The 57373-nt window shown below is 43.8% G+C and carries 55 protein-coding genes, 1 tRNA gene and 3 pseudogenes (1 of these 59 cut by a window edge); 48 read left to right on the top strand and 11 right to left on the bottom strand.

Annotated features, from left to right (window positions below):
- From hemW to trmD, 12 genes and pseudogenes are all read left to right on the top strand, one after another.
- Nucleotides 1–248: the end of a radical SAM family heme chaperone HemW gene (hemW, locus tag C4K46_RS00290; RefSeq protein WP_209627083.1), read on the top strand. Its footprint begins 886 nt before the window's first position; 248 of the gene's 1134 nt are visible here — the last part of the coding sequence; its start codon lies beyond the left edge, outside the window; it ends in the stop codon at nt 246–248.
- Between the two features lie 3 nt (nt 249–251).
- On the top strand, nt 252–986 hold the full coding sequence (locus tag C4K46_RS00285; RefSeq protein ID WP_209626240.1) for an acyl-ACP thioesterase domain-containing protein: 735 nt from the start codon (nt 252–254) through the stop codon (nt 984–986).
- A gap of 9 nt (nt 987–995) precedes the next feature.
- On the top strand, nt 996–1766 hold the full coding sequence (locus C4K46_RS00280) for a TIGR01457 family HAD-type hydrolase (protein ID WP_209626238.1): 771 nt from the start codon (nt 996–998) through the stop codon (nt 1764–1766).
- Nucleotides 1759–2382, top strand: coding sequence for a TIGR01906 family membrane protein (locus C4K46_RS00275; protein ID WP_209626236.1), 624 nt, complete (start codon nt 1759–1761; stop codon nt 2380–2382). Before C4K46_RS00280 ends, C4K46_RS00275 begins: the two co-directional genes overlap by 8 nt.
- Before the next feature lie 76 nt (nt 2383–2458).
- Nucleotides 2459–3409, top strand: a complete 951-nt coding sequence (locus C4K46_RS00270; protein ID WP_209626234.1) for a CPBP family intramembrane glutamic endopeptidase — start codon at nt 2459–2461, stop codon at nt 3407–3409.
- Nucleotides 3410–3752: 343 nt separating this feature from the next.
- The gene (gene ndk, locus C4K46_RS00265; RefSeq protein ID WP_209627081.1) at nt 3753–4175 is read left to right on the top strand and encodes a nucleoside-diphosphate kinase; all 423 of its coding nucleotides are present in this window, start codon (nt 3753–3755) and stop codon (nt 4173–4175) included.
- Nucleotides 4176–4292: 117 nt separating this feature from the next.
- Entirely contained in the window at nt 4293–4565 is a 273-nt protein-coding gene (rpsP, locus tag C4K46_RS00260) for a 30S ribosomal protein S16 (RefSeq protein WP_209626232.1), read from the top strand.
- Nucleotides 4566–4579: 14 nt separating this feature from the next.
- A complete protein-coding gene (kphA, locus tag C4K46_RS00255; RefSeq protein WP_209626230.1) occupies nt 4580–4819 on the top strand; it encodes an RNA-binding protein KphA in 240 nt (79 codons plus the stop codon).
- 162 nt (nt 4820–4981) lie between these two features.
- The gene (locus C4K46_RS00250) at nt 4982–5530 is read left to right on the top strand and encodes a putative immunity protein (protein ID WP_209626228.1); all 549 of its coding nucleotides are present in this window, start codon (nt 4982–4984) and stop codon (nt 5528–5530) included.
- A 15-nt stretch (nt 5531–5545) separates the two neighbouring features.
- Nucleotides 5546–6345 (top strand): annotated as a pseudogene (locus C4K46_RS00245) (alpha/beta fold hydrolase).
- 193 nt (nt 6346–6538) lie between these two features.
- Nucleotides 6539–7057, top strand: a complete 519-nt coding sequence (gene rimM / locus C4K46_RS00240) for a ribosome maturation factor RimM (RefSeq protein ID WP_209626226.1) — start codon at nt 6539–6541, stop codon at nt 7055–7057.
- Nucleotides 7047–7763: a tRNA (guanosine(37)-N1)-methyltransferase TrmD gene (gene trmD, locus C4K46_RS00235; RefSeq protein WP_209626224.1), complete on the top strand. Its 717-nt coding sequence runs from the start codon at nt 7047–7049 to the stop codon at nt 7761–7763. The genes rimM and trmD overlap by 11 nt, the downstream gene beginning before the upstream one ends.
- A 130-nt stretch (nt 7764–7893) precedes the next feature.
- Here trmD and C4K46_RS00230 read toward each other — a convergent pair whose 3' ends face one another.
- Both C4K46_RS00230 and arcD read right to left on the bottom strand, forming a co-directional pair.
- The gene (locus C4K46_RS00230) at nt 7894–9012 is read right to left on the bottom strand and encodes an aminotransferase (protein ID WP_209626222.1); all 1119 of its coding nucleotides are present in this window, start codon (nt 9010–9012) and stop codon (nt 7894–7896) included.
- 98 nt (nt 9013–9110) lie between these two features.
- A complete protein-coding gene (gene arcD, locus C4K46_RS00225) occupies nt 9111–10520 on the bottom strand; it encodes an arginine-ornithine antiporter (RefSeq protein WP_209626220.1) in 1410 nt (469 codons plus the stop codon).
- Between the two features lie 216 nt (nt 10521–10736).
- Between arcD and C4K46_RS00220 the strand changes: the two genes are divergently transcribed.
- The 4 genes and pseudogenes from C4K46_RS00220 (at nt 10737) to C4K46_RS00210 (ending at nt 16586) form a co-directional block, all read left to right on the top strand.
- Nucleotides 10737–11669, top strand: a complete 933-nt coding sequence (locus C4K46_RS00220; RefSeq protein WP_245335108.1) for a metal ABC transporter solute-binding protein, Zn/Mn family — start codon at nt 10737–10739, stop codon at nt 11667–11669.
- Nucleotides 11670–11676: 7 nt separating this feature from the next.
- A pseudogene (locus C4K46_RS00215) lies at nt 11677–14202 on the top strand (pneumococcal-type histidine triad protein); the annotation flags it as partial.
- Between the two features lie 261 nt (nt 14203–14463).
- Entirely contained in the window at nt 14464–15501 is a 1038-nt protein-coding gene (locus tag C4K46_RS10665; protein ID WP_420853767.1) for a pneumococcal-type histidine triad protein, read from the top strand.
- Nucleotides 15502–15692: 191 nt separating this feature from the next.
- Nucleotides 15693–16586 (top strand): annotated as a pseudogene (locus tag C4K46_RS00210) (glycosyltransferase family 2 protein).
- Nucleotides 16587–16706: 120 nt separating this feature from the next.
- On the opposite strand, the gene pepT reads toward C4K46_RS00210, so the two are convergent.
- The gene (gene pepT / locus C4K46_RS00205; RefSeq protein WP_209626217.1) at nt 16707–17933 is read right to left on the bottom strand and encodes a peptidase T; all 1227 of its coding nucleotides are present in this window, start codon (nt 17931–17933) and stop codon (nt 16707–16709) included.
- Between the two features lie 257 nt (nt 17934–18190).
- On the opposite strand from pepT, the gene hemH reads away from it, so the two are divergent.
- Together hemH and C4K46_RS00195 are read left to right on the top strand one after the other, a co-directional pair.
- The gene (gene hemH, locus C4K46_RS00200; protein ID WP_245335088.1) at nt 18191–19291 is read left to right on the top strand and encodes a ferrochelatase; all 1101 of its coding nucleotides are present in this window, start codon (nt 18191–18193) and stop codon (nt 19289–19291) included.
- On the top strand, nt 19288–19653 hold the full coding sequence (locus C4K46_RS00195) for a TIGR02328 family protein (protein WP_209626215.1): 366 nt from the start codon (nt 19288–19290) through the stop codon (nt 19651–19653). The genes hemH and C4K46_RS00195 overlap by 4 nt, the downstream gene beginning before the upstream one ends.
- 167 nt (nt 19654–19820) lie before the next feature.
- Here C4K46_RS00195 and C4K46_RS00190 read toward each other — a convergent pair whose 3' ends face one another.
- Nucleotides 19821–20642 carry a Cof-type HAD-IIB family hydrolase gene (locus C4K46_RS00190; RefSeq protein ID WP_209626213.1) on the bottom strand — a complete coding sequence of 274 codons (822 nt, stop codon included), beginning with the start codon at nt 20640–20642 and terminating at the stop codon, nt 19821–19823.
- A 183-nt stretch (nt 20643–20825) separates the two neighbouring features.
- Here C4K46_RS00190 and lepA point away from each other — a divergent pair, with 183 nt between their 5' ends.
- The 10 genes from lepA (at nt 20826) to C4K46_RS00140 (ending at nt 31017) form a co-directional block, all read left to right on the top strand.
- Entirely contained in the window at nt 20826–22649 is a 1824-nt protein-coding gene (gene lepA, locus C4K46_RS00185) for a translation elongation factor 4 (RefSeq protein ID WP_209626211.1), read from the top strand.
- Nucleotides 22650–22850: 201 nt separating this feature from the next.
- Nucleotides 22851–23453 carry a hypothetical protein gene (locus C4K46_RS00180; protein WP_209626202.1) on the top strand — a complete coding sequence of 201 codons (603 nt, stop codon included), beginning with the start codon at nt 22851–22853 and terminating at the stop codon, nt 23451–23453.
- 69 nt (nt 23454–23522) lie between these two features.
- Nucleotides 23523–23831 carry a putative quinol monooxygenase gene (locus tag C4K46_RS00175; protein ID WP_209626200.1) on the top strand — a complete coding sequence of 103 codons (309 nt, stop codon included), beginning with the start codon at nt 23523–23525 and terminating at the stop codon, nt 23829–23831.
- 498 nt (nt 23832–24329) lie between these two features.
- Nucleotides 24330–24401, top strand: a tRNA-Arg gene (locus C4K46_RS00170).
- 404 nt (nt 24402–24805) lie between these two features.
- On the top strand, nt 24806–25681 hold the full coding sequence (efeO, locus tag C4K46_RS00165) for an iron uptake system protein EfeO (protein ID WP_209626198.1): 876 nt from the start codon (nt 24806–24808) through the stop codon (nt 25679–25681).
- Nucleotides 25682–26914: an iron uptake transporter deferrochelatase/peroxidase subunit gene (gene efeB, locus C4K46_RS00160; protein ID WP_209626197.1), complete on the top strand. Its 1233-nt coding sequence runs from the start codon at nt 25682–25684 to the stop codon at nt 26912–26914.
- The gene (locus C4K46_RS00155) at nt 26892–28586 is read left to right on the top strand and encodes an FTR1 family iron permease (RefSeq protein WP_209626195.1); all 1695 of its coding nucleotides are present in this window, start codon (nt 26892–26894) and stop codon (nt 28584–28586) included. Before efeB ends, C4K46_RS00155 begins: the two co-directional genes overlap by 23 nt.
- Nucleotides 28579–29301, top strand: a complete 723-nt coding sequence (tatC, locus tag C4K46_RS00150; protein WP_209626193.1) for a twin-arginine translocase subunit TatC — start codon at nt 28579–28581, stop codon at nt 29299–29301. The genes C4K46_RS00155 and tatC overlap by 8 nt, the downstream gene beginning before the upstream one ends.
- Nucleotides 29301–29501 (top strand): Sec-independent protein translocase subunit TatA/TatB, encoded by a 201-nt coding sequence (locus C4K46_RS00145; protein ID WP_209626191.1) that lies wholly within the window; start codon nt 29301–29303, stop codon nt 29499–29501. The genes tatC and C4K46_RS00145 overlap by 1 nt, the downstream gene beginning before the upstream one ends.
- 160 nt (nt 29502–29661) lie before the next feature.
- Nucleotides 29662–31017 carry an MATE family efflux transporter gene (locus C4K46_RS00140; RefSeq protein WP_209626189.1) on the top strand — a complete coding sequence of 452 codons (1356 nt, stop codon included), beginning with the start codon at nt 29662–29664 and terminating at the stop codon, nt 31015–31017.
- A gap of 73 nt (nt 31018–31090) precedes the next feature.
- Here C4K46_RS00140 and C4K46_RS00135 read toward each other — a convergent pair whose 3' ends face one another.
- Entirely contained in the window at nt 31091–31930 is an 840-nt protein-coding gene (locus tag C4K46_RS00135; protein WP_209626187.1) for a DUF6612 family protein, read from the bottom strand.
- 172 nt (nt 31931–32102) lie between these two features.
- Complete coding sequence (locus C4K46_RS00130) at nt 32103–32321, bottom strand: 4-oxalocrotonate tautomerase (protein WP_338059770.1); 219 nt, start codon at nt 32319–32321, stop codon at nt 32103–32105.
- A 93-nt stretch (nt 32322–32414) separates the two neighbouring features.
- Between C4K46_RS00130 and C4K46_RS00125 the strand changes: the two genes are divergently transcribed.
- The 15 genes from C4K46_RS00125 (at nt 32415) to C4K46_RS00055 (ending at nt 44446) form a co-directional block, all read left to right on the top strand.
- Nucleotides 32415–33002: a thymidine kinase gene (locus tag C4K46_RS00125; protein ID WP_209626183.1), complete on the top strand. Its 588-nt coding sequence runs from the start codon at nt 32415–32417 to the stop codon at nt 33000–33002.
- Nucleotides 32999–34078, top strand: a complete 1080-nt coding sequence (gene prfA / locus C4K46_RS00120; RefSeq protein WP_209626181.1) for a peptide chain release factor 1 — start codon at nt 32999–33001, stop codon at nt 34076–34078. Before C4K46_RS00125 ends, prfA begins: the two co-directional genes overlap by 4 nt.
- Nucleotides 34078–34914, top strand: coding sequence for a peptide chain release factor N(5)-glutamine methyltransferase (prmC, locus tag C4K46_RS00115; RefSeq protein ID WP_209626179.1), 837 nt, complete (start codon nt 34078–34080; stop codon nt 34912–34914). Before prfA ends, prmC begins: the two co-directional genes overlap by 1 nt.
- Nucleotides 34904–35503 carry an L-threonylcarbamoyladenylate synthase gene (locus tag C4K46_RS00110; RefSeq protein ID WP_420853766.1) on the top strand — a complete coding sequence of 200 codons (600 nt, stop codon included), beginning with the start codon at nt 34904–34906 and terminating at the stop codon, nt 35501–35503. Before prmC ends, C4K46_RS00110 begins: the two co-directional genes overlap by 11 nt.
- Before the next feature lie 13 nt (nt 35504–35516).
- Nucleotides 35517–36773, top strand: coding sequence for a serine hydroxymethyltransferase (gene glyA, locus C4K46_RS00105; protein ID WP_209626176.1), 1257 nt, complete (start codon nt 35517–35519; stop codon nt 36771–36773).
- Between the two features lies 1 nt (nt 36774).
- The gene (locus C4K46_RS00100) at nt 36775–37749 is read left to right on the top strand and encodes a nucleoid-associated protein (protein ID WP_209626174.1); all 975 of its coding nucleotides are present in this window, start codon (nt 36775–36777) and stop codon (nt 37747–37749) included.
- Entirely contained in the window at nt 37749–38351 is a 603-nt protein-coding gene (locus C4K46_RS00095) for a lysozyme family protein (protein ID WP_209626172.1), read from the top strand. The genes C4K46_RS00100 and C4K46_RS00095 overlap by 1 nt, the downstream gene beginning before the upstream one ends.
- A 171-nt stretch (nt 38352–38522) precedes the next feature.
- Nucleotides 38523–39380 (top strand): alpha/beta hydrolase, encoded by an 858-nt coding sequence (locus C4K46_RS00090; protein WP_420853765.1) that lies wholly within the window; start codon nt 38523–38525, stop codon nt 39378–39380.
- A gap of 160 nt (nt 39381–39540) precedes the next feature.
- Nucleotides 39541–40524, top strand: coding sequence for a DUF1002 domain-containing protein (locus C4K46_RS00085; RefSeq protein ID WP_209626169.1), 984 nt, complete (start codon nt 39541–39543; stop codon nt 40522–40524).
- A 123-nt stretch (nt 40525–40647) separates the two neighbouring features.
- Nucleotides 40648–40950 (top strand): TIGR04197 family type VII secretion effector, encoded by a 303-nt coding sequence (locus C4K46_RS00080; RefSeq protein WP_209626167.1) that lies wholly within the window; start codon nt 40648–40650, stop codon nt 40948–40950.
- Nucleotides 40929–41276: a hypothetical protein gene (locus C4K46_RS00075; RefSeq protein ID WP_209626165.1), complete on the top strand. Its 348-nt coding sequence runs from the start codon at nt 40929–40931 to the stop codon at nt 41274–41276. Before C4K46_RS00080 ends, C4K46_RS00075 begins: the two co-directional genes overlap by 22 nt.
- Before the next feature lie 4 nt (nt 41277–41280).
- Nucleotides 41281–42948: a T7SS effector LXG polymorphic toxin gene (locus C4K46_RS00070; protein WP_209626163.1), complete on the top strand. Its 1668-nt coding sequence runs from the start codon at nt 41281–41283 to the stop codon at nt 42946–42948.
- Nucleotides 42941–43570, top strand: a complete 630-nt coding sequence (locus C4K46_RS00065) for a TipC family immunity protein (protein ID WP_209626161.1) — start codon at nt 42941–42943, stop codon at nt 43568–43570. The genes C4K46_RS00070 and C4K46_RS00065 overlap by 8 nt, the downstream gene beginning before the upstream one ends.
- Nucleotides 43567–43839 carry a hypothetical protein gene (locus C4K46_RS00060; RefSeq protein WP_209626159.1) on the top strand — a complete coding sequence of 91 codons (273 nt, stop codon included), beginning with the start codon at nt 43567–43569 and terminating at the stop codon, nt 43837–43839. The genes C4K46_RS00065 and C4K46_RS00060 overlap by 4 nt, the downstream gene beginning before the upstream one ends.
- Entirely contained in the window at nt 43832–44446 is a 615-nt protein-coding gene (locus tag C4K46_RS00055) for a TipC family immunity protein (RefSeq protein ID WP_209626157.1), read from the top strand. Before C4K46_RS00060 ends, C4K46_RS00055 begins: the two co-directional genes overlap by 8 nt.
- 100 nt (nt 44447–44546) lie before the next feature.
- Here C4K46_RS00055 and guaA read toward each other — a convergent pair whose 3' ends face one another.
- Nucleotides 44547–46109 carry a glutamine-hydrolyzing GMP synthase gene (gene guaA / locus C4K46_RS00050; protein WP_209626155.1) on the bottom strand — a complete coding sequence of 521 codons (1563 nt, stop codon included), beginning with the start codon at nt 46107–46109 and terminating at the stop codon, nt 44547–44549.
- A 142-nt stretch (nt 46110–46251) separates the two neighbouring features.
- On the opposite strand from guaA, the gene C4K46_RS00045 reads away from it, so the two are divergent.
- The 5 genes from C4K46_RS00045 (at nt 46252) to xerS (ending at nt 51333) form a co-directional block, all read left to right on the top strand.
- The gene (locus C4K46_RS00045; protein WP_209626153.1) at nt 46252–46950 is read left to right on the top strand and encodes a GntR family transcriptional regulator; all 699 of its coding nucleotides are present in this window, start codon (nt 46252–46254) and stop codon (nt 46948–46950) included.
- Nucleotides 46951–47092: 142 nt separating this feature from the next.
- Nucleotides 47093–47425 carry a putative DNA-binding protein gene (locus C4K46_RS00040; protein WP_209626151.1) on the top strand — a complete coding sequence of 111 codons (333 nt, stop codon included), beginning with the start codon at nt 47093–47095 and terminating at the stop codon, nt 47423–47425.
- Between the two features lie 27 nt (nt 47426–47452).
- Nucleotides 47453–49006: a signal recognition particle protein gene (ffh, locus tag C4K46_RS00035; protein WP_209626149.1), complete on the top strand. Its 1554-nt coding sequence runs from the start codon at nt 47453–47455 to the stop codon at nt 49004–49006.
- A gap of 80 nt (nt 49007–49086) precedes the next feature.
- Nucleotides 49087–50094, top strand: coding sequence for a hypothetical protein (locus C4K46_RS00030; RefSeq protein ID WP_209626147.1), 1008 nt, complete (start codon nt 49087–49089; stop codon nt 50092–50094).
- A gap of 168 nt (nt 50095–50262) precedes the next feature.
- On the top strand, nt 50263–51333 hold the full coding sequence (gene xerS / locus C4K46_RS00025) for a tyrosine recombinase XerS (RefSeq protein WP_209626145.1): 1071 nt from the start codon (nt 50263–50265) through the stop codon (nt 51331–51333).
- Between the two features lie 116 nt (nt 51334–51449).
- Here the strand turns inward: xerS and C4K46_RS00020 are convergent, their stop codons facing one another.
- The 4 genes from C4K46_RS00020 to C4K46_RS00005 all read right to left on the bottom strand — a co-directional run bounded on the left by C4K46_RS00020 (nt 51450) and on the right by C4K46_RS00005 (nt 57287).
- Nucleotides 51450–52886: a glycosyltransferase family 2 protein gene (locus tag C4K46_RS00020; protein WP_209626143.1), complete on the bottom strand. Its 1437-nt coding sequence runs from the start codon at nt 52884–52886 to the stop codon at nt 51450–51452.
- Nucleotides 52887–52999: 113 nt separating this feature from the next.
- On the bottom strand, nt 53000–55159 hold the full coding sequence (locus tag C4K46_RS00015; protein ID WP_209626141.1) for a hypothetical protein: 2160 nt from the start codon (nt 55157–55159) through the stop codon (nt 53000–53002).
- 8 nt (nt 55160–55167) lie between these two features.
- Nucleotides 55168–56604, bottom strand: coding sequence for a CotH kinase family protein (locus C4K46_RS00010; RefSeq protein WP_209626139.1), 1437 nt, complete (start codon nt 56602–56604; stop codon nt 55168–55170).
- Nucleotides 56605–56609: 5 nt separating this feature from the next.
- Entirely contained in the window at nt 56610–57287 is a 678-nt protein-coding gene (locus C4K46_RS00005) for a DUF4956 domain-containing protein (protein WP_209626137.1), read from the bottom strand.
- Nucleotides 57288–57373 lie beyond the last annotated feature (86 nt).

Below are 57373 nucleotides of genomic sequence, written 5' to 3'. Positions count from 1 at the left end.
AGGAGGTCCTCAGCCAGGCTGAAAAGATGGAGGAGGAGATGTTTTTAGGCCTTAGGAAAAAGACGGGTGTCTCTATCCAGGACTTTGAAGCCAAGTTTGGCCAGTCCTTCCAGGCCCTCTATGGCCAGGTGGTTGCAGACTTGATTGAGCAAGGGCTCTTGGTAGATGATCCAGATTTTATACGAATGACTAAGAGAGGTCTCTTTTTAGGAGATACTGTTGCTGAGAAATTTATCTTAAAGGAGTAGAAGATGGCTTTAACCTATCAGACTAAGATGACCGTTCCTTTTGATATGAGCGATATCAATGGTTTTATTAAAATTCCCCAGTTGCTCTTGCTCTCCCTGCAAGTTTCTGGTCTCCAATCAGCCGAGCTGGGCAATAGCGACAAGAGCATGCTCGAGCAGTATAACCTGGCCTGGATTGTGACCGATTATGACATCAAGATTGAGCGACTCCCTCTTTTTGATGAGGAAATCACGATTGAAACCGAGGCCCTGTCCCATAACCGCCTATTTTGCTATCGGTCCATTCGGATTTTTGATGCTCAGGGGCAGCTTATCGTTGATATGCTGGCAAGTTTTGTCATGTTTGACCGCAAGGAGCGCAAGGTTCATCCCGTCTTAGAGGAGATTGTGGCTGTTTACCAGTCAGAAAAGAGCAAGAAGATTATGCGTGGCCCACGCTATCAGGCCTTGCAAAATCCCCAGATTCAGGACTATCTAGTCCGCTTTTATGATCTGGATATGAATGGCCATGTAAATAATAGCAAGTACCTGGACTGGATTTTGGAGGCCATGGGTTCGGAATTTCTGGAGGACCATATTCCTGAACGTATCCAACTCAAGTATGTCAAGGAAGTGCAAGCCGGGGGCTTGATTGAGTCCAAATTAGAGGTCCAAGGCCTGCAGAGTAGCCATGAGATTAGCTCAAATGGCCAAATCAATGCTCAGGCCCTGGTAAGCTGGAAGCAGATAAAAAGGTAAGGAGAAAAGATGACCTATAAGGGATATTTAATTGATTTAGACGGAACGATTTATAAGGGCAAGGAGCGGATTCCTGCTGGTGAGGCCTTTGTCCATGACCTACAAAAGCGGGGCCTACCCTATCTTTTTGTTACTAATAATACGACCAGGACACCGCAAATGGTCCAGACCATGCTAAGAGAGCAGTTTAATATTGACACGCCAGAGGAGACCATTTATACAGCTAGTCTGGCTACCATTGACTATATGAAGGATATGAATCGAGGCCAGACAGCCTATGTGATTGGTGAGACTGGTCTGAAAACAGCTATTTATGAAGCAGGCTACCAAGAGGATAAGGAAAATCCAGCCTATGTGGTAGTGGGGTTGGATACGGACTTGACCTATGATAAGCTAGCCTTAGCAACCCTGGCTATTCAAAAGGGGGCTCTCTTTATCGGGACCAATCCTGACCTAAATATTCCGACCGAGCGCGGTCTTTTACCGGGAGCAGGCTCCTTGGTTGCCCTTTTAGAAGCAGCCACCCGAGTCAATCCAGTCTATATCGGCAAGCCCAATGCGGTTATTATGAATAAGGCCTTGGAGCGGCTAGGAACCAATCGCCGGGAGACCTTAATGGTCGGAGACAACTATTCTACAGATATTCGGGCAGGGATTGATAATGATTTACCAACTCTCTTAGTAACAACAGGCTTTACCAAGGCAGAAGAAGTAGCTAGCCTGCCAGTTCAGCCCGACCATGTTTTAGCCAGTTTAGCGGAGTGGGACTTTGATGCGTAATCGACTTATTTTTTCAACAAGCATTCTCTGGCTTTTGGCCACAGCAATTCTCTTGACCATTTATCTGGCCTGGTTGCTCTATCCTTGGGAGATTTCCCATTTACAGTTAGCTGATCAACTCCCTCTGGCTCCTGGTCGTATCCAGCATAATTTCAATATTTTGCTGGACTACCTAACCAATCCTTTTAGCCAGCGATTGGCCATGCCAGACTTCCCCTCCTCACCTGCGGGTCTCCACCATTTTGCAGCGGTCAAGGGGCTCTTTCACCTAGCCCAGCTAGTCTTTGTCCTTACCCTGCCTAGTCTTTATTTTAGCTATCGGGAGATTATCAAAAAGGGCTTTTTACCCTTTTACCAAAGATCTATTCTAGCCCTGATGGCCCTGCCTTTTGCCCTGGCCCTAGTAGGCTTTTTCATCGGTTTTAACCAATTTTTTACCCTCTTTCACCAACTGCTCTTTGTTGGTGATTCCACCTGGCTCTTTGACCCTGCACGAGATCCGGTGATTTTGATTTTACCAGAGGAATTTTTCCTCCATGCCTTCTTACTCTTTTTTGCCCTCTATCAAGGTCTCTTGGCCCTGCTTTATTTCAAGAGTCGCAAGAAAGTCAGCTAGTCCCTCTTGGTCTCACTAGTCCCCTTTCCCTAGAAATGAAAAAAGGAACTAGTCTTTTATCGGATAAGGAGTATCTATGAATACTGAATATGCCAAAATGATTAAGAAAGATGTTTCTTGGTTTGCTGGGATGTGTATGATTTACGCAGTAGTAAGCATTGTTATCGTCATTCTTTATGCCCTTTTTGCCATCATGCTTGCTGTCTCTGAAAATATGGATAATGCCAGCAAGATTACTGAAACAGCTATTAGGATTATTGGTCAACGAATGGGCTTGGTCTATCTAATAGCCGCCCCAATCGGAGTCTTGCTTTTTAGTATTTATCGAAAAGGAGCCCTCTTTAAGTCGGACATCCGCCACAAGGGACAGAAGATGACTCTTCCAGCCCTAGGCTTTTTTATTCTCTGTCTCTTTTTGAGCCAACTGGTCTTTTATATCGTCAATAGTTGGTTGGCTGATTACTTGACTCTTTTGGGTATTCCTATCAAGGACTCCATGTCTTCGATATCAGGCCCTACGACATGGGAGCTCTTTATTTATGTGAACCTTGCTGCGCCCATTTCAGAAGAGCTCATCTTTCGAGGGGCTGGTCTGAGAGCCCTTGAGAAATATGGCAAGGTCTTTGCCATTCTGATGTCCTCTCTTTTCTTTGGTTTCTTTCATGGCAATCTCAACCAGATTCCCTTTGCTATTTTTATCGGTCTCTTTTTAGGCTATGTAGCCTTGGAATATTCGATATTTTGGTCCATCTTTCTCCATATCTTTAATAATCTAGTTATCGGAGACGGCCTAACTTATCTCTATTCTCATCTGACTAGCCAGCAGGTGAACTGGATACACCCGATTCTGCTCTTGCTTTTGGCTGGTCCAGCCCTCTTTATCCTCTATAAGAAACGCCAGCAAATCTCTAATTACCTTCAAGCCAATAAAGTCTATCCAGGAACCTTTGGTCAGGCCTTTCGGGCTCCTGTGTTTTGGATTTTTATCATCCTTGAAATTATCAATGCTCTGATTATTTTATCCTGATTTTGGCAGGTAAAAAAGCAAGACAGAAATCAAGCTTAACCATTTTTTAGAAATTCTTATAAATTTATGGGGGATTGGTCTTTTCAGCTTTAGAAATGAGTTCTGTCCCCTTCCCTTTGCTTGCTTTTGTCTCTATTGGGCCTATAAATAGGCTCATTTTTATTTGGGAAAATTTGTTTTTCCTGATTTTCAAAGGGCAACTTTGATTGAATTTTATGCTACAATAGAAGGAGACAAAATCAAAGGGAGTTGGAGTAGCTTTGCTGGTTGAGCCAGTCTGGTTTATTTCGCCTTATTTGAATAAGATTATCAGAGTTTGGAGGTGCTAGAAATGGCAGCTAAAATGGAAAAAACTTTTTTTATAATTAAGCCTGATGGTGTCAAGCGAGGCTTAGTCGGTCAAGTATTGCAGCGTATTGAGCAGCGCGGCTTTCAGTTGGAAAAGCTAGAATTGCGACCGGCTCCTAGCAGCGAATTAGTTGACCAGCATTATGAAGCGCTGGTAGACAAGGCTTTTTATCCCCTTATTCGGGACTTTATGACCAGCGGCCCAATCGTGGTTGGTGTCATTTCTGGTCCTCAAGTGATTAGCTGCTGGCGAAAGATGATGGGAGCAACGCGTCCAGAAGAAGCCCTGCCAGGAACTATCCGTGGTGATTTTGCCCAGGCTCCACAAGGTGATGAGACCATTCAGAATATCGTGCATGGCTCTGATTCGCCTGAGTCCGCAGCGCGCGAAATTGCTCTTTGGTTTGGGGAAAAATAAAAAAGGGATCTGTCAAGTTTTTTTCTTGACAGCTCTTATAGGCTATGGTATGATAGATAGGAAAGTGAGTAGCTAGACTACTTACAAAATAAAAAAGAGAAAAGAGACTATTGAAAAATGGCAGTAAAAATCCGTTTAACTCGTATGGGTTCTAAGAAAAAACCTTTCTACCGTATCAACGTTGCAGACTCACGTTCACCACGTGACGGACGTTTCATCGAAACAGTTGGTACCTACAACCCACTTGTAGCTGAAAACCAAGTAACCTTGAAAGAAGACCGTATCCTTGAATGGTTGGCTAATGGTGCACAACCATCTGACACTGTTCGTAACATTCTTTCAAAAGCTGGAATCATGAAGAAATTCCACGATTCGAAATACTCTAAATAAAGATAGGTTGAAATATGGACACGATTGAAAATCTGATTATTGCAATAGTGAAACCTTTGATTTCACAGCCAGATGCCTTGACTATCAAGATTGAAGATACACCTGAATTTTTGGAATATCATCTAGATCTTGATGCAAATGATGTTGGACGTGTAATTGGTCGTAAAGGTCGCACCATTTCTGCGATAAGAACGATTGTTTACTCGGTCCCAACTGAATACAAAAAAGTTCGCATCGTTATTGATGAGAAATAAGAAGAACGGGACCAGTGTGTCCTGTTTTTTCTATGCCCCTTAACGAAACAAGCCGTTAGGCGCAGTTGAATTTAGGGGAATTGATGCAGTTCGAGTCTATGTGAGAACTATCTACCTTATTTTTTTAATGAAATAAGCGAGAAGCGTGGAAACGGAGGAAATATGAAGTCAGAAGATTATGCTTGGAATTCCCGTGAACGAGAGTGTTATGAGAATGGACAAGTGAGTCTACCTAGTCCTTACAAGCTAAATATTCTTGATGACGGGCAGAAAAGATTGGAACTGGAGCAAATCTTGGTCCAGCTTCCTCAGAAGCAGCTTGCCCAATGGGCAATGGAACATGCCACTCGCTTTATAGCTCTGATAGATATTGGTGGCAATCTTAAAAAACAGCAAATCTTGACTCAAGTTCAGGAAGTGTTTGAGGGACGACTTGCTGAGAAAGTTGCTGCCTATGAGCTGAGGCAGGCTGGTTTCTTAGCTCAGAAGTTATCTCAGCAAGCCAAATCACCAGTCAGTAAGTATGCCGCGCGTGTCTTTGCCCAAGCGGTCGCAACAGCCCACATGCGAGGTCACGCCATTGTTTCGGCGGATTATGCTGTCAAAGTAATAAATCTGCAGAGTCCAGATGATATGCAAGCAGTTATCAGCGAAAGAAAGCAACAGATAGAATTGGCCACAGAATGGCTGAAAAGTATAAATGAAATGTAGTACGGAGGCAATAGGATGGACCATATCGAAAGAACTGATGGTGAGATATTCTATCGGATAGAAGGACGAGGTCACAAAGAAACGCTCGTGCTCCTGCATGGTCTGAGTGCTGACTCGGGCATGTTTCAGCCTCAGATAGATTTTTTTAAGGTGCGCTATCAGGTTATTGCGCCTGATTTACGAGGAAATGGACAATCAAGCTCACTAACTTGTCAGGCGGATCAGGTGCTAGTATACAGGCAGCAGATGTGCTGGCGATTTTGGAAAAAGAAGGCGTCAGCCAAGCCATAATCGGAGGGACTTCCTATGGCGGTATCTTAACCATGAACCTCATGACTCAAAATCCGCAAATCTTTAAGGGAGCTTTCTTGTGTGATACTTTTTGTGCGACGGATTTGTCACCGATGATGAATGCTCTGGCTCAACTTACGGCTCCTTTGGTGAAATACTCATGGTTTATGAAGCTATCAACTTTGCCGATTTATAAACGCTGGCCTTTAGCTCGATCCTATTTTGTTGATTTATTCGATCGGATACGACCTGAGGAGTCTGTTTTGCAGCGCAGGGCAATTGAAGCCATTGATTATCGTGCTGCCTTGGATAAGTGCAAGATTCCTACACTTTTGCTGGCAGGAGATTTTTCAGGGAAATTAGTCCAAATGATGAAAACGACTAAAGAACACCTTAGTCATGCTCAAGATCTTGTCATTTCTGATTCGTTTGATCCATCGAATCTATGCCAACCAGCTAAGTTCAATGCTCTGGTGGAGGAATTTGCTAAACAGGTTTTCGAAGAGGACGCTGAACACCGCTAATCCTCTCGAACGTAAGCAACCTCTACGATGCCATTTTCGTTTTCGTCTTCAAGAATCTCAAGAGTCTGGTCTTGAACCAATTATTTTAGTTGTATTTTTATAAAAATATAAGTGTAATAAAGTTTTATCTCCCTTGTACATTCCCCTATATCATGATAAAATACTAGGCAGAGTATAATATGTTGGAGTTGAGATGAATTATTTAAATGTTGGAAAAATCGTTAATACCCAAGGCCTGCAAGGAGAGATGCGGGTTCTTTCGGTGACGGATTTTGCAGAAGAGCGTTTCAAAAAAGGCAGTCAATTAGCGCTTTTTGACAAAAAAGATCAATTTGTTATGAATGTGGAGATTGCTAGCCACCGCAAGATGAAGAACTTTGACATTATCAAGTTCAAGGACCACTATCATATCAACGATATTGAAAAATATCGTGACCACAGTTTGAAAGTGGCAGTAGAGGACTTGTCTGATTTAGCTGAGGGCGAGTTTTACTACCACGAAATTATCGGACTTGAGGTTTATGAAAATGATGTCCTTTTGGGGACGATTAAGGAAATTCTCCAGCCTGGGGCCAATGATGTCTGGGTGGTCAAGCGTAAGGGCAAGCGCGATTTGCTCCTGCCTTATATCCCGCCTGTTGTCTTGCAGGTTGATGTGGCTAAGAAGCGTGTTGATGTAGAGATTCCCGAGGGGCTTGACGATGAAAATTGATATTTTGACCCTCTTTCCAGAAATGTTTGCTCCCCTAGAGCACTCGATTGTCGGCAAGGCTCGCGACAAGGGCCTTTTAGAAATCAGCTACCACAATTTCCGCGACCATGCTGAAAAAGCTCGGCATGTCGATGATGAGCCCTATGGTGGTGGTCAGGGCATGCTTTTAAGAGCCCAGCCCATCTTTGATTGTATGGAGCAAATTGAGCAGAAAAATCCTCGGGTTATCCTCCTAGATCCTGCTGGTCGAACCTTTAATCAAACCTATGCGGAAGAGCTGGCCCAGGAAGAGCAACTTATCTTTATCTGCGGTCATTATGAGGGCTATGATGAGCGGATAAAGAGCCTGGTTACAGACGAGGTTTCCTTGGGCGATTATGTATTGACCGGAGGCGAGCTAGCGGCTATGACCATGATAGATGCGACAGTGCGTTTGATTCCGGAGGTCATTGGTAAGGAGGCTAGTCATACAGATGATAGTTTCTCTTCTGGACTTTTGGAATATCCCCAGTACACGCGCCCCTATGATTTTCGGGGCATGCAGGTACCAGAGGTTTTAATGAGCGGTCACCATGAAAAAATTCGTCAATGGCGACTCTATCAAAGTTTGAAAAAAACCTACCAGCGTAGGCCAGACCTGCTAGTAGGCTATCCCTTGACAGTAGAAGAAAGTCAGATGTTAGAGCAAATCGAAAAAGAGAGCTAGACCCAGGTCAGCTCTTTTTTCTTTGTAGTTAATATGAAAATCAAAAGGAAGAAGGAAAGGCGTCACAGCCCTTAGTGGAGTGGAGCTAGATGAGATGAGACCATGCCCTTTTGATTTTTGAAGAATAGGATTAGTCAAACTGTCTGAGGAAGTCTGAGAGGGCAGCCAGTCCCTTTTCCAAGGTCTGGGTCGGAGCACAATAGCCTAGGCGGGCATGCTGGGGCAAATCAAAACGATTACCAGGAACCAGCAAAACTCCCTTTTCCTTGAGGAGACGAATGCAGAAAGCCTCTATCTCTTCTGGAATATCTAGGCGGATAAAGGAAGTAGATACATGCCTTGGATAGACTAGGGAAACTCGGGGCTCTTTTTGAACCCAGTCCTTGAGGATAGCTAGATTGCGGTCAACAATCTCTCTGTTTCGTGCTAGGACGGCCTCTCTATTGGCTAGGACATAGCTAGCAACAAAGTCATCAAAGACACCTGCACAAATCATGGTATAGTCACGGTATTTGCGAAAGAGCTGGCTGACTTCTGGATTTGCGACCACCCAGCCAACTCGTACACCTGGTACAGAGTAGGTCTTGGACAAGCTGTTGGTGGAGATGCCCTTTTCATATAAGTCCACAATAGCTGGAATTTCTAGGCCTTCTTCTAGGGGGCAGTAGACCTCATCTGATAGGATATAGGCCCCAACCTCACGCGCAATGGCGACTAATTCTTCCAGAAAGTTCCTGTCCATGACCGCTCCGGTTGGGTTATGGGCATTGTTGATACAAATCATCTTAGTATCGGCTCGAACCAGGCCTCGTAGCTCTTCTAGCGAGGGGAGCCAATTATTTTCTTCTCGAATCTGCCAGAGGGAGACCTGGGCCCCTAGTGAGCGGGGAATATCGTAGAGTTGTTGATAGCTAGGATAGACTGAGATGATGTGGTCTCCTGGCTCTACTAGGGCATAGAGGGCCAAATGGTTGGCTCCAGTCGCCCCATTGGTCTGGAGAATTTGCTCCAAGTTGACATTTTGGTAGAGCTGAGCTACCTCTTGCTTAAAGTCGGGTGAGCCCTCAATCCAGCCATAGTTCATCTTCTTTTGAGCTAGGATTTGAAAAAATTCTGCCTGGGATAGGGGGCCAAGCTCGATAATTTCTTCCAAGGTCAAAGAGGCAATGGTGCTTCCTGCAATATCATAAATCGCATCATTTTCCCAAACGTTTAACCATTCCTCGACACCGAATGCTTGAATATCCATAGTTTCCTCCTTCTGTGCTTCATATACTAAATTAGTAACGTATAGTGTATTTCCTTAATCGGTTTCTTCTTGCTTGAGCCAAATCTCTAGACTTGGGTCTAGACTGAGATTTGTCCGCTAAAGAGGCGATAGAGGGCGACTAGGGCTCCAGCTACTACTAGAATTAAGAGAATGAGTTCTCCACGAGCAAAGATTTTTTGGACCTTTTTGGCTCTGCGAGCTCGAATATAAAGGACAATCCCTAAGAGGTAGACAATCAGACAGAGCAGAAAGTAATCAATTCCTGAAGCCCAGATGGCCCAGAGATAAAAGATAGAGCCCACAAGTCCGATTAGACTTTGTCTGACTTCCTTGGCCTTGAAGGATAGCTTGGTTTGATAAAGGGTGACGTAGAGCCAAGAGACAAAGATAGCGGCTGTACAGAGGGAATAAGCAAATTTATAGGCCTGGTCGGTAAAGAGCAGGGTAAACATAAAGGCATTGGTCAAAATAGTCATAAAGACCAAGGAGAAGGTTGGAGCTCCCTTGGCGTTTAGTTGACCAAATTTTTCGGGTAAGAGCTGCCGTTTGGCCATAACCAGAGTGGTTTCTGCTGGCAACATGGTCCAAGATAGCCAACTACCAAAAATCGAGATAATTAAGGCTAGGTTTACTAAGATTGGGAACCAGTCTCCGACATTTTTAGCTAGAACATAGCCCATGGCAGGACTGTGGAGTTGGGCTACCTGCTCTTGACTCATAATGCCGTAGGGTAGGATAGAGGCCGCAATATAAATAACTAAGAGGCCGATTAGGCCTAGGACGGTAGACTTGCCGACAATGGACTTGCTTTGGGCCCGGTCTGACATCATCGCAGCCCCTTCGATACCGACAAAGACCCACATAATAACCATCATCGAATTTTGAACTTGTGTCATAAGGCTAGTCCACTCGAAACCGCCAGACTGGGTTCCCCAGAAGTTTTGAACAAAGGTTGACCAATCAAAGAAGAGGAGGGCCAAGATGATGTAGAGGGCCAAGGGGAGGAGTTTGCAGAGGGTGATAATAGTATTGAGGACAGCAGCACTTTCTACTCCACGGTTGACCAAGTAAAAGAGAAACCAAAGAACAAAGGAAGCGACTAAGATTGATAAGAGATTATTTCCATCGCCAAAGGCTGGGATAAAGCGTCCCAAGGTTTTCATCATCATGGTAGCAAAGGCTACATTTCCTAGCCAAGCTGACAACCAATAGCCCCAACCACTGATAAAACCACTAAAGGGACCGAAGCCATCTTCGGCATAGTTAACAATTCCACTCAGTTCAGGCTTTTTATTGATAATATTGACAATGGACAAGCAGAGCATTAAAACTCCAATCCCAGCAATCAGCCAGGCTACTAAGGCTGAGCCCGGTGCAGCAGCGGCAGCCATATCGGTGGGAATGGCGAAAATTCCACTACCGATTGATGAGCTAATAATGAGGGCAGTGAGGGCGATGAGCCCTAGTTTTCGATGTTTAGTTGACATATTTTCACCTCCGCCTTCATTGTAACATAAGTCTTTAGGAAAACCAACAGCTTCTTGGTAGCGCTCGCAACAGCTTGTTTTCTAGTCTGAGCTAGGAAAATCTATCTTTCTTCTATTTTTTAGGAAATTGCTGGAAAAGCCTTGACACTGGTTAGAAATAGGAGTATTATGTTAACTAGTTAATAAACTGGTTAATAACCGGTTGAGGAGAAAATGATGAAAATCAAGAAAAATTGTCTTTTTTTATGTCTTTTGACCCTTGTCCTTGCCCTAGCGGCCTGTGGTAAGTCTCAGGCCAAGCAGGAAGAAGAGGGAGAGGGCTTGAAGATTGTGACCAGCTTTTATCCCATCTATGCCATGGTCAAGGAAGTTTCTGGCGACCTCAATGATGTCCGAATGATTCAGTCGGGGGAGGGAATTCACTCCTTTGAACCCTCGGCCAATGATGTGGCTGCCATTCATGATGCAGATGTCTTTGTCTATCATTCTCGGACCTTGGAGTCTTGGGCAGTCAACATTGATTCAAATTTAAAGGACTCTAAGGTCCAAGTGGTTGAAGCCACTGAAGGCATGCAGCTAGAGCGGGTAGAAGGCCTGGAAGATATGGAAGTCGGGGAAGGAGTAGATGAAAAGACCCTCTATGATCCCCATACCTGGCTGGATCCAATCAGGATGGCTGAGGAGGCTAAAATCATTGCCAATAAACTGTCGGAAGTCGATCGGGAGCATCGGGAAATCTATCAGGAAAATGCCAAGAGATTGGCAAAGGAAGCCCAGGACTTGGTTGGTAAATACCAGCCTATTTTTCAAGAAGCTCCGCAAAAGACCTTTGTCACCCAGCATACTGCCTTTTCCTACCTAGCCAAGCGCTTCGGTCTGAAACAGCTAGGAATTGCTGGAATTTCACCGGAGCAAGAGCCCAGTCCAAGGCAGCTGACCGAGATTGAAGACTTTGTCAAGAAGTATCAGATTCAAACCATTTTTGTGGAAAGCAATGCTTCGTCCAAGGTGGCAGATACAGTGGCCCAGGCGACAGGAGTTCGGCTCAAGACCCTCAATCCCTTGGAGGAGGACCCGGAAAACAATCAGACCTATCTAGAAAATTTGACTAAAAACTTAGAAAACTTAGCTAGGGAGCTAAAGAAGTGAGGACGCTATGAAAAAACAATATATTATCGGTTCGGTGGCTATTTTGGCCCTCAGTCTCTGTGCCTATGAGTTGAGTCGGCACCAAGAGAGTTCCAATAAGCGTAATAATCGTGTAGCCTATATTGCAGGAAAGAAGGATAAGAAAGCGACTAAAAAAGAAGAGGAGCTTAGTCCGGATCAAGTCAGTGCCAAGGAAGGAATCAATGCTGAGCAAATCGTTATCAAGATAACAGACCAGGGCTATGTCACCTCGCATGGCGATCACTACCATTACTATAATGGCAAGGTTCCTTATGATGCCATTATCAGCGAGGATCTGGTTATGCGGGATCCCAATTACCAGCTTAAGCAGGAAGATATCATCAATCAAGTCAAGGATGGCTACATCATCAAGGTTGACGGTCGTTATTATCTCTATATCAAGGAAGGACAGAAAACTAGCAATGTCCGGACCAAGGAAGAAATTGCTAGGCAGAGACAGGAAAGTATAGCAGGGAGAGGTGGTCACAAGGCGCCAGTTACAGCTGCGGTCCAAGCAGCCCGAGCCCAAGGTCGCTATACGACTGATGATGGCTATATCTTTAATCCTAGTGATGTTATCGAAGACACGGGAGATGGTTTTGTCGTCCCTCATGGCAACCATACTCACTGGATTCCCAAGTCTGCCCTTTCACCTAGCGAATTAGCTGCGGCCCAAGACTATTGGAATCGCCTCAATCAAGGTCAGCAAAATCCCCAGCCTCATTATCGGCCTAGCCAACCCCAAGCTCATGCAGGATTTATAGGCTCCAACCCGGGAAGCCAAAGTCATCAAGGCAATCAAGGATTTGGTCAGCCGTCCTTGCCAAGTCCCCAACTGCCTCCTCAGCTCGTTCCGGGTTCCCAACCCCAACTACCTAATCAGTCCCCAAATCAGTCCTTGGATGGCCTTTTGCAGAAGCTTTATAGTCTGCCTTTAAGCCAGCGCTATGTGGAAGAGGACGGATTGGTTTTTGACCCACTCCAAATCAAATCCCGCTCTAAAAATGGGGTTGCCGTTCCTCATGGCGACCACTACCACTATATTCCTTTTGCCAAAATGTCGGATTTGGAAAGGGAGATTGCCCAGAAGATTCCAATTGGCTATAAGCCTGGCAATCTTCTTGCCCAACCCAAGCTACCGCCAATCACTCCACCCAAACCAGAAAATCCTAAGGCAGAGGACGATCATGGCTTTAAGGCTGAAAATGTTGTCGGCAAGGACGACCAGGGCTACATGGTCCAGCATGGTGGACATGCCCATTATTTCTTTAAAAAGGACCTGACTGCCGAGCAGATTCGAGCAGCTGAGGAGACACTAGCTAAGGGCAAGAAAGAGGAGTCTGCCAGTCCTTTAACCGGGCTTGATAGCTTCTCTAAGGACGCCAGTGACCAAGAAAAAATCAACTATATCTCTAAGACCTATGGTGTACCCTTGGAGGCGGTTCGGATTTCAGGTGACTATTTTGTCTTTAACAATCCGGATCAGGCCTATGACCCGACCCATGTTCACCCTTATGCAGTCCGCAAGGAGAGGGTCCGCCTGCCTCTAGTGACTGGCAATCCTGAACTGGACTTTTATAATGAGCTTTATACAACCGCCTTGCGTTCGGGTCTGGCCCCTTATGATATTCAGGTTGAAAAGGGGCAGTTTGTCATCCCGCATGGAGACCATAACCATTATATTCGCATTCAGACCAAGGGCTTTGAAGAAGCCTTGAAGCATAAGTTGCCAAGTCTCCAGTCCAGCTATCAGGCTGGCCCTTATCAGGAGGAGCAGGTTCTCTCCAAGGTCGAGCAACTTTTAGCCGCTAGTCGGGCTCTCTATGCTCATGACTTGGTTATGCAGAGACGGATTGAACTTGCTCTGGGGCAATTTGTCCAAGGAATCAAAAATCTAGCTAGCAACTCAACTGCAGGTTACTTGGCTAGCCTAGAGCAATTTGACAAGCAGTATATCCATATTGATAAGCAGGCCAAGCCTTCAGAAATGACCGAGTTGGACAAGAAATATCAAGCCCTGGTTGAACGCCTCAATCGCCTGGCTACGGAAAATTACGGCCTGTCTAAGGCGGACTTTCTCAGTCAACTACAGGCAGCCAAACTGGAGAAAAATCAAGAGAAAATGGAGGAGCTCTCTCAGCTTTTAACGGCCATTCAGGACTTCCATGACCGGCCGGGAATTACAGCGGTAGACTACCTCAAATTCTTCTATCAAGCAGTAGATGATGACCGGCTCCCCAAGGAATTGGCTGATAAGCTGGCTGAGCTAGCTATCAAACTCTATAAATCCCAGGCCAAGATTGAGGCCATCAATCTAGAAGGTCTCTTTTTGGAAATCTATCAGAGCAAGCTAGCAGCTCAAAAACTCTTGGTTGGTCCCAAGTCTCAAAAGACTAAGCAAACCCTGCTAGATAGCCAACAAATCAATGGTCATAGCTATAAGACCAATATTTATCAGTTTCTAGCAGGTATCTATGGAGCAGATTTTGCTCCAAAACCAAAGGAGGAAAGACAAAATAGCGACTTAAGCCAGACCTTTGAGCAGATTGAGAAAATTTTAGACAGTCTAGATGAAAGCCAGCAGAAGCAAGGCTTGGCAAGAACTCTAGCAGACTTGAAGGACAGCTGGAGCAAGGGACTAGCTAGCCAGGAAGAACTCCTAGCTTCCGCCAAGGAATTGCTGGCCAAGGTTAGTCGGGCCAAGGTGGAGGAAGATGAGGGAAAGGCCCAAATCGAGCATTCGGAATTTTATGCCAAACTCTATCCCCTCCTCATGTCTGCCCGCCAAGTTCTGGAAAATCAAGATGCAGATGACAGCTTGTTTGAGGCGCTAGACGCCTTACTGGATCGCCTGGCCGATCCTAAGAGCAAGCGCAGCCAACTTTGGTCAGATGCTCAAAATCTTATCAATCAAATCCAACACCCAGAGCGCAAGGGTCTACCAAATTCTCAAATCGCTTATAGTCCTGAGGAGTTGGCTGCCGCTAAGGCCGCAGGCAAGTACACCACATCTGATGGCTATATCTTTGATGTAAAGGATATTGAAAAAGATGAAGGAGATGCCTATGTGGCTAGCCATTTGGGCCACAGTCATTGGATTCCTAAGGCTGACCTATCCCAAGAGGAGAGGGCAGCAGCCGAGGCTTATTGTAAGGAGCAGGACTTGACAGCTAAGAAGCCAGCCGAGCAAGCAGGAAGAGAAGGAGAACGCTCGGCCCAAACAGGTAAGAGCCAGGCCCTCTATGAAAGCCTACCAGGAGCTAAGCGTATTCCTCTTGAGCAGCTCCCTTATAATTTAGCCTATGTAGTTGACTACCGAGATGGCCAGTTCATTATCCCCCACCAAGATCATTACCATAATCTAGCTTTAGCCTGGTTTGATCAAGGACTCTATCAGGCGCCAGTTGGTTATAGTCTGGAAGACCTATTTGCAACGGTTAAATACTATATTGAGCACCCAGCTGAACGGCCAAGTTCAAATGACGGTTGGGGTAGGGACAGCCAGCATGGTCAAGGAAGGATGGAAGAGCCTAAGGAAGATAGTCAAGCAAATCAAGCCCCAGCAGAGGAAGGAGAAAAGGAGGCTGATAAAGTAGAAGAAGATAATTATGATAAGGAGCAGGAAGCCTTGGCTCAAGCCTATGGTCTGACCCTAAAAGACTTCCAGACCCGCTTAACCACTCTGGCCCTCCGCTATGGCGTCAGTCTAGAGTCTATCAGTTATCAAGCAGAGTCCAAGACGATTAGCTTGCAGAACAGCCAACAAGAGATTAAAACCATCAATCTCCTTAGTATGGAGGAGGTCTCTTAGATGAACAATCAAAAGCCCTATCTAGCTAGTAGATTAGGGCTTTTGGACTTGTTTTTTAGAAAAAATCAGCTATACTAGATATAGTAAAAAGAAAAAGGAGTGTTGGCTAAGAAAGATGAAAGACTTTATTGCTGGAACCTGAAAGCAGGTCTCCCGCTTAAGCTTTTGACTTTCCTCTAGCCTGGCTGAAAATGAGTCAAGAAGAAAAAGTAACGATTATTATCCCGGTCTATAATGTCCAGACCTATCTGGCCGAATGTGTCAATAGTGCCCGTAAGCAGACCTATGAAAATTTAGAAATTATTTTGGTCAATGATGGCTCAACCGACCAGTCGGGCTAAATCTGCCAGCAATTAGCCACCGAAGATTCCAGAATCAAGGTCTACCACCAGGAAAATCAAGGTCTGTCTGCTGCTAGAAATCATGGGATAGAAAAGGCGACCGGGAACTATCTGGTCTTTCTGGACTCGGATGACTGGCTCTATGAGCAGCATGTCGAAAAGCTCTACTCCAAATTACAGGAATATGAGGCAGATGTCGCTGTGGCCCACCATGTCTCTTTTCGGGGTTCGGACGCAACCTTTTTATTCTACACCAAAGAATACTTTGAAAAAGTCTACACCAGGCAGGAAATGCTAGCGGCCTATCCCAAGCAGAGAATGCTGGATGGCTCTTTCTTGACTGCCTGGGGCAAGCTCTATAAGCGCAGTTTATTCGACAAGGTCAGGTATCCAGTTGGTCGCTCTGCCGAAGATAGCTTCACTACCTATAAGCTATATATGCAGGCCCAAAAAATTATCTACCTCAATGAACCCCTTTATTATTACCGCCTCCGCGCAGGTAGCATCTCCCATGTATGGAATGAAAAGTGGTTTTCAGACCTTTTGGCAGGCTATGAGGAACAGCTAGCCCTAACAGCCACGGCTGGTTATGACCTGACTCCCTATATCGAATATTATCCCTTCCTCCTGTCCTATTGCAGGGATAGCGCCGCCTCGCAAGGCCTAGAAAATACCGAAATTTACCGCCAAATCGAAGAAAAATTAGCCCTAGTAAGGCTAAATGAGAAAAACCGAGACCAGTAAGTAGCCAAGCCCCAGCTAGTTTTCCTTGCTAGCTGGGGGAGTGGAACAAAGACTGATCTCGGTTTTTCTTGGATTTTACCCAAGTCTTTTCTCGGGGATTTTAGATTGGTTGGTTCAAGTCTAGGCTTGCTGGTCAGTGACAATAGCGATAAGGGTATCGACCGCTTTTTCCATGGTCTCTAGACTGACGTATTCAAAGCGGCCATGCATGTTTTCCCCGCCTGCAAAGAGATTAGGGGTTGGAAGACCCATAAAGGAAATTTTAGAGCCGTCTGTTCCGCCCCGAATGGGTTCAATAATGGGCTTGATAGCCAGGGCCTCCATAGCTCTTTTAGCTAAGTGTATAGGGGTCATATCCTGCTCGATAACCTGCCGCATATTGTAGTACTGGTCCTTCAAGTCCACAAAGACTCTCTCTTGGTCCAGTTCTGCGTTCATCTTTTGGGCAAGATCCAAGATTAGCTCTTTTCTCTTTTCAAAGTCGCTAGAGTCAAAATCGCGAATAATGTAGCTGGACTTAGCTTCCTCCACGCTTCCCTCTAGTTTTAAAAGATGGTAGAAGCCCTGGTAGCCCTCGGTTAGCTCTGGCCGATCTTCTTGAGGAAGCTCTTGGTGGAAGTCCACAGCTAGTTGCAGGGCATTGACCATTTGGCCCTTGGCTGTTCCGGGGTGGACATTGCGGCCCTGGAAATGAAGTTCAGCGCTAGCAGCACTAAAGGTTTCATATTGGAGCTCGCCCAGCGGCCCCCCATCAACCGTATAGGCGAAGTCTACGTTGAAGTCTTCTACATCAAATTTGTCAGCACCAATCCCGATTTCCTCATCTGGTCCAAAGCCGACCCGAATTTCACAGTGGGGAATTTGGGAATTGCTAGCCAGATATTCTACAGCTGTCATAATCTCAGCAATACCAGACTTATCATCGGCCCCCAAGAGGGTGGTCCCGTCTGTGGTAATCAAGGTCTGGCCTAGGTAGTTGGCTAGATTGGGGAAGTCTTGGCTATTGAGTTCATAGCCAGAGTTTCCCAGCGGAATAGCCTGACCGTCATAGTTTTTAATGACCTGAGGTTGCACGCCCTCTGCATTAAAGTCAGCCGTATCCATGTGGGAGATAAAACCGATTTTATGTTTGAAAACTCCACCTCGGGCTGGCAGGGTTCCCACAATAAAGCCATTATCCAGGCAGTGGACGTCCTTGAGGCCAATTCTTTCCATTTCTGGTTGCAGAACCTTTAGGGCAAAGTCAACCTGGCTTTGGGTGCTGGGGGTCGTTTGAGAAGTTTCATCAGAACGAGTATTAACCTTGACATAGGTCAAAAACCGCTCCAAGAGTTGAGGGTATTTCATGATTTCTCCTTGTCTACTAGTTTATAGTCCCAGTATAGCATATTCAGGGCGGGACAACAATGACCTGCAAATAAGAGAAGCAGAACAGTTCTTGACCTTTAAGATATCTGCCTAGATTTGACGAAAAATCAGAAAATTCTGTCTTTCTAATAAACTTTGGCTTATCAAACTTTTTTGCCCAAATCATAGCTTTTTAGTATCATTTTTTCGGCTAACCTAGTAAAATAAAATTAGTTGAAAATAGATAAGAGGAGTTTATGACTACAAAAGCAGTTTTGATGATGACCTTTGGTTCGCCAGAGGGTTATACATTTGAGGATATAGCGGAGTTCTTTACCAATATTCGTCGCGGTATTCGCCCCAAAGATAGTGAGATTCAACATCTCTACGAGAACTATCGCTTGATTGGCTCCAGCCCCTTGCAGGAGATTAGCCGTCAAGAAGCAGCCCTAGTGCAGGAGCGCCTGGGTCAGGAATACCGAGTTTACTTTGCCAATAAATTTTCTAGACCCTTTATTCCAGATGTGATTAAGCAAATGGAAGCAGACGGAATTGAGGAATGTCTCTGTCTGATTTTGGAGCCTCATTACTCTTTTTACTCGGTCATGGGTTATGAAAAATTTATCGAGTCTGACCAAATTCGCTTTCATATCATTAAGGAGTGGTACAAGGCTCCGTCCTTGCTTTCCTATTGGACAGACCAGTTGCGGGAGATTATTTCTAGTTTAGGTAATGAAAGTTTTCAGGTTCTTTTCTCAGCCCATTCCGTACCCTTGATTGCCTTGGATTTTGAGGACCCTTATATTGATCAGGTTTTTGACAATGCCCACATCATTGCTCAAAGATTGGGTCTTGATGAGGCAAACTATACCTCGACCTGGCAGAGTGAGAGCGATATTGGCCTACCCTGGATTAAGCCAGATGTCTTGGAGTATATCGAGGAACATAAGGACAATCATCCAGACCATTATATTTTTCTACCGATTGCCTTTATTTCAGAGCACATTGAGGTCCTCTTTGATAATGATATTGAATGCAAGGACTTGTGTGATAAATATGGGATTGGCTATCACCGACCAGAAATGCCCAATGCCCAGCCAGCCCTGATTGATGCCCTGATGGAAACCATTAGAGCCCATGAAAACCAACCTTATGAATGGATGCAACCAGAAACCACGACCTTTGATGAATTAAAGCCATCCGAACAGGCCAAGAGGCTCCTGGCAGATTCGGACTTGAAGATGCCCGAATTTGTCCGCAAGTTGATTGAAAAGAAGGGAATTGAAAATGTCAAGATTCCATTCTTTGTTAAACAATTACTCAAGAAGAAGGGCAAGTGGCCCAAGGAGCTAGAATGAGACTTTGGCATCAAGATTTAATTGAAAAATTACCCCGCCAGCAGTTGCTGGGCCAGCACCGGGAATGCGCTGCCTTGCGGGGACGAGGCTGGGGCAAGAAGCATGCGACGGTCAACTATGTCTTTGACCATAGTCCCTATCGCCTTTATGCCTATCACTGCCTAGTTATGGAGGAGATGAAGAAAAGGGGCTACCAGCCAGATAGCAACTGGCTGGACAAAAACTATCGCGGGAAAAGCCAAGATCCCTATCCTGACTTGGCCGAGGAGGACTTACCCAATCCCCTTTATCCTGAGCATGACGAGGTCTACCTAGTAGAATGCCTTGAGAATCTAGCCCAAAAGGGTGTGCTTGACCTTTAAACCTAGAAATATGAAAACTGCCCTCATCAAGACCCGAGTCCTGAATGAGAGGCAGTTTTTGTCTATTTATCAGATAAAAAGAGGTGGATGCGCCTGTCTCTTCAAAGTTAGACTTTTTCTGCTCAACTTTTGAGAGGTAGTCCAGACTTGGGGGGCCTCCTTTGGGCTTAAGCGTCTTGCTTGAGAATATATTTCTCGATAGCTCTAGCCACTCCGGCCTGGTCGTTGCTAGTAGTCACAGCGTCCGCTTGGCTCTTGACATAGTCGCTAGCGTTGCCCATAGCAATCCCTAGCCCGGCAAATTCTAGCATTTCCAAATCATTATTGGCGTCACCGATGGCCATGATTTCCTCAGGCTTAATAGCTAGCTTTTCTGCTAGCCGAGCCAAAGCACTAGCCTTGGTCGTTCCCTTGGGCATGGTCTCATAGATATAGTCTTGAGAACGAACAGCACTGAAACGCTGGCTCAGGTCCTGATGGAAGTCAGCTTCAAATCGATCCAGCTGGTCAGGCTGGGCTAAAAACATGGCCTGAAACATGATTTCACTTCCTTCAATGGCCTCTTCTAGGCTGATTTTGACAGGCTGGGTAAAGACTAGGCCGGCATCATAGCTAACTAGGTCATTAGGGTCTTCTCCTAGGACCAGGTAACGCTCCTCATCAAAAATAGTTAACTGGGCGGGTGTTTTTTGGGCTATCTGATCCAGGTAGACCAAGTCTTCCTTGCTTAGGGCAGTATAGTCCAGTAACTTCCAGCCCTCACTTTGATGAATAGCGCAGCCATTGTCTACAATGACATATTCATTTTGCTTGCTCAGGCCCAATTCCTTATAGTAGGGCTTGACTCCGACCAGAGGTCGACCCGTACAGAGAACTAACTTAACCCCCTGGGCAATCGCCTGATGAATCGCCTCGATATGGGCTTGGGGAATCTTCTTGTGCGAATCAAGCAGGGTTCCGTCCATATCCAAGGCCAGTAATTTAATCATTTCTATCCCTCATTTCCTTCAATAGTCCCTTACATTATAGCATAAAAAGTAGGAAGAGGCAGCTAGGGAAGGAACTGGATATTTTTTGCAGAATTCCTGAAGTTACTAGCAAAATTATGGTATAATAAGGAGAGTGCCCAAGGCGAAAAAGTTAGAAAGTATGAAGAAACAAGGAAGAGCAGAATGAATTTAGACCAACTAAGGAAAAGGCAGGAAAAGATCCGGAACTTTTCGATTATCGCCCACATTGACCATGGGAAGTCGACCCTGGCCGACCGGATTTTAGAGGCGACCGAAACAGTTTCTAGCCGCGAAATGCAGGCCCAGCTTCTGGACAGCATGGATCTGGAGCGGGAGCGTGGAATTACCATCAAGCTCAATGCTATTGAGTTAAATTACCAGGCCAAGGATGGCGAGACCTATATTTTTCACTTGATTGATACACCAGGCCATGTCGATTTTACCTATGAGGTGTCGCGTTCCCTAGCGGCCTGTGAGGGGGCGATTTTGGTAGTTGATGCAGCCCAAGGGATTGAGGCTCAAACCCTGGCCAATGTTTACCTGGCTCTGGATAATGATCTAGAAATCCTACCGGTTATCAATAAGATTGACCTGCCGGCAGCTGATCCTGAGCGAGTGCGGACCGAGATTGAAGATGTCATTGGACTAGATGCGAGCGAAGCGGTACTTGCTTCGGCCAAGTCTGGAATCGGAATTGAGGAAATTTTAGAGCAGATTGTGGCCCAGGTCCCAGCTCCGACTGGTGATGTGGCAGCCCCTCTCAAGGCCCTGATTTTCGACTCGGTCTACGACAGCTATCGGGGAGTTATCCTGCAAGTGCGGGTCATGGACGGTCTGGTCAAACCGGGCGACACCATCCAGCTTATGAGTAATGGCAAGACCTTTGATGTGACCGAAGTAGGAATTTTCACACCCAAGGCAGTTGGCCGCGATTATCTAGCTACCGGTGATGTCGGCTATATCGCAGCCTCTATCAAGACTGTTGCCGACACCCGTGTCGGGGATACTGTAACTCTTGCTAACAACCCAGCAGACGAGCCTCTCCATGGTTATAAGCAGATGAATCCCATGGTCTTTGCGGGACTCTATCCGATTGAGTCCAATAAGTATAACGATTTGCGGGAAGCCCTAGAAAAATTGCAGCTCAATGATGCCAGTCTTCAATTTGAGCCAGAAACCTCCCAGGCTTTGGGCTTTGGTTTCCGTTGTGGCTTTTTGGGTCTGCTCCACATGGACGTTATTCAAGAGCGCCTAGAGCGGGAGTTTAATATTGATTTGATTATGACTGCTCCTAGTGTTATCTATCAGGTCAATATGACAGATGGAGAAGTGATTGAGGTTTCCAATCCTAGTGAGTTTCCAGATCCGACCAAGATTGACTCTATCGAGGAACCTTATGTCAAGGCTCAAATCATGGTGCCCCAGGAATTTGTCGGTGCAGTTATGGAGCTGGCCCAGCGTAAGCGGGGAGACTTTGTGACCATGGACTATATCGATGAAAATCGGGTCAATGTCATCTATCAGATCCCTCTGGCTGAAATTGTTTTTGACTTTTTTGACAAGCTCAAGTCATCCACTCGTGGCTACGCTAGCTTTGATTATGAAATTTCTGACTACCGCAAGTCCAGCTTGGTTAAAATGGATATCTTACTCAATGGCGACAAGGTTGATGCTCTCAGTTTTATCGTCCACAAGGAATTTGCCTATGAAAGAGGGAAGTTGATTGTCGATAAGCTAAAGAAAATTATTCCTCGTCAGCAGTTTGAGGTTCCTATCCAGGCCGCTATCGGTCAGAAGATTGTGGCTCGGACTGATATCAAGGCCCTCCGTAAAAATGTCCTGGCTAAATGTTATGGAGGAGATGTTTCTTGGAAACGCAAGCTCCTTGAAAAGCAAAAGGCCGGTAAAAAACGGATGAAGGCCATCGGTAGTGTCGAAGTGCCCCAGGAAGCCTTCCTCAGCGTTCTATCCATGGATGAGGAATAAGCGATTAGTCCAGACCTCTGTCGTCTAATAGAGCTTGCTCCTTCGATGGGCAAATCAGCTTTTTCAACAGTCTTTTTGTCAATGAACAGGAAAGTCATTTAGCTATTAAAATTAGTTGTTCTAGAGCGATTGAAGCCCGCTAAAAGGCTTTATAGGGTTAGTTTTACAAAGGGGAAAAAGTTTAAAGGAAGTAGGAGCACTATGAAAAAGAAATGGTTTTTAGGGCTGGCCTTTTTAGCTAGTTTGATAATGGTCAGTGCCTGCAATCATCAGTCCCCAAGCAAGGAAACTAGTCAAACTAGCAGTTCTTCATCGAGTTCAGTTAACGACTCCAGCAGTGATTTGAGCCAATTAACCAAGGATACTCAAAGAATCGGCTCTGATGACTATGGTTATGTCAATATTCCCAAAGACTGGGTTACCTTTCATGATGTCAATGGTGGGGATGATATCCAATATTCTGACGGAACAGACATCAACATCATCAGTCTAAATACCATTACAGCTGAAAAGGCAGGAGTGAAGGATCTTTCAGAGATTTCTGCTGAAGAAATGGCCAACCGCTTTTATGTCGGCTGGGAGAGCAAAAAGGAAGTCACCAAACAAATAGCAGGCTCTCGCACGACCATTGCTGGTAATGTCGCTTATAAGATTACCATTTTAACCCAGCAGGGAAAGATTATGCTTATTTGGGTCTTGGGGACACCGGATAAGAAGATTTACTACATCTCCCTAGAAGGGACCAAGGCCGCCTTGGTTCATGTCCTGCCCTTGATTGAGCAAACTTGGTCTACCAGTAAGTAATGATTGCAAAAAGAGAATAGCTGTATTATAATAAGGGAAAATTTTTTAATTTCTAGAAAGAAGGAAAATATGGAAGCTTATTCAGTTTATGGAAACATTATCGCCCAAGAAGGAAAGGTGGAGGAGCTACAAGGCTATCTGCTAGAAGCTGCTGAAAGCATGAAGGATGTAGCGGGCTGTTATACTTATCTGGTCGGTCGCAATCCAGAAGAAGCTAATGCGGTCTATGTTTTGGAAGTCTGGGAAAATAAGGAAGCCCATCAAGCTTCCCTGCAGTTGGACCATGTTCGCCAACTGATTGAAAAGGCCAAACCGATTATTGCTGGTATGAACTCCCAGCCTGATTTAAACATTATCGGCGGTCACCTTAAGTTTTAAACAGTGCTCCAGAGCCTTTGGGCTTTGGAGTTTTGTTTTTTTCTACCATACCAAGTAAATTGGGCTCAGCTTCAGGACGAGAACAAGTGCCGACATTCCGTTCGTAAAAATAGATGTCTTGGGGATGTAGAAATGGGGATGGTTATTCAAATTCAAACCAAGAATGAGTATCTTTTGCCTCTTACAGATAGACCAAGTCGCTATTGTTCTCGCCCATATTTTTGGGGGAGAACGGGGGCAACGAGAATCATACTTGATTGACTCGCAGGTCTCTCTAAAGGAAGTCAAAATGCGACCCACCAGCTGGCCGCATTCATTGAAAGCTGGCTTAGGAATTTCCCTAAAAAATACTTGCTTATTCATCTCCTAGAAAGTTTCTTTTATAATGACTGATTTAGACTTGAAATTTAACTTTGTAGGAAAAATCAACCTTAATTTAGGAAATAATCCCTTTTCCTCTTGTTTTTTTTCTGAAAATTAGTTATAATAAATGAGTTGCCACCCTTAGTGTAATGGATATCACGTAAGATTCCGGTTCTTGAGATGGGAGTTCGATTCTCTCAGGGTGGAGATGAAAAAGAAAGTACGGTTTGAGGACTGTACTTTTCTTTTTTAGAAAAATTTGGAGTGGACTTATGCCTGGTCGGTTGATTACGCATGCCTTGATATGGAAGAATGGATAAGACAAGGCAAACTAAGACTACCATTTTTATATAAAAATTCCCATATAAAGAATGAGCAAGCCTCAAAAGTTCGATTTTTAGGGTCCAACTTTTAGGGCTTCATTTTTTGAGGATTTCTATTAAATTTTCTGACAATTCCTTGAAAAAGCTGGATTTTTTTGATATAATTTTTCTGAAAACGTTCTTAAATATCTAAGAGTTAGGTGTTGAGTCAAAGGGGAGGGCTTAAACAGTGACTTTTGCTGTTAAATAGCGTTTTTGAAAACTTTCACTTTATGCAAGGAGCACATCATGAAAAAACTAGGTATCATCCTATTCTCAGCTACCCTTTTACTAACGGCTTGTGCGAGTAACAACAAGTCTAATCAGACAGGCTCAAGTAGTGAAGCTAAGGTTTCCCTAACTGCTGCAGAAAAAAAGGAACTACAAAAGGCAACTGCTGATTACAAGGCCTTTGTCCAAGAGCAAATTGATAAACTTCTGGTGGACACAGAAAGCTTTGTCAAACTCTTAAAAGAAGGAAAATTAGAAGAAGCCAAGGCTGCCTACCCACTTGCTCGGATGACTTATGAGCGTTCAGAGCCGATTGCAGAAAGTTTCAAAGAAGAAGACGAAAAGATTGATAGCCGCTTGGTTGACTATAAGGCTGAGCATAAGACTGAAGATGGTTGGTCTGGTTTCCACCGCCTAGAAAAGATTATGTGGGAGGAAAACACAACCGAAGGTACAGAAGTCTATGCGGATCAATTGGTTAATGATGTCAAGGCCCTGAAGGCCAAAGTGGCAACAGTCAAGGTTACTCCTGAGTTGATGTTGACTGGGGCGGTTGACCTTTTGAATGAAGTAGCAGATACCAAGATTACTGGTGAAGAAGAATTTTACTCTCATACTGACCTTTATGACTTCCGGGCCAATATCGAGGGAGCAGAGAAGATTTATCAACTCTTCAAGCCTTTGATTGAAAAGAAAAATGCTCAACTGGCCAAGGATTTAACCAAGGACTTCAAGGAAGTTAATGACCAGTTAGACAAGTACATGACTGATAAAGAGAACTATAAGTTCTATACAGAGTTGACTGAGAAGGACACTAAGTCACTCGCAACCTCTGTCCACAATCTGGGTGAATCTCTCGGTAAAATGGGTGTGATTCTAGACGGAGAAAAATAGATGGAAAAAGACGAAAAATGGTTTGAGAAAAAAATGGATCGTCGCGAATTTCTTAAAAAAGCAGGGATTGGAGGTGCCGGGCTAGCGCTCGGTGTCTCCGGTGCATCTGCTTTTTTCGCTAATAAGGTCCAGAAAGAAAAGAACTTAGTTGTCGGAGATGAAAAAATTAGTTTCTATGGCAAGCATCAGGCAGGAATTACAACTCCTATGCAGAGAAACATCTACTTTGTGGTCTTAGATTTGATTTCGACTGACCGTTCTCAGGTGATTGAGATGTTCAAGTCTTGGACGGATTATAGTCAAAAATTAGTAGATGGCCAGGTCATCGAAAAGGACTCTAGCAATGTCTACCTTCCTCCAAATGATACAGGGGAGGCTGTCGGTCTCAACCCCTATCGCTTGACCTTGACTTTTGGGGTTTCGCATTCTTTTTTAAAGAAGATGAAGTTGGAAAAGAAGAAACCCAAGGCCTTTCGGGAGCTTCCGCCCTTTCCCAGAGAAATTTTGCGGGAGAAATATACAGGTGGAGATATTGTCATCCAGGCCTGTGCCGATGATGAACAGGTAGCCTTTCACGCTGTCCGCAATCTCATCAAAAATAGTCGGCGAGTAGTAGCTATGCGCTGGAGTCAATCTGGTTTTGCGGCGATTGGAGATCGGATGGAGACTCCACGCAATCTCTTTGGTTTTAAGGATGGGACGGCCAATGATACGACTGAAAAGCGCTTTGACGAGGTAGTCTGGGCAGATGAGGCTGGCTGGATGAAGGGGGGCTCTTATATGGCAGTCCGCCGGATTCAGATGTTTCTAGATACTTGGGACCGGACCAGTCTCAAAGAGCAGGAAAATACCTTTGGGCGCTACAAGGATAGCGGGGCTCCTTTGGGACAGAAAAATGAGTTTGACCCTGTTGATTTGGACCTGAAGGACGAGGAAGGGGAACCAGTCATTCCTCTGGATGCCCATGTGCGCCTAGCCAAGGAGGCTGGAGTTCCTATTTTTCGTAGGTCCTATTCTTATTCTAGTGGAATTGATGATGTGACGGGCCAATTTGATACGGGCTTGCTCTTTATCGCCTTTCAAAAGACGCCGGAGCAGTTTATCAAGATTCAGACCAATCTGGGTAATGATGACAAGATGAATGAATATGTCAGTCATATCGGCAGTGGTCTCTTTGCCTGCTTTGCAGGAGTTCAGAAAGGAGAATATCTTGGTCAAAAATTATTTGAGTAAAATCTTGTGGGTCCTGGGTCTCTTACTGACCTTAGGTTTCACTCCGGTGCTTGCAGAGGAGAGCTACTCCAATCTCTTTATTAAGATTACAGATGCCACTGAGGCTGTTAAGGCCCAAAATCAAGATGAGGCCAAGCGCCTTTTGACAGAGCTTCAAACAGAATTTGCCAATAAGGAAAATCATGATTCTGCAGCTGGTAAAAAGGTGACCCAAGCCCTGAATATCGAGGGGGCAATTACTGAGGAAAAACTAACAGAGATTAGTGCAGCCTTGATTGCCTTTGATCAGGAGCAGCATCCGGTTGACCTCAAGGCAGAAAAGGAGAAGTTGGTCAATCGGATGACTCCTGCCTTTGATAAGTTGGAGGCGGCTATCAAGTCCAAGGATTTGGAAGCTAGTAAGACCGCTTATAAGGAGATGAATCGGACTTGGACCAGCAATGAGTCGATTGTTAGAAGTAGTAGTACTGCCCATTATGGGAAAATTGAAACAGCCCTGTCTCTCTTGCGTTCTAGCATGGAAACAGAGCCTACTGACTTTACGACTATTGAGGCTTCTTTTGCAGATCTAAAAACAGCCCTGGACCAGTTTGTTACTGGGGAAAAGGTGGCTGCTGTTTCTGAAAATTTGACCTTAAATGATGGTATAAAAATGCTAGAAGAAGCTCTTTCGCTCTTCCAAAAAGGGGAAAAGGAGAAGGCCAGCACCCTGATGAAGAAATTTATCACCATCTGGCCAACTATTGAAGGCGATGTCAGCACGCGCGATTCCTCCCTCTATACTCGGGTCGAGAGTCAAACTCCGGTCATCATGGTTAAGGGTAATGAAAAGAAATACCAGGAAGAGTTAGCCCAGTTGATTACAGATTTATCAAAAATTGATACCAGTGCTAGCTACAATTTCTTTGATGCCATGCTTATCCTCTTAAGAGAAGGAGTAGAATCCCTCCTAATCATCATGGCTCTTGTGGCTACCCTCAAGGCCAGCAAGATGACCAAGGGCTTAGTCTGGGTTTACAGCGGGGCTGCTCTCGGTGTTCTAGCCAGCGTTCTTATCGCTATCTTACTGCAAGTGCTCTTTCCAGCCCTGGCCTCTGGAGCCAATCGTGAAATTATCGAAGGGGCCGTCGGAATCTTTGCTGTCGTCATGATGATTTTGATTGGTATCTGGCTCCATAGTAAGTCCTCTATCGAGAAATGGAATGACTTTATGGACAGGCAGATGAAGACCGTTACCACAAGTGGTAGCTTTATCTCCATGTTTGCCTTAAGTTTCTTGGCTGTCTTTCGTGAGGGAGCAGAAACCATTCTCTTTTATGTCGGAATTGTTCCAAGGATTACCATGTTTCACTTCCTCTTGGGGATTGCTCTAGCTATCTTGGTGCTTGTCATCATCGCTTTAGTCATGACCAAGGCCACTAGCTATTTCAAACCTCATCGTATCTTCTTCTGGTTGACCTGGTTGATTTATGCCCTGGCCTTTAAGATGCTGGGTGTCAGCATTCACGCCCTCCAGTTGACCAATATAGCACCGAACCACTTGCTCAACTCCTGGCCGACTATTGATTTGATTGGATTTTATCCGAGCCCAGAGGGAGTCTTGGCTCAGCTAGTCTTGCTAGTTATCATCGCCTGGTTTGTCTATAAGAATCGCAGGACTAAGCATGACTAAGAGAGAGCAGTTGACGGTTGTTGAGCACTTGAGCGAATTTCGGACCCGCTTTTTGCTGGTCTTGGCCTGGTTTTTGCTGGTTTTTATCCTGGCTTTCTGTTTTTCAGGAAACTTGTACCAATGGCTGACCAGTCATTTTCAGCAGAAGTTGATTGTCCTAGGCCCCAATGATATTTTGTGGATTTATGTTCGCCTGGCTAGCCTAGTCGCCTTTAGCCTGACCCTTCCTTTTCTGGTCTACCAGGTATGGGAATTTGTGCGACCAGCTCTCAAGGATAGCGAGGCCAAGGCTATCTTTGCCTATATCCCGGCCTCCTTTGTCTCCTTTGTTCTGGGTTTGGCCTTTGGTTTTTATCTGGTTAGTCCAGCCATTTTGAATTTACTCTTATCTCTGGGTGACCAGCTCTTTGATGTCCGCTTGACGGCTCAAAGTTATTTAACCTTTATTTTTCACACCAGTCTGCCTATGGCAATCCTATTTGAATTGCCAGTCATTGTCGCTTTTTTGACCTCAATCGGCCTCCTAAAGCCAAAATTTTTGGTACAATATAGACGGTACGCTTATTTTATCTTGCTGGTCATTGCTGTCGTTATTACGCCGGCCGACTTTGTTAGCGATTTGACCATGACAGCCCCTCTGATTTTTATCTTTGAGCTGAGCCTGGTCTTAAGTAAGATGATTTATCGAAAAAAAGAAAGAAGGGAAAGGAACTGATGGGATTTTTACGTGATATTGGTGCACCAGGATTGATTATTCTTATTCTGGGAGCCCTCTTAATCTTTGGCCCCAAGCGCCTGCCAGAACTGGGCCAGGCTATCGGTAAGATGTTCTCCGAATTTAAGGGAGCCATGAACCAGGCCGATAGCTCCAAAGAAGAGTCAGGGTCAGCTGATAAAGATGAAAAGAATGAGTAGTTACACTCATTCTTTTTTTATCCAGCTCGGTCTTTACTTCACCTCAAATATCCCGATAAGACTTTCCAATCTTCTGGGGTGGAAAACTTCCTTTGACTATTTATCCAGCTTGTAGTATAGTAAAGGTAAAGATAAGCTTTATTTAAGGGAGTAAACATTTATGTATCAAACCCATGATATCAGAGGGCGATTCAAGCTCTTTATAACCATCTTTTTTCCGATTTTAATCTACCAGTTGGCGAATTATTCGGCCTCTTTTGTAGATACAACCATGACTGGTCAATTTAATACCCAGCACTTGACCGGTGTTTCCTTGGCTACCAATCTTTGGAGTCCTTTTTTTACCTTTTTGACCGGGGTTGTATCTGCCCTTGTTCCTATTATCGGCCATCATTTGGGGCAGGAGAGAGAAGAAGAGGTAGCAGTAGATTTTTATCAATTTATCTATCTGGCCCTAGGTTTATCGGGGCTCCTTTATCTCCTAGTTTTTCTTGTGGCCCCCTTGGTCTTAAATCATCTGGGCCTGGAAGCGCAAGTGGCCCGAATAGCCATTGACTATCTCTGGTACCTTGCTCTGGGAATTGTCCCCCTCTTACTTTTTAGTGTTATCCGTTCTCTTTTAGATGCCCTGGGAATGACTAGGCTATCCATGTATCTTATGCTCTTGCTTTTGCCCCTGAATGCGACCTTTAACTATGCCTTGATTTATGGGGTTTTTGGTCTGCCTAAGCTAGGAGGGCCGGGAGCGGGACTAGGGACCTCCCTTGCTTACTGGTGCTTGCTTTTGATTTCTATTCTAGTTATCTACAAGCATCCCAAACTTAGTCGCTACCAACTTTGGCGCCGACGTAAGTTGGATTCTTCTCTCTTAAAAGAGGGTTTAAGGCTGGGTATTCCCATTGGGGGAACGGTCTTTGCGGAAGTAGCTATCTTTTCTTTTGTTGGTCTCTTGATGGCCAAATTTTCTACCCTGACAATCGCTAGCCACCAGGCAGCCATTAACTTTTCTACCCTTATGTATGCCTTTCCCATGAGTACTTCTCTAGCCATGTCTATTATCGTTTCCTATGAAATGGGGGCTAATCGCTTGGCTGATGTCAAAAAATACTCTTCCCTGGGAAGGTGGATTGCCTTTTTCTTTGCTCTCTTTACCCTGATTTTTCTCTATCTTTTTCGGGCCCAGGTGGCAGCCCTCTACGGGCGGGATCCAGAGTTTATTCGCCTAACCTCAGTCTTTTTGACCTACAGCCTCTTTTTCCAGCTGGCCGATACCTTTGCGGCTCCTTTGCAGGGGATTCTGAAGGGCTATAAGGACACCAAGGTTCCTTTTTATCTGGGTCTGCTTAGCTATTGGGGAGTAACCCTTCCTGTGGCCTTCTTGCTTGAGCGTTTTAGTCAACTGGGAGCTTATTCTTATTGGATCGGCCTTATCTCCTGTCTTCTTGTCAGTGGGCTCCTTTATCAACTGCGGCTCTTATTTATTGAAAAGAAAAGAGAAAGAGAATTTCTAAACTAGACTTCTTTTAAGGATAAAGCAAAAGCCAGTTCCTCTTGTTTGGAACTGGTTTTTTGTTAATCTGCTAAAAAGATTAGGAATTAAAAGCTTGGAGAATATTTGCTTCCTGGGCATCCTTGGCCTCTTCTGGAAGCTTGATATCTGAAACCTTATTAAAGTTTTTATAGACTGCATCGACTGTCATCACAGCGGTTTGATTTTCGATTTTCATCTTGGCATCCATTTTCATGCTTTGAGGAAGTTTGGTCTTTTTATCAATCTTAAGCTGGAGATTCATCTTACTAAATTCAATATTGATGTTTTTTAAGATGGGGTTGCTAGCTTTCATCTGTTTGATAAAAACGTCTTGGAAATCTTGGCCAGCGTCTTTGATATCGAGAACATAGCCATCCTTTTGCTCATTTAGTTGAAGTTTGTCCTTGTTTTTTACAGCAGCTTCAAAGAATTCAAAGTTGTTGGATTGTTCTTGCTTTTCCTTGATTTTATCAACCAATTCTTGGCTTTCCTGCTTGAGCCAAGTATCGCTTTCTGCTGGCTTGACATAGATGGTTCCATCCTTGATATAAAATACGGATTGACCAGATTTTCCTAATGTATTGGTTTTTAGCTCCAACTTGAGTGCAATAGGCTCTCTGATAATGCTAGCATTCGTATCGACCGTGAACTGGGTACCGTCACCTTCTGCTTGGCCAGTTTTATCAGCTCCTAGCTCTATCTTTGTCTTGACCTGAGTTTCAAAGCTGTCACTATTTTGGATATTATCAAGTAAGTCAGTCAGAACTGGTCCTTGATCTACCTTGCTGCTGGAGTTGTTTGTTCCACTTTTATCTATGGTCTGACTAGAGCAAGCAACCAAAAAGATAGAGAGACCAGCTACAAGGGAGCATAAGAGTTTTTTAGTTCTTGTTTTCATCCTTAGTTTCCTCCTTCTGGACTTAAAATGAACAATAAGAAAGGGGGGAAGTAGCCCAGGCTAAATCCCCCTATTCGACTCTCATTATACTAAAAGACAGGTAGAAAGTACAGCAAAAACTGTAAGCCTTTGCCTGAAAATCAAAGAGAGCCTTTGTTTGGCCCTCTGACTCTTAGTTTTTCTTTTTCATCTCTCCCTGAGGATAATAGCTTCCTTCTGGTAAATCGTTGATGAAAACATGGATAGCTTCCTTGGGTGCCTTGGCTATCCTGGAAACAACCTCAGTTACTTCACGAGCCAGCTGGTCTTTTTGTTCCTGGCTGCGGCCTTCAAATAAATCAATTTTTACAAATGGCATTCTTTTTCCTTCTTTCCTTTTAGTCTCTTTAATTTTATCATAATTTTGGTTTTAATGCTTGCCCAATTATGGTAAAATAAAATGAATTGAATAATAAATGGAGATGAAGAAGAGTAGAAAGAAACAATGGCACAATTATATTATAAGTATGGCACCATGAACTCGGGTAAGACAATTGAGATTTTAAAGGTGGCCCATAACTATGAGGAACAAGGAAAAGGGGTAGTCATCATGACTAGCGCCCTAGATACCCGAGATGGCTTCGGGGTGGTTTCCAGCCGGATTGGCATGAAACGCGAGGCCATAGCTATCGATGAGGAGACTGATATTTTTGGTTACATTGATGGCATGACCGAAAAGCCCTACTGCGTCTTGATTGATGAGGCTCAATTTCTCAGCCGTCATCATGTCTATGACTTGGCTAGGGTGGTCGATGAACTAGGAGTCCCAGTCATGGCTTTTGGCCTTAAAAATGATTTCCGCAATGAGCTCTTTGAAGGCTCTAAATACCTACTCTTGTTAGCAGATAAGATCGATGAGGTCAAGACCATTTGTCAATATTGCTCTAAAAAGGCGATCATGGTTCTAAGGACTAACAATAACCAACCTGTCTATGAGGGGGAGCAGATTCAAATCGGTGGCAACGAGAGTTACATCCCTGTTTGTCGCAAACATTACTTTAATCCAGTATTAGAAAAGAAGGAAAATCAATGAACATCTACGATCAATTACAAGCAGTTGAAGACCGCTATGAAGAGCTAGGGGAGCTTTTGAGCGACCCTGATGTGGTTAGTGACACCAAACGTTTTATGGAATTATCCAAGGAAGAGGCCAGCACACGCGACACGGTGACAGCCTATCGGGACTATAAAAAAGTCCTCCAAAATATCAGTGATGCCGAGGAGATGATTAAGGATGCTGCTGGTGATGCTGAATTGGAAGAAATGGCCAAGCTAGAATTGAAGGAAGCCAAGGCCGAAAAAGAAGACTATGAAGAAAGGCTTAAAATCCTGCTTCTGCCCAAGGATCCTAATGATGATAAGAATATTATCCTAGAAATTCGGGGAGCGGCAGGAGGAGACGAAGCCTCGCTCTTTGCCGGTGACCTTTTAAGCATGTATCAAAAATACGCCGAGGCTCAGGGGTGGAGATTTGAAGTCATGGAAGCCTCGATGAATGGTGTAGGAGGTTTTAAGGAAGTTGTTGCCATGGTCTCGGGTCAATCAGTCTACTCCAAGCTCAAGTATGAAAGTGGAGCCCACCGGGTTCAGAGGGTTCCTGTTACCGAGTCTCAAGGTCGGGTCCATACCTCGACAGCAACTGTTTTAGTCATGCCTGAGGTGGAAGAAGTGGAATACGATATTGACCCTAAGGATTTACGGGTTGATATCTACCACGCTTCTGGAGCTGGTGGACAAAATGTCAACAAGGTGGCGACAGCTGTCCGGATTGTCCATCTGCCGACCAATATCAAGGTCGAAATGCAAGAAGAGCGGACCCAACAGAAAAACCGGGATAAGGCTATGAAGATTATCCGTGCTCGGGTTGCCGACCACTTTGCCCAAATCGCTCAAGATGAGCAGGATGCAGAGCGTAAGTCTACCATTGGAACTGGGGATCGTTCGGAACGGATTCGGACCTATAACTTCCCGCAAAATCGGGTGACCGACCACCGGATTGGTCTGACCCTGCAAAAGCTGGACAGCATTTTGGCTGGCAAGCTAGATGAGGTTGTGGACGCCTTGGTCCTCTATGATCAAACGCAAAAACTAGAAGAGCTTAACAAGTAATGAGACTAGGACAAGTCTTTGCAAGTCTAGAAGCAGAAATTGTGGCAGCGGGAGAAGAAGCTGAGAGCCTAGCTTTTGTTTATCGCTCCTTAAAACAACTCTCCTTAACGGACTTTGTTTTTAAATTACAGACAGAAGCGGTTCAGGAAGATATAGACCTGCTAGAAGGTTTGACTCAGCAGCTTAAGGCCCATCTACCAGCTCAATATATCTTGGGTTGGGCTGACTTTTATGGTCTGCGTCTTTCGGTTGATGAACGAGTCTTGATTCCTCGGCCAGAAACGGAAGAATTGGTAGACTTGATTTTGGCTGAAAATCCAGATTCAGGCCAGCAAGTGCTGGATCTAGCTACCGGCAGTGGGGCTATCGCCTTGGCCTTGGCTAGGCATCGGCCTAGTTGGCAGTTGACAGCCAGTGACATTTCTCAAGAGGCCCTAGATTTAGCTCAAACAAACGCCAGTACCTTAAATCTGCAACAGGCCATTGACTTCGTCCAGTCGGATGTCTTTGAGAATCTGACTGGTAAGTTTGACCTGTTGGTTTCCAACCCGCCCTATATCGCTTTTGAGGACCAAGATGAGGTAGGTAGCAATGTCTTACACGCTGAACCCCACCTAGCCCTCTTTGCTGAAAATCAAGGCCTGGCCCTTTATCAGGCTATTGCTCAAGGAGTTAGTCGTCATCTAAAAAAAGACGGGAAAATTTATCTGGAGATTGGCTATAAACAAGGCCCAGCAGTTCAGGCTCTCTTTCAAGAGGCCTTTCCCCATAAGCGGGTTCGGGTCCTCAAAGACCAATTTAATCAAGATAGAATGGTGGTGGTAGATAATGGCTGATTTTGAGACGATTTTAGAGCGAGGCGGCGCCTTGATTCTTCCAACCGAGACGGTCTACGGCCTCTTTGCTTCTGCCCTAAATGAAGAAGCGGTCAAAGGGGTTTATCAGCTAAAGAGACGCCCGCTTGACAAGGCTCTGAATCTCAATGTAGCTAGCCTCGAGGATATCCTGGCCTTTTCTAAAAATCAGCCTCCCTATCTAGAAAAGCTCTACCAGACCTTTCTGCCTGGTCCCTTGACCTTGATTTTAGAAGCCAATCAAGCCGTCCCTTCCTGGGTCAATTCGGGCATGGCTAGTGTTGGTTTTCGCATTCCTAGCCATCCCCTAACCCTGGATTTAATCCGTAAGTGCGGCCCCCTCATCGGACCTTCGGCCAATCTTTCTGGCCAGGCTAGCGGTTTACATTTTGACCAGATTCAAGCTGATTTTAAGGGGCAGGTAGACGGGTTCAAAGATGATGATTTCTTGACCGGTCAAGACTCAACCATTTTAGACCTATCCACTAGCAAGGCCCGCATTTTGCGCCAAGGCGCTATCAGCAAAGAAGAACTAGTATCAGCCCTTCCCCAATTGATATTCCAAGATTGAAAAGGAGAACTCTATGATTTTTGACCAAGCTAACTATAAAGAATTTGACGAAGAGCTCTGGCAAGCTGTTAAGCAAGAAGAAGAGCGGCAGCAGCATAATATCGAGTTGATTGCTTCAGAAAATGTCGTTTCTAAAGCAGTTATGGCGGCTCAAGGCTCCATTTTAACCAATAAATATGCCGAAGGCTATCCAGGTCGTCGCTACTACGGTGGAACAGAGTTTGTCGATGTAGTTGAAAATCTAGCTATCGAAAGGGCCAAGGCCATCTTTGGAGCTAAATATGCCAATGTTCAGGCTCATTCAGGCAGTCAGGCCAATTGTGCGGCCTATATGGCCTTGATTGAGCCAGGAGATACCGTTATGGGAATGGACTTGGCTGCTGGAGGCCACCTGACCCATGGCGCTGCCGTTAGCTTTTCTGGTCAAACCTATAACTTTGTCTCTTACGGGGTCGATCCCGAGACAGAACTGCTTGATTTTGAGGCTATTTTAGCCCAGGCCAAGGAGGTTCAACCCAAACTAATCGTCGCTGGAGCTTCTGCCTATTCTCAAATTATTGATTTTGCAAAATTCCGCGAGATTGCAGACGCTGTTGGGGCCAAGCTCATGGTCGATATGGCCCATATTGCTGGATTAGTAGCTGCTGGTCTCCATCCAAGTCCAGTCCCTTATGCGGATATTACAACCACAACCACTCATAAAACCTTGCGGGGTCCTCGCGGCGGCTTGATTTTAACCAATGATGAAGCGCTAGCTAAGAAAATTAACTCAGCGATTTTCCCGGGGATTCAAGGAGGACCATTAGAGCATGTGGTTGCAGCAAAGGCAGTAGCCTTTAAAGAGGTCTTGGACCCAGCCTTTAAGGCCTACAGCCAGCAAATCCTTGATAATGCCCAGGCCATGGCTCAAGTCTTTGCAGCAGATTCTGATTTTCGAGTGATTTCGGGTGGTACTCAAAACCATCTCTTCTTGGTAGATGTGACCAGGGTAGTCGAAAATGGAAAAGTGGCCCAAAATCTTTTGGACGAGGTCAATATTACCCTCAATAAAAATTCCATCCCTTATGAGCAGCTCTCCCCTTTTAAGACCAGTGGTATTCGGATTGGGACAGCGGCGATTACGGCACGCGGATTTGGAGTGGACCAAAGCATCAAGGTCGCTCAGCTGATTATCAAGGCCTTAAAACATGCCCAAGAGCCAGAAATTTTGGACCAGGTCAAGGCAGAAGTGCGTAGCTTGACCGATGCCTTCCCCCTTTATGAGGAGTAAAATGGACATCTATATTAAAAAAGCCATTATTCATCAGTTTAGTCCCGCAGATACAGACTTGATTTTGTCTGACAAGTACCTGACTATTAGCCCTAAGATTGAGGAATATCTTCGCAAGAAGATTGAAAGAGTCTACTCCGATGAGGCCAAAACAGGCGTTTTTGAAGCGGACAATCCCTTTTTAGTAGCTATTTCGGCTGACTTACTAGAAACTTCTCTGGTGCTAGTCAAACGCTGGCAGGAGGAATTTTCAGTCAGTGAAAACCAAAAAACCAACGACTTGATTTTTATCCAGTTTGATAAGGGAGGTCTAGAGCATTTTGCCTTCCTGCGCATCAGCCTTAGAGAAACCCTGACCCATTTGGGTCAGGAAATGGATAACCCCATCAAGTTGACCCAGAATAACCTACCTGGCTTTGGAACTGGGGCTGATGAGGCCTTGGTTATCAATCTAAGCAGCCGCAAGTATCATCTAATTGAGAAAAGAATCAAGTACAATGGTGCCTTTTTCAATTATTTTTCAGACAAACTCCTGCAGGTTGCCCCCAAGACCTCTCCCAAAAAGTCCATTAAGGCCTTGGAAAAAACGGCCCAAAAGATTGCTGAAAGCTTTAATCAAGATGATTTCCAATTTCAGTCCAAGCTCAAAACAAGCATTTTCAAAAATTTGGAAGAAAAGGAGGAGCTGTCTCCTGAAAAGTTGGCAGATGATCTCTTTGATAGCAATCTAACTGCCCGACTCAGCTTTATCGACCAGGTCAAGGATGTCATGCCAGAGCCTCTGGTCTTTGATGAAATCGATAGTAGCCGCCAAAAGAAAAAATTTGAAAACCAAAAACTCTCTCTCTCCAACGGGATAGAGCTGATTGTCCCCAATACAATCTACCAGGATGCCGAATCGGTAGAATTTATCCAAAATGACAACGGGACCTACTCTATCCTCATCAAAAATATAGAGGATATCCAAAGTAAATAATGTTTAAACTAATTAGAAGAATCATTGTCCTCCTCATCCTCTTGGCTATTGGCTTTAAGCTTTATCAGGTCCGTCGTGATGTCAAGCAGGTCATGCTTTACCGCGATTTGGTCCAGGAGGTCCTAGATGAGCAGGACACAGCAGCCAATGAAGATTTGGTCTTGGCCATGATTTATACCGAAACCAAGGGCAAGACCTCTGATTTGATGCAGTCTAGCGAAAGCGCCACTGGTCAAAAGAACTCGATTCGCGACAATCGAGAGAGCATTCGCCAAGGTGTTCAAACCCTCTCTGACAATCTTGAAAAGGCCAGTCAAAAAAAGGTTGATGTCTGGACAGCTGTCCAAGCCTATAATTTTGGTTCAGCCTATATCGACTATGTAGCTGAGCATGGTGGGGAAAATACCCTGGAATTAGCTCGCAAGTATTCTAAAGAGGTTGTCGCACCAAGCCTAGGAAATGTAACCGGAGCTACCTATAGCTATGTAAATCCGATTTCTATGACCGGAGGTGCCTATCTCTATGTCAATGGGGGCAATTTCTACTATTCCCGCCAGGTCAGAGCCAATATGCATCTCATGAAACTTATGAACTGGTTTTAAAGACTAGAAAAATCAAGGTCCCAAACGGGACCTTTTAGTTGTAATCAAGATAGTTGCAATCAAGGGGCGACCATGTTATACTTTTAGCAGAAAAGTTTTATAAAGAAAAACTCTGGGAAGTTCAGGGTAAAAGTACAAAATCCCGATTTCCCCGATAGAAGGAGTGATATGATGAAAAATAAAAAATGGATTTTGGCCCTGCTGGCCTTAGTAACACTAGGACTAGCTGGCTTTGCCTACCAGTCTGTCTCTGGCCAAGGCGCTAAAGAACTCAATAAAAAAGATTTCATTCAATCTACCCGACCAACCCTCTTCTTTCATGGTTATGGTAGCAGTGCCAGGGCAGAGGAGCACATGACCAGTGCTGCCAGAGAGGCTGGGGTCACTAAGACCATTATTCGGGCCAATGTTGATAGAAATGGGCAAGTAACCTTGAGCGGAAAAATCCCCAAAGGTGCAATCAATCCCATTGTCCAGGTTAATTACGAAGATAATCGCAACCCTGATTTCCCAAAAGATGCTAGCTATGCCAAGGCTATTGTCAGCAAGCTCCAAGAGCTCTATCATTTCCAGGAAATGAATATGGTTGGTCATTCCATGGGTAATATGTCCATCCTCTATTATCTACTGGAGCATAGCCAGGATGAAGGACTACCCCAGCTACAAAAGCAGGTCAATATTGCTAATCATGTCAATGGTTTGGAAGGAATGGACCTACCTGAGGGCTTGACCTTAGATGCCCAAACGGGGCAACCCAATAAGATGAGCCGCAACTATCAAACCCTGCTAGGACTTAGAGAAATCTATCCCCAAGAGCAGGTGGATGTCCTTAATATCTATGGCGACTATAAAAATGGCTCTGATGGTTCGGTCTTAAATAGTTCCTCCTTGAGTCTCAAGTATTTGCTAGTAGACAATGCCAAAAGCTACCAGGAAAAGAAAATTACTGGTCCTTTAGCCCAACATAGCAAACTCCACGAAAACCCAGAGGTGGATAAAGTTTTGATTGATTTTCTCTGGGGTAAATAACTGAAAACAGGCGTTTTTGAAGACGCTTGTTTTTTCTTTGAACTTCTTTGAGAAATAGTGTAGAATATATCTACTATCTTACAAGTTAACCTATAAAAGTAGGATAGGCCTGATTTGTCTTTCACTCATCAGGAAAAAGATAACAAATGAGGATACAGTTATGAAATTCAAAAAAACACTATTGGCAACGGGCTTAGCCTTAGCCTCTATCTTTACGGTTGCTAGCGCGTCAGCTGCAACCAATGATGTGCAGAAGGTCATTGACGAAACTTATGTCCAGCCCGAGTATGTGCTGGGTTACTCGCTTGACGAGAGCCAAAAAGCGCAGACTTTGGAGCTCCTGGGTTACGATTCTTCTAAGGACAGCAAGCCGCTCAAAACGATGACACCTGATGTTTATTCGTCAATTATGAATGTCGCTAACGACCCTAGCCTCCAGCTTTATTCGTCTGTCAAAATCCAAAAATCAGGCTCTAACAAGCCGCTGGAAGTCAAGATTGTCACTCCGCAAAATATCACCAAGGTGACAGAAGACATGTATCGTAATGCCGCAGTGACACTGGGCGTTGAGCATGCAGAGATTACTGTGGCAGCGCCGATTCCCGTGACGGGAGAAAGCGCCCTTGCAGGAATTTACTACTCGCTAGAAGATAACGGTGCAAAAGTTCCGCAGGAAAACAAGGACCTGGCCCAGGAAGAATTATCTGCCTTGTCCAATATCAATGCTGAAAATTCAGGCAAGGAAGGCTTTGATGCGGATAAGCTCAATGTAGCCCTGACCGATATCAAGGCAGCCGTAGCCGATGCTAAAAAGAAAAACAGTAATTTAAGCAAGGAAGATGTCCAAAAAATTGTTGAAGAAACACTGAAAAACTACGATTTGGCAAAATCAATGACTGCCGATCAGATTACTCTGATTGTGAATTTTGCAGTTAACTTGTCAAATAGCGAAGTTATTACAAATAGCGATTTCACCAAGACTTTGAATGACCTCAAAGACAGCATCGTCTCAAAGGCTGGAGATACTTTTAAAAATATCAACCTCAACTTTGACGCCAACGGCCTCCTGAAAGATGGTGGAAACTTCTTTAGCAATATCTGGAATGCTATTGTTAACTTCTTTAAGGGCTTGTTTGGTAACTAAGCCTTTATCAGATATATAAACCAGCAGAAGGAAAAGTCTGTTGGTTTTTCTTTACTAAAATTGGTCAACAAAAAGCAAAATATGCTATAATTTTTAGTAAGAAAAAGATAGGAGAAAATGATTATGGTTCAGATAAAAAGCAACAGCACCCAAGCCAATTCCCACGCTTCAAGTATTGAGAGTGCTGGTGTCGCTTTAGGAGCTATCGGTCAAGCTAGCCTAGACGGACAGTCTGTCCTTGCTGGCAACAGTCGCTTGGGTCAAGCTTTGAGTGATAACCAAGCCATGATAGGCGAGCTCAATAACTTGATAACAACAGCTACTCAGCAGATTAAGCAGGCTGCTCAGAAGTTCACAGCTGCTGACCGAGCTAGTGCAGAGACTTTCAAGAATGAGGAGTCATCATGGACAAGTGGGAAGAGCTAGCTAAAAAAGAAAAAGCAGTCACCAAGTTGCTGGAAAAGACCGAGGATAGCCATAGGACGCTAGAGTATTTTTATGAAGAGCTAGCAGATTACCAAGCCTTTAGTCAAGGGGCAGATGAGCAAATCTGGCAAGTCGCCTACCAAAGCCGTTACCGCTCTCTCCTAGAAAATCAGCGAGAAGAACGCCAAACCCTACAAAGGCAAGCGATAGAAGAACTAGAAGACTGGTCAGACATGCTAAAAAAAGAAGAACAGTATCTCATAAATCAAAAAGAAGAACTTTACCAAGCCAAACGGCGGGCCTTTTACCAAGAAGAGGAGGACTAAGCAGATGACTAAAATGGATTTAGGAGCTTCACAAGAACAGGCCGCTAGTTTTGAGGCTATGTGTCAAGCCCAAGTAGAAGCACAAGCGCAGTTAAAGACGGCTGTTCAACGATTTCTATCCGATACCGAAAGTCTGAAAGGACAGGCCTTTGACTCTTCTCGAAATTATCACTCCTCTGTTCTCTTGCCCCTAGTGCAAGGGCAGGAAACCGCAACTGATGTCTTGAAAATCGCTGCCAGAAAGTTACCGACAGAATATGTTGAACGAGTGGATAGCAAGAGCTGGAGTGAAGAAGAGCTCAATCAAAAGATAGCAGAAGCCCAAACTGCGATTAGGGCCTTAGAAGCTCTCAGTAAATCCCTGCGCTCTTCCTCCATGCCAGCCCAAGCCAGTAAGAGTCAGCTGGACTATAATGCCAAGTTAATTGGGACTCACCAAGCTGACAAGGCTCTTTATGAAGAAATCCTAGCCAAGCTCAAGGCCTTTGATACCTATTCAGCTAGCATTCTGGATGAATACTTTCAGCTTAAGGCCACCATACAAACCGGGATTAAGGAAAGTCAAGGTGCTTGGGATGAAAAGACCGGTACATTTAAGCTACCTAAGAATATGAGCTGGTCTAAAGAATTAACCGAAAAACACAAGGCCCATCAAGTCGAGTCTGCCTATAAACAAAACCTCCAAGAACAGTATGGCTTTGACCAAGATACGGCGGAGCAGATAGTGCAGGTCAAAAAAGGAATTGATAAGAAGTTTTCGGACAAACTGCAAGAAGAAAAAGACTATATCTTACTGCTAATTATTGGTAGAGCAAATTATAATACTACAATGTGGGATGCGACAGCAGGAGATTTGACAGGTTACTTCTCAAAAAATTCATTTGCTGAGAAAACAATCATTTCTATGACACTAGAGGACATTATGATAGAATTGGGCTTATCAAAGACAGAAGCTAAAAAATTAAATTATAATTTAAGATTGCAACATGAGATGTCGGGAATGAATATTAGTTATTCTCATGCTGACCAATTTCGTGATAATGACAATCAGAAATACATCGCTTTTAAACAAAATGCAGAAAGAGTTTACGGAGCGATGACTGATACAGAATTTGATAATTTCTGGAATACACGACTATCAGTTATAAGCGGTAAGAATGATTTTACCCACCAATCTATTACTATGGCAACTTATTTACGTCCAGGAATCTATATTTCAGATTTATATGGAGGAAAATGGAATGTAGAGCGAGTCGCTGGCTGGAAGGGGGATACAACAACAGCTGCTTTTGCTACACCAAGTATAGGAGCAGATGATTATAAAGCGGATTTAGATGCTGTTAATCTTATCAATCGGATGAGGTCTGATAAAGTAAGTTATCTTCAAGCGACAAACAATTATTATACCGATTTGAGCAAAGACCAGACAAATAGAGCTAGTGAATTTTTAGAGCATGAAAAATTACAAGATGTAAAGAAAACAATTTTTGATTACATGGTTCCAAATAAAACAAAGAGAATTGGACCGAACATTGAAGAACAAATTCCGATGACAGAAGATGAAAGCAAAGATTATTTGAAAAGAAACTACGAGGACTCTTATAATTTTATTAGAAATTTGGAAGAAGAAAATAATGAATTTCATGATTATGTAGGAGGAAACAATGAATAAAAAGTTTCTAATAGCTGCAATTTTATTGTGTATAGGCTTGCTTTGTCTAGTTCCCTTTGTTTTCTCTAATAAAAATAGGAAAATTGACAGAGGAGATATTTTCGGAGAAATTTATGCTTATGAAAAAGCGAATTACCCCAATCCCAATCCTGCTTTTCAACGGATTCAAGGACTTTCCAGTCGTTCTTATAGAGATTCTGGTGAAGAGTTTAGAACAATGGCGGCAGAATCCTATTCGAAGAATGTAATACCCAAGGGCTACGAGCATGTAGGCGTAAGTTTTTCTTTTAGAAGCAAAGGAACAGTTCTAATTGCATATGATAGAAAAGTTGCTCCTAATCTCAGTCTTTATGTTTATCATAAATACTCGGTTGAAGATAAGACTTTAACTCAAGATATATCATTTGTTGATGAACAGAATAATAGAGTTAGAATTAGGAATAAGGGAGAAGTTAAGAAACTACTAACTCAATATAGTATTACTAACGAAGATATAAAAAAATATAACAAAGAAATCCTCAATGACTTTTTCTTGCGTGATTGGTGCAAAGCTTTTGATAGTGCGTTCACCCCTAATGATTGGGGCGATGTCAAGGTCGTTGATAAATGGGATAAGTCATGAAAAAAGCCAATCAAAGTTATTTAGAAGCAACAAATAGCTACTACAAGGGAGTGACAGAATACAAAAACAATCCTCAATCAGCGAACGCTGTCAATCGTGCTAAAGAGTTTACTGGAAATATTTCAACTAAGCAGGTTTACGATGAATTAGTTAAATCAATCCCTATTGAAAAACGTTTTAACTTCTCTGAAGAGGATTTAAAACGCCTTAACCCAGTTGGTTATCAATTTATCAAAGACCTAGAAAACGGGGTGACGGGTGATGAGTAAACGTAAAATAATAGTTGTCGTTACAGGCTTCCTGCTTGTTCTTCTATCAGTTTTTTTCTGGTTTTCAATGACAAGACCCAAGAATATTTTTGAAGAGATTTACTATCAAGAAAAAGAAACTTATTTGTCCCAAAACCCTATTTTAAATAAAATTAAAGGAGTAATTGCAGGAAGTTATAAAGATACTTCTGATTTATATAAAAATAACCCTGTCGTAAGGTATCAAAATGCTTCACTTCCAAAAGGAGTATACGATACTAATTATAATTTTTCGTTAGATAAAAAATTCTATATTATTAACTTTGAAAAAATAATTAGTGACGACATTGGTATTTTATTTTATAATACATACTCTTTGCAAGATAAGGCTTTAACGCGTAAGATACAAATAGTTATTGGTAAAAGAGAAAATACGACACGAAATTACATTGATAGTAATCAAGAAATTCAAAAATATTTATCTGATTATCATATTAGTAAAGACGATTTAGAAAGTTATTACAATGAAATCATGAACAAATTAGTTCTGAAAGATTGGATTTCGGTTTATGATAGTCGTTTTTCTCCAACTAATTATGGCGATGTTAAGGTTGTGACAGAATGGTGACGGGTGATGAGTAAACCTAAAGCAGAAGTTCTTATTAAGGAAATCAACATTTTGCACAAAAATAGAGACTAGGATTGTATCTAGTCTCTATTTTTTATTTTTACTCCCACTCGACTGTTGCGGGTGGTTTGCTGGTGATGTCATAGACGATACGGTTAACGTGGTCGACTTCATTGACAATACGGACAGAAATCTTTTGTAAAACTTCCCAAGGGATTTTAGCAAAGTCGGCTGTCATACCGTCGATAGAAGTGATGGCACGAATGGCGATAGTATAGTCATAAGTACGACCGTCACCCATAACTCCAACCGAACGAACCCCAGTATTGACAGTGAAATATTGCCAGATATCCCGGTCAAGACCTGCCTTAGCGATTTCTTCGCGCAGGATAGCGTCCGACTCACGGACCGTTTCTAGTTTTTCTGCGGTGATTTCACCCATGACCCGAATGGCTAGACCAGGACCTGGGAAGGGTTGGCGCCAGACGATTTCATCAGGCATGCCCAGCTCTGTCCCCAAAGCCCTTACCTCGTCCTTGTAGAGGGTGTTGAGAGGCTCAATCAACTTAAACTGCATATCCTCTGGCAGGCCACCGACATTGTGGTGGGACTTGATAGTTTGGGCTGTATCTGTACCTGACTCGATAACGTCTGTATAGAGGGTTCCTTGGGCCAGGAAGGCTACATCTTTAAGCTTAGCAGCTTCATCATCAAAGACATAGACAAATTCATTTCCGATAATTTTACGCTTTTGCTCAGGATCAGAAATGCCTGCCAACTTATCAAGGAAACGTTTAGCAGCATCGGCCTTGACAATATTTAAGCCAAACTTGCCACCCAACATGTCCATAACCTGGTCGGCTTCACCTTTACGCAGGAGACCATGGTCAACAAAGATACAGATAAGCTGATCGCCGATGGCCTTTTGGAGCAGGACACCAACCACCGAAGAGTCAACCCCACCAGAAAGTCCTAGTAGAACCTTTTTATCACCCACTGTCTGGCGGATTTTTTGGATTTCCATTTCGATAAAGTTATCCATGGTCCAGTCACCCTTGGCACCACAGATAGTAAGGGCAAAGTTGCGCAAAATATCGTAACCATGGACAGAGTGGCGGACCTCAGGGTGGAATTGGATACCGTAGATTTTCTTATCTGGATTTTCAATAGCTGCATAAGGGCAGTCGGCAGAAGTCCCAGTCCGGATAAAGCCGGCTGGAATCTCGGTTACCGCATCACCATGGCTCATCAAAACCAACTGTTGTTCGGGTGTATCAGCAAAGAGTTGAGAAGGGCTATGAGTCAGCTCTGACTGGCCATACTCTCGATTTCCAGCATGGCCGGCTGGAACAACCTTACCACCCAGCTTATGGGTTAGAAGCTGCATACCGTAGCAAATCCCTAAGATAGGAATCCCTAATTCAAAGATTTGGGGATCAATATCAAAGGCTCCGTCTTCATAAACCGAATTTGGGCCACCAGAGAGGACGATTCCGACTGGATTGATGTCTTTAATCTCTTGGGCCGTAATTTTGTGGCTTTTTAGCTCAGAAAAAACACCGATTTCTCGAATCCGTCGGGAAATCAGTTGGTTATACTGGCTCCCATAGTCGAGGACGATGATTTTTTCTAGGTCTTGCATATCAGTTGAAATAGTTGTCATCTTTTCCCTTTCTCAAAAAAGTTATCTTTTCCTCTCATTCTATCATAAAAAAGGGATTTTTCCAATAAAACTTCCCTTGTTTCTTGACAGGCCCGCTTTTTTTCACTACAATTGTCTTAGAAAACCAGAAAGAAGACTTCCTATGTTACCTGCCTATATCAAAATTCATGACCAGATTAAGAAAGAAATTGATGACCAAGTCTGGAAAATCGGACAACGCCTTCCTAGCGAGCGTGATTTGGCCGAACACTTTGAGGTCAGTCGGATGACCCTGCGCCAGGCCATCACCCTCTTGGTAGAAGAAGGGGTCCTGGAGCGCCGAGTTGGTAGCGGGACCTTCGTTGCCAGTACCAGAGTCCAGGAAAAAATGCGGGGAACAACCAGTTTTACCGAAATTATCAAGGCCCAGGGCAAGACCCCGTCTAGCCAACTTATTTCCTATCGTAGGACCCTCCCTAGCAAGCAAGAGGTTGAAAAACTGGGTCTTAAAAAGACGGATAATATCATTCGAATGGAGCGGGTCCGCTATGCAGATCAAGTTCCTGTCGTTTATGAGGTAGCCTCTGTTCCCGAGAAATTTATCAAGAATTTCAAGAAAGAAGAAGTGACCAGTCATTTCTTCCAAACCCTCCAGGCCCATGGTTATAAGATTGGCAAATCCCAGCAGACCATTTATGCCCGACTAGCCAAGGAGCAAATCGCTCAATACTTAGAAATCCCTAAGGGCCAGGCCATCCTGGGTTTGACCCAGATTTCCTATCTGGATGATGGGACAGCCTTTGAATACGTCAAGAGCCAGTATGTGGGCGAACGCTTTGAATTTTATCTAGAAAACAAGTGATGTTACATAAATTAAACTATGTAACATTTTTTGCTTTTTTGACAAAATCTTGCCTGCTCCAGTACCTTAAAGCGTGAATCTTTCGCTTTTCTTTGAGTATAAACTATATAAAAATCCCTCTTTTTTTGATATAATATTTCTTATGGAAATTGAAAAAACCAATCGAATGAATGCTCTCTTTGAGTTTTATGCAGCTCTTTTGACAGACAAGCAGATGAACTATATCGAGCTTTACTATGCCGACGATTATAGCCTGGCAGAGATTGCTGAAGAATTTCAAGTCAGCCGCCAGGCCGTCTATGATAATATCAAAAGAACCGAGAAAATTCTGGAAGATTATGAGAAAAAACTTCACATGTATTCAGACTATATCGTTCGGGGTCAGATTTTTGACCAACTTTTAGAAAGGTATGCTGACGATGAGTATCTACAGGAGCAGATTTCGATTTTAAGCAATATCGATAACCGCGATTAGTTTTATATAAAGGAGATAAGGATAAATATGGCTTTCGAAAGTTTAACTGAACGTTTGCAGAACGTCTTTAAAAATTTACGAAAAAAAGGAAAGATTTCTGAGGCAGATGTCCAGGAAGCGACCAAGGAAATTCGTCTGGCCCTTTTAGAGGCAGACGTTGCCCTTCCGGTGGTTAAGGATTTTATCAAAAAGGTTCGTGAACGGGCTGTCGGCCATCAGGTCATCGACACGCTCAATCCAGCCCAACAAATCATCAAGATTGTTGATGAGGAGTTGACCGCTATCTTGGGCTCTGATACAGCAGAAATCGTCAAGGCACCCAAAGTTCCAACTATCATTATGATGGTCGGTCTCCAAGGGGCTGGTAAAACTACCTTTGCTGGAAAATTGGCCAACAAACTCAAAAAAGAAGAGAATGCAAGACCGATGATGATTGCGGCGGATATCTATCGGCCAGCAGCCATTGATCAGTTAAAAACTCTGGGTCAGCAGATTGATGTTCCGGTATTTGAGCTGGGGACTGATATGGCGGCTACCGAAATTGTCAAGCAAGGTCTTGAGCAGGCTCGTATCAACCACAATGACTATGTGCTGATTGATACGGCAGGTCGTCTGCAAATCGACGAGAAACTGATGACCGAGTTGCGGGATGTCAAAGCCCTGGCCCAACCAAATGAAATCCTTTTGGTTGTGGATGCCATGATTGGTCAGGAAGCAGCCAATGTAGCTCGTGAGTTCAATGAGCAACTAGAGGTGACTGGTGTAATCCTGACCAAGATTGACGGGGACACTCGGGGTGGTGCAGCCCTATCCGTCCGCCAGATTACTGGTAAGCCTATCAAATTCACTGGTACTGGTGAAAAAATCACCGACATTGAAACCTTCCACCCAGACCGTATGTCCAGTCGAATCTTGGGAATGGGGGACATGTTGACCCTGATTGAAAAAGCCTCAGCTGAATACGACGAGAAAAAATCGTTGGAAATGGCTGAGAAGATGAGGGAAAACACCTTTGATTTCAATGACTTTATCGACCAGCTGGACCAGGTTCAAAATATGGGACCTATGGAGGATTTATTAAAAATGCTGCCTGGTATGGCTGGCAATCCTGCCCTGCAAAATATTAAGGTGGATGAAAAGGACATTGCCCGCAAGAGGGCCATTGTTTCGTCCATGACCCCTGCCGAAAGGGAAAATCCTGACCTTCTGAATCCTAGCCGGCGGCGACGGATTGCTGCTGGATCTGGAAATAGCTTTGTCGATGTCAATAAATTCATCAAGGACTTTAATCAAGCCAAGAAAATGATGCAGGGGGTCCTATCTGGTGATATGAGCAAGATGATGAAGCAAATGGGAGTCAATCCCAACCAGCTACCAAAAAATATGGACCTATCTGCTATGGAAGGAATGATGGGTGGCCAAGGCATGCCCGATATGTCAGCCTTAGGAGGAGCTGGCATGCCGGATATGGGCTCTATGTTTGGTGGCGGTATCAAAGGAAAAATCGGCGAATTTGCAACCAAACAAGCCATGAAACGCATGGCCAATAAAATGAAAAAGGCTAAGAAAAAGAGGAAATAGAAAATTAGCTATCTATATAAACAAGTTACATTGATGTGACTTGTTTTTCTCTAACAGTAGAAATAAGATATACGGAAATAATGAAAATACAAACTCGAAAAAAATTAAAAACAGATGGTCGGAAAAAGGCTTCGTTTGAAGATAAAATAGGAAAATTTATCTTTCTAGCATTCCTGCTTACTTTTGCCTATGCCTTGTTATCAGAACCTATTAAAAAATTAGACATACAAACAATTGATAAAAAAGAGGATTCCTTTGTTCAGATTAGTGAAGTCCAAGAACTCCCTAAATCCGAATATCGTTCCATTTATGTTGAAAAGTTGCAATTCTTCAATCTAATAGATACTGACAATCAGAGTTTCTTTGAAAGCATTCATTCCTTCGATGACTACCTTAAGTGGCTAAAGGAAAACAAGAAAGTATACGCTCCCTCCAGAATTTCCTTTAACGATTCACAACTTAGTTTTCCAATTGATTATCAAAATCCTTTTCATCGTGGAAGGAATTTCGATAATCACACTAACGAGGAGCTAGTTTCTCGGATGAGGCTCAGTCCTCAGGATAGGGAAAAATACCAAGACTCCAAATATATCTTTTATTTTTTTAGAACTGGAGATTCCATAACAGTCAGAGATGGGGATTTATGGGATAAATATCCCACAAGACTTATTAAGGCAAAATTAAAGACCGGAAAAAGGGAAATCAATGATTATTTTTGGTTGCTTAAAAATTCTTCAGCACTACAAGAAGTAGCGCTTGCTGACATTAAAGATATAATGATTTCCAACACCGACCTTGAAAGAATGAAGGAAGGGGTTAATACCTTTTCTCCCTATGGCATTGTTCAACATTTATTTGGTCCCTGGTATATCCACCAAAACAATTTTTTGTTTCCTGTCTATCACATAAAAAACAACTATGAATTTCTCTTAAGTAATAAGAGCAAAAAGGGAAAGACAGGTTCCTTAAATACAGAATTAAAAATTAAGCTAAGATATGGAAAAAAGGAAAAAGTTTTTTCTAAAACTTTTAAAGACCAGAATTTTGATGAGTATAAAGAAGTCGTTCTTAACCCTAAAGAGAACTAACTGAAAAGAAAAAAATCGAGAGCTATCAAGAACCAAGGATAGCCCTTACTGGCTTTGGTTCTATTTTCCCTCTATCATCTTTCCGAAAAACTATAATTTTCTTGAAAAATATCCCAGTCTATGCTATACTACTATTAGGAAGAAAAAAGAGTCTGGAGTTGAATCAGCATGAAACGAGATAAATTACTGGAAAGAATCGAGGAGTTAAAGCCGCTCATGCCCTGGTATGTCTTAGAATACTATCAATCAAAGTTGGCTGTCCCTTATAGTTTTACAACCCTCTATGAATATCTGAAAGAATACAAACGCTTTTTTGACTGGATTTTAGATTCGGGTATTTCAACTGAGAATGAGATTGCTGCCATTCCCCTTGATGTGCTAGAAAACTTGACTAAAAAGGACTTGGAAGCCTTTATTCTCTACCTACGCGAACGTCCCTTGCTCAATGCCAATACTAGGCAAAAGGGAGTTTCTCAGACAACCATCAACCGGACCTTGTCGGCTCTATCTAGTCTTTATAAATATTTGACTGAAGAGGTTGAAAATGAGCAAGGAGAGCCCTATTTTTATCGCAATGTGATGAAGAAGGTTGCAACTAAAAAGAAAAAGGAAACCCTGGCTGCTCGGGCCGAGAATATCAAGCAGAAACTCTTTTTGGGTGAGGAGACCGAACAATTTCTTAAGCACATTGAAGAGGTTTATCCTCAAAGTCTATCTACAAGGGCCCTCTCCTCTTTTGAGAAAAACAAGGAGAGAGATTTAGCCATAATTGCCCTACTGCTGGCCTCGGGAGTCCGTCTGTCTGAGGCTGTCAATCTTAATCTCAAGGATTTGAATCTAAAGATGATGGTCATCGAGGTGACCCGTAAGGGGGGCAAAAGGGACTCTGTCAATGTTGCTGCCTTTGCTAGACCCTATCTAGAGGCTTATCTGGCCATTCGCCAAAAACGCTATAAGGCTGAAAAGAATGATTTGGCTTTCTTCTTGACTGAGTATCGGGGCCGACCCAACCGAATCGATGCCTCTAGTGTCGAAAAAATGGTGGCCAAGTATTCGGAAGACTTCAAGGTCCGAGTTACCCCTCACAAACTACGTCACACCCTAGCTACCCGTCTCTATGACGCTACCAAGTCTCAAGTTTTGGTCTCCCATCAGCTGGGACATGCTAGCACCCAGGTAACCGACCTCTATACCCATATCGTTAATGATGAACAAAAGAATGCTCTAGATAAACTTTAATTTACATAAACTTAATTATGTTACATCTTATTCTTGCTCCTTATTTTAACTGGCAAGGATTAAGTTGAATGCGGGACTACTTCTTCATTTTCAGAATTTCAAAGCAAAAAACAGCCTTAGCTGTTTTTTAATATATCTAGATTGTCCAACTGCTTCTCTCTTTTAAGATCTCCCCATACCTTCTTCTTCTTTTGGTAGCCGAAAAAGCTAGTAACTCTGACCCAGTTGAGAATCCAATGGAGAAAGAGATAGCGGAAAATTGCGGCATAGACAACTGTAAAGATATCCGTAGCCTTTAAAAGCAACTGCTGGGAATAGGCCCTTTGAAGAAAGGAAGTCAGGGTCATCATGGTGCAGTAGAGAATATAAAGGGAAAACAAGGAAAAGAAATAGCCTAGATTAAGCTGGTAAAAGACCAGGGAAATTAGAATAGCTAGGGCTCCAAAAAGCTCTACAAAGGGAGAAAGGAGCTCAAAAAGTAGGTAATAGAGATAGGAAAGAAAGCCTACTAGGCCAAAGCGTGGATTGACAAAGATAGTCCGGTATTTTACAAGGCATTGAAAGAGGCCTAAAAACCAACGGCGTCTTTGCTTGCAGAGATCACCTAGGTTCACTGGGGCCTGACTCCAGCAAACGGCATTGCTCTCATAGCGAATCTGATAGGGGATATTATTATTGCGGCAGAAAAAGTGGAGTTTCATGACTAGCTCCATATCTTCTCCCAAAGTTTGCCTATCATAGCCTCCTGCGGCTAGGACCAAATCTCGCTTAAAGAGGCCGAAGGCACCAGAGATAATCAGATTGCTCTTGAGATAATCCAGTAAAATCCGAGAGCCTAAAAAAGAGCAGTCATACTCGATAACCTGAGAGCAGGCTAGGAGTTTCCAAGGGAGCTTATAGGATTGGAACTCCCCATTAACCATGCTAAGACCCTGGGCGACTTGGACCAAACCTCCTACTGCAATCACGTCTTCTTCTTCTAAGACAGGAGTTACAATATGCTTTAGAGAGTCTCTTTGGAGCATAGAGTCTGCGTCCAGGCAGAGAAAATAGTCATAGGAAGCGGCATTGATGCCCATATTAAGAGCATCGCCTTTTCCGCCATTTTCCTTTTGAATCAGGGTTAGGTGGACCTTGCCTAGATTCTTCTCCCAAATCCCTTTATAATTTTGGCAGGGAATTTGAAAGTCAATCCTGCGCTGGCTGGGCTCTAGACCAAAGTGTTCTCTTACAAGCTGGGCGGTCTGATCTTTAGAACCATCATCAATCACGATGATTTCATAGTCATCATAGTCTAGATTTAACAAGGAAGTAAGAGATTCGATAATAGTTACTTCTTCATTATAGGCGGGAACTAGGACAGAGACTGCTAGTTTGGCGGCTAGGCCAAGTGGTTCAGCCTTGGGCTGGCTTTTTCTTTTCTTGCTTTTTTCGTGAAGATGGGTCCCGGCAACGACCAGAGAAATCAAGAGGAAACTAGCATAGGCAATTAGGTAGACTAAAAAAAGGAGCTGAGAAACTTGCAAAAATGTATAAATGATATCCGTCTTCATTTGTTCCTCCTACTTCTTCTTTTTCAAGCGCTTTTTTCGATAGAAAAAATAGGCTAGATTAAAGGCAAAAATGGCCAAGCAAATAATCAGATAAAAGTAAAGCAGGCTATAAATCATTTGTTTTCCTTTCTGGTCCAGGCCTCCTGCAGCAATTTATAGGAAGCCTTGAGGACATCGTCAACCTGAGGCTTCTCCCATTTACTTAGAGGAAAATCGGCCATTTGCACTACTTCCTCCTTGTCTGGCTTACTGATACCTAGAGATAGGGCCTGAATTGTTAAATCTTCTACACCATACTTTTCATAATAATCATCGTGGACCTTGGCATCTGCTGGATTAGAAAAATTCAGTAGATGTAGGGGAATCCGCCCCTCAATCAAGTGGTCGCTGACCGCCAAGTCGCTTCTGGAGTCAAAGTTGCTTGCCCCTCTTTCTCCATTTCCCAGACGGAGCTTACCAGTTTCATACTTGGGCAACCATTTAGACTCCCGGCTGGCTTTTTCAATGTTTTCAAAAATTTGATTGTTCTTGAGGACCATCTCGATTGGATTAAAGACCGGAGAGTCCTTGGCTGGTGGTCTGATAAAGGAGTCTACTCCTCGGGTTTGCATGGAATAATTGGCCTCGGTGGCATTATAGCGTTCTTGAACCAGGATTTGGCTCTGGCCTTTGGTATCAATCTTGAGCACAAAGTCAGCCGCTTTTTCAAACCGAAGCTTGCTGTTTTCCATCTTTTTACTACCTGATTTAGGGGTCACATCAATCGGAATCAGCCACTTGTTATCGGTCTTGGACTTTCTTTCAATGGCAAAATAGAGATAGGTCTCGTCATAGTCGACCATTAGCTGACCTTCCTTCTTAGAAGTCTGGCCCAGCTTATCTTTACTCTCTTCCCATTCCTTCTGGTCCTTTTTGCCGTTGAGGATATGCTTCTTGCTTGTATTCTCAAAAGCCAAGAGACCATAGGCGGAATTGCTGACCTGGAGGTCATGCCAGAGGAAATTCTCATGAGGATTGGTAGCAAAGGAGGTATTCCAGGAGCGACTGTTCCAGTCATCCTGCCAGGAATGAATGGTTGCTCCGACCGTACCTGCGGCCAGAAAAGCTTTGTAGTCCTTGACTAGGTACTTACCTTGGTCTGTCTCGGAAAGAGGGAAATGAAGGTCATTTATCTTGGTCTGTTCAATCCCTCTGGCGGTTGAGTAGCCATAGCCTGTCACCATGACGGGAACCTGATGGTAGCTAGTTAATAACTTGACATAGGCCTGTAAGGTAGGTAGTTTTTTAATAGCAGATAAAAGCTTGCTATTGACACCGGCTTTATTTAAAAGTAGATAGTCCTTGAACTTGGGATGGATATCCAGGAGCTGGTAGGAGGCGAAAAGGCCTGTTTTAAAGGTCTTTTGACTCTTTATTTGCTCTATATCCAGCCGGCTATATTTGGGTGCCTGATCCGCAAAGGGCTTGCGATAGTCAAAGGGATCGTTAAAGGCTGAATTAGCAAAGGATAGCAGGTGCTGCCAACCATACTTGTCTGTCTCATACTGGACTAATTCTTCCATTACCTGAGCTAGCATGACTTCAAAAGAATTAGCTGAGCTTTTGCTGACAAAATACTTGCCCTTGAAGGGTTGGGCCTGCTCTTGATGATTGGTATAAGCTACTGTTCCGCTATTCCAGTCATCACCGACGATAAAGGCCAAGACCCACTTGGAGACATCTTTCCGATAGTGGTTGCTAGCACCTGATTCATGATTCCACATGCGTTTGCGGCCATGAATCACATCAACTACTGTCTTTGCGTCCTGGACTAATTGCCCTTGAAATTTCTTATCTGTTCCGCTTATGGCTGAATTATTTCGGTAGTCATTGATGCGGATTCCCTGGAGCAGATAAAGAGGGCTAGGGGCTTTTTTATTGTGCTCAGCAAGGGCTTCATAGAAGTCGACATCCATAATCGTTTTAACTCGAATGGTATTGGCCCCCATTGCTGCAATCTTTTGCAACCAGTCCAGATATTTCTTTTTACCAATGGCAAATTCATTGTTATGATGACCGGCCAAGGAGCTCTCAATATCGACTCCCTTGACTGTAAAAGGCTCCTTGCCTTGGCTGCTTGCTTGGATTTGTCGACCCTTAATCTGAAAGTTGGTCTGAACGGCTCTCCCCTCTTGGCCCTTGGGCAGGTAAAGACTGCCGTCAAAATAAATCAGATAATAGATTCCTCCAGACAAGAGGGTGAGGGCACAAACTAATAGTAAATATTTCTTCATGGCAGTCCTCACTCCAACAAGGTGTTGGCATTCTTAGAAGTTGAGCTATATTGGTAGAGGGTTTCAATGTGACGGTCTAACCAAGAGCCCCGTCGCTTGATAAAGTCCTTGAGCTGCTTGACCGACTGATTATAGCTGGTCAGATTACGATTATAGGGCTTTAAATAGTTGAAACTATCCGGCTTTTTCATCTCAAAGACATAGCCCCACTTGGCATTGTTTCGCTCAATAGCTGGCCCCAAAAAGTCAACAGTCTGATCGACATACTTGGTCAAATAATCGGTCTTAAGCTTGTTTTTCCTCAATTCATGGTATTTTTTGATAACCAAGTCAACAAAGGCTGGGTCCTTGAGCAGCATGCTAAACCAAGGGACATCAAGCATGGTAAAACCACTTTCGTCATAGGCTGTTTCGATTTGATTGTCAAAGGCATTATTGAAGTCCCAAACAACCAGCTTCATCTTATCTCTTAGGTCCTTATAGAGATAGGTTGAGAACTTACCGGCATCTGCATTGCGGAAAAATTCATTGATGATAAAGTATTCTGCAAAGGATTCCCGGTCGATGTAGCGAGGATATTGCTTAAAATCATAAGAATAGAGGACTTTTTCAATCCGGCTAATATCCTTCTGGATGAATTGAGCCTGGCGATTAGTCAAGCGGTCCAAGCCTGGATAGCGAATATCGAGACCTGAAACCCCAGCCTGGCGAATATAGTAGCTATAATTTTCAACCAAGTTTTTAGCCTTGTGAGACCGATCCCACTCGACGATATAGGGGGTCTGGGTGGCCCGTTTATCGCTCTTGTCAATATTGACTCGGTGTGGTCCTTGCTTGATGTTTTCGACAATCAGATAGAGCCCTTGGTACTGGCCATTGATGACCAACTCGCAGTAGCGCACGTTGGGAGCATAGGTCATAATTTCTCCTGCAATATTATAGCTGAGGTAATTGCGGATAAGGGTCCTATCCAAAAAAGGACCATGCAGGACCCATTCGGCTTCCTTGGGCATTCCAGCCAGGGACAAATCACGCCCCTCTTTTTTCTTGTTGATAAATTTAATCTTCAAAGATTTCTTATCAAAGTGCCGGGATGAATTGCCCCGATAGGCGATGAGGGCATCACTAACCTCTCTTGGTGTTTCGGATAAGGAATGAGAGCGGTCTAGCTCATCAAAAAGTTTGATTTGGCTCTTAATGGTGACCTGGTGTTGGGAGTCGGCCTCGGTCTCCCGCTTGAGTGGAATGGCCTGCTTATGAGTATCGATACTGATAATCGGCAGGTGGCTCTGAAAGCTCTTTGGGTCCTTGGGCTCAACCTTTTTTATGGCCTGGGTGTGATGGTGAAAGCGAAAATGAGGCTTGGCCTTTTCTAAAAAGGTTAGTGAGAGCGCCAAGAGCAAGGTCAAAATAAGAGTGCTAAAGTAGATGACTTTTACTTTCATAGGCTCTAACCATTGATTTCATCGCTTTGGCTGACCATGTTGAAGTAGTCAATCTCTCCTAGCTGATAGATTTTCTCAGTCAGGGGCTGACCTTGTTTGATCTTTTTATCATAGGTCTTGCGGGAGATTTCAAAAATCATCTCCACGCTACCGCTGGTAGTATTTTTAACCCTCTGTACAGCCTGACCCTCGAAATATTGAAAAATCAGACCTTCCAAGGGGATTTCAATCTCCTTGCCTCCCTTGACAATCAAAAGGAGACGGTTTTCATTTTTAACCTGCCCCAAAAATAGCAAAAGCAGGAAAATAACGCTGCTACCGACTGAGGCCACGATATAGTCTCCAACCCCGCAACAAATTCCAACTACAATGGTCCAGAAAATATAGGCAGTGTCTCTGGAATCCTTGATTGCCGTCCGAAAACGAACAACGGACAAGGCACCGACCATACCTAGAGACAGGGCCACATTGTTTCCGATAACTGTCATAACGGTCGCTGTTAGGACAGTCAAGGTCATCAGAGAAACGTTGAATTTCTTACTATAAGCGGTTCCCGTATGGGTATAGGCATAAGAGACATAGATAATCCCGCTAAGTAGGGCCGCAGCCAAGATATGTAAGATGATTTCCTGAACGGTCAAACTACCGTTTTCTTCTAAAATGCTTCGTAAAATGTCCTTCATTTTTTCCCCTTGATAGATTGTAAAATAAAGTGCAACAAAAAATCCCCATAGACTCCTCTAATCGTGTAAACTGTAAGTAACCACAC

This window comes from Streptococcus oricebi (assembly GCF_017883985.1).
Lineage (GTDB): Bacteria > Bacillota > Bacilli > Lactobacillales > Streptococcaceae > Streptococcus > Streptococcus oricebi.
The sequence above is the reverse complement of the archived record's forward strand: the minus strand, read 5'-3'. Positions and strand labels throughout refer to the sequence as shown.

What these genes read in the sequence shown, in the direction of transcription:
- C4K46_RS00285 (WP_209626240.1), top strand. Translation starts at nt 252, where the DNA reads ATGGCTTTAACCTATCAGACTAAGATGACCGTTCCTTTTGATATGAGC.
- C4K46_RS00280 (WP_209626238.1), top strand. Translation starts at nt 996, where the DNA reads ATGACCTATAAGGGATATTTAATTGATTTAGACGGAACGATTTATAAG.
- C4K46_RS00275 (WP_209626236.1), top strand. Translation starts at nt 1,759, where the DNA reads ATGCGTAATCGACTTATTTTTTCAACAAGCATTCTCTGGCTTTTGGCC.
- C4K46_RS00270 (WP_209626234.1), top strand. Translation starts at nt 2,459, where the DNA reads ATGAATACTGAATATGCCAAAATGATTAAGAAAGATGTTTCTTGGTTT.
- ndk (WP_209627081.1), top strand. Translation starts at nt 3,753, where the DNA reads ATGGAAAAAACTTTTTTTATAATTAAGCCTGATGGTGTCAAGCGAGGC.
- rpsP (WP_209626232.1), top strand. Translation starts at nt 4,293, where the DNA reads ATGGCAGTAAAAATCCGTTTAACTCGTATGGGTTCTAAGAAAAAACCT.
- kphA (WP_209626230.1), top strand. Translation starts at nt 4,580, where the DNA reads ATGGACACGATTGAAAATCTGATTATTGCAATAGTGAAACCTTTGATT.
- C4K46_RS00250 (WP_209626228.1), top strand. Translation starts at nt 4,982, where the DNA reads ATGAAGTCAGAAGATTATGCTTGGAATTCCCGTGAACGAGAGTGTTAT.
- rimM (WP_209626226.1), top strand. Translation starts at nt 6,539, where the DNA reads ATGAATTATTTAAATGTTGGAAAAATCGTTAATACCCAAGGCCTGCAA.
- trmD (WP_209626224.1), top strand. Translation starts at nt 7,047, where the DNA reads ATGAAAATTGATATTTTGACCCTCTTTCCAGAAATGTTTGCTCCCCTA.
- C4K46_RS00230 (WP_209626222.1), bottom strand. Translation starts at nt 9,012, where the DNA reads ATGGATATTCAAGCATTCGGTGTCGAGGAATGGTTAAACGTTTGGGAA.
- arcD (WP_209626220.1), bottom strand. Translation starts at nt 10,520, where the DNA reads ATGTCAACTAAACATCGAAAACTAGGGCTCATCGCCCTCACTGCCCTC.
- C4K46_RS00220 (WP_245335108.1), top strand. Translation starts at nt 10,737, where the DNA reads ATGAAAATCAAGAAAAATTGTCTTTTTTTATGTCTTTTGACCCTTGTC.
- C4K46_RS10665 (WP_420853767.1), top strand. Translation starts at nt 14,464, where the DNA reads ATGTCTGCCCGCCAAGTTCTGGAAAATCAAGATGCAGATGACAGCTTG.
- pepT (WP_209626217.1), bottom strand. Translation starts at nt 17,933, where the DNA reads ATGAAATACCCTCAACTCTTGGAGCGGTTTTTGACCTATGTCAAGGTT.
- hemH (WP_245335088.1), top strand. Translation starts at nt 18,191, where the DNA reads ATGACTACAAAAGCAGTTTTGATGATGACCTTTGGTTCGCCAGAGGGT.
- C4K46_RS00195 (WP_209626215.1), top strand. Translation starts at nt 19,288, where the DNA reads ATGAGACTTTGGCATCAAGATTTAATTGAAAAATTACCCCGCCAGCAG.
- C4K46_RS00190 (WP_209626213.1), bottom strand. Translation starts at nt 20,642, where the DNA reads ATGATTAAATTACTGGCCTTGGATATGGACGGAACCCTGCTTGATTCG.
- lepA (WP_209626211.1), top strand. Translation starts at nt 20,826, where the DNA reads ATGAATTTAGACCAACTAAGGAAAAGGCAGGAAAAGATCCGGAACTTT.
- C4K46_RS00180 (WP_209626202.1), top strand. Translation starts at nt 22,851, where the DNA reads ATGAAAAAGAAATGGTTTTTAGGGCTGGCCTTTTTAGCTAGTTTGATA.
- C4K46_RS00175 (WP_209626200.1), top strand. Translation starts at nt 23,523, where the DNA reads ATGGAAGCTTATTCAGTTTATGGAAACATTATCGCCCAAGAAGGAAAG.
- efeO (WP_209626198.1), top strand. Translation starts at nt 24,806, where the DNA reads ATGAAAAAACTAGGTATCATCCTATTCTCAGCTACCCTTTTACTAACG.
- efeB (WP_209626197.1), top strand. Translation starts at nt 25,682, where the DNA reads ATGGAAAAAGACGAAAAATGGTTTGAGAAAAAAATGGATCGTCGCGAA.
- tatC (WP_209626193.1), top strand. Translation starts at nt 28,579, where the DNA reads ATGACTAAGAGAGAGCAGTTGACGGTTGTTGAGCACTTGAGCGAATTT.
- C4K46_RS00145 (WP_209626191.1), top strand. Translation starts at nt 29,301, where the DNA reads ATGGGATTTTTACGTGATATTGGTGCACCAGGATTGATTATTCTTATT.
- C4K46_RS00140 (WP_209626189.1), top strand. Translation starts at nt 29,662, where the DNA reads ATGTATCAAACCCATGATATCAGAGGGCGATTCAAGCTCTTTATAACC.
- C4K46_RS00135 (WP_209626187.1), bottom strand. Translation starts at nt 31,930, where the DNA reads ATGAAAACAAGAACTAAAAAACTCTTATGCTCCCTTGTAGCTGGTCTC.
- C4K46_RS00125 (WP_209626183.1), top strand. Translation starts at nt 32,415, where the DNA reads ATGGCACAATTATATTATAAGTATGGCACCATGAACTCGGGTAAGACA.
- prfA (WP_209626181.1), top strand. Translation starts at nt 32,999, where the DNA reads ATGAACATCTACGATCAATTACAAGCAGTTGAAGACCGCTATGAAGAG.
- prmC (WP_209626179.1), top strand. Translation starts at nt 34,078, where the DNA reads ATGAGACTAGGACAAGTCTTTGCAAGTCTAGAAGCAGAAATTGTGGCA.
- glyA (WP_209626176.1), top strand. Translation starts at nt 35,517, where the DNA reads ATGATTTTTGACCAAGCTAACTATAAAGAATTTGACGAAGAGCTCTGG.
- C4K46_RS00100 (WP_209626174.1), top strand. Translation starts at nt 36,775, where the DNA reads ATGGACATCTATATTAAAAAAGCCATTATTCATCAGTTTAGTCCCGCA.
- C4K46_RS00095 (WP_209626172.1), top strand. Translation starts at nt 37,749, where the DNA reads ATGTTTAAACTAATTAGAAGAATCATTGTCCTCCTCATCCTCTTGGCT.
- C4K46_RS00090 (WP_420853765.1), top strand. Translation starts at nt 38,523, where the DNA reads ATGAAAAATAAAAAATGGATTTTGGCCCTGCTGGCCTTAGTAACACTA.
- C4K46_RS00085 (WP_209626169.1), top strand. Translation starts at nt 39,541, where the DNA reads ATGAAATTCAAAAAAACACTATTGGCAACGGGCTTAGCCTTAGCCTCT.
- C4K46_RS00080 (WP_209626167.1), top strand. Translation starts at nt 40,648, where the DNA reads ATGGTTCAGATAAAAAGCAACAGCACCCAAGCCAATTCCCACGCTTCA.
- C4K46_RS00075 (WP_209626165.1), top strand. Translation starts at nt 40,929, where the DNA reads ATGGACAAGTGGGAAGAGCTAGCTAAAAAAGAAAAAGCAGTCACCAAG.
- C4K46_RS00070 (WP_209626163.1), top strand. Translation starts at nt 41,281, where the DNA reads ATGACTAAAATGGATTTAGGAGCTTCACAAGAACAGGCCGCTAGTTTT.
- C4K46_RS00065 (WP_209626161.1), top strand. Translation starts at nt 42,941, where the DNA reads ATGAATAAAAAGTTTCTAATAGCTGCAATTTTATTGTGTATAGGCTTG.
- C4K46_RS00060 (WP_209626159.1), top strand. Translation starts at nt 43,567, where the DNA reads ATGAAAAAAGCCAATCAAAGTTATTTAGAAGCAACAAATAGCTACTAC.
- C4K46_RS00055 (WP_209626157.1), top strand. Translation starts at nt 43,832, where the DNA reads ATGAGTAAACGTAAAATAATAGTTGTCGTTACAGGCTTCCTGCTTGTT.
- guaA (WP_209626155.1), bottom strand. Translation starts at nt 46,109, where the DNA reads ATGACAACTATTTCAACTGATATGCAAGACCTAGAAAAAATCATCGTC.
- C4K46_RS00045 (WP_209626153.1), top strand. Translation starts at nt 46,252, where the DNA reads ATGTTACCTGCCTATATCAAAATTCATGACCAGATTAAGAAAGAAATT.
- C4K46_RS00040 (WP_209626151.1), top strand. Translation starts at nt 47,093, where the DNA reads ATGGAAATTGAAAAAACCAATCGAATGAATGCTCTCTTTGAGTTTTAT.
- ffh (WP_209626149.1), top strand. Translation starts at nt 47,453, where the DNA reads ATGGCTTTCGAAAGTTTAACTGAACGTTTGCAGAACGTCTTTAAAAAT.
- C4K46_RS00030 (WP_209626147.1), top strand. Translation starts at nt 49,087, where the DNA reads ATGAAAATACAAACTCGAAAAAAATTAAAAACAGATGGTCGGAAAAAG.
- xerS (WP_209626145.1), top strand. Translation starts at nt 50,263, where the DNA reads ATGAAACGAGATAAATTACTGGAAAGAATCGAGGAGTTAAAGCCGCTC.
- C4K46_RS00020 (WP_209626143.1), bottom strand. Translation starts at nt 52,886, where the DNA reads ATGAAGACGGATATCATTTATACATTTTTGCAAGTTTCTCAGCTCCTT.
- C4K46_RS00015 (WP_209626141.1), bottom strand. Translation starts at nt 55,159, where the DNA reads ATGAAGAAATATTTACTATTAGTTTGTGCCCTCACCCTCTTGTCTGGA.
- C4K46_RS00010 (WP_209626139.1), bottom strand. Translation starts at nt 56,604, where the DNA reads ATGAAAGTAAAAGTCATCTACTTTAGCACTCTTATTTTGACCTTGCTC.
- C4K46_RS00005 (WP_209626137.1), bottom strand. Translation starts at nt 57,287, where the DNA reads ATGAAGGACATTTTACGAAGCATTTTAGAAGAAAACGGTAGTTTGACC.